Below are 55,760 nucleotides of genomic sequence, written 5' to 3' on the forward strand. Positions count from 1 at the left end.
GAATAGAGAATATACACCTCGCATTCGCTTCGAGAGATTGAAGCGAGAGTTCCCCATCGGCATTTACGGCTCGTTTTACCTGGAGAGAAAGAACGACCTGATCAGGCTGAGGGATGCCGTCAGGCAGTATGGTTACCACAATGCATGCATATCGGAAGACTTAGACGACAGACCTCAAGAAGCGCGAGATCCACCTGACCCCATCTATGATCGTCACTTGAGCGTACAACTGATCGATCGGAGTGTGGCTCATGTCTTCGTCCTTGCAATGCCCGGGGACAGCGAACCGGCTAACCTGATACAATCCGTCTCAATGGAACTGGAACGACTCACCGCTCTCATGGACCATAGAATAAAAGACCATCAGGATGTCATGCTTCTTGTCCATAATGGCTTATGGACTGCATCGCAGGGAGCGCCGGAAACGTGTGCAAAGGACTGATTGCCGAAAAGGAGTACCAATGGGATATCGAGTACTATACACAAATAGATACCACCTTCAAACCGACGATCAACTTCTGTTATCGGTGTATTGAAAACCGGTGGGACCTATTATAACGAACCCATCCGGGATGATCTGAGGGGCGTTGACGAGGCCAAGGCCCGCCGCGTAGCAGGCCTTCAAACCCTCCGATTACCGATGCTATCGACTGGTGGAACAGGACGGCCCCCCGACCGGAGAAGACAATCTTTAAGCAAAACCCCCCTCTTCCATCAGCCGGGCGGCATTCCTCAACCCGTACGCGTCCAGAACCAGAAACGCGCCTGCCATGAGCACGATTCCGGCGAGCAGAATGACGAGGAGATCGACCAGTTCCTCAGGCAGGGTCACGGCAAGAATCCCGAGAACCAGCGAACTCACGCCCAGCCCGAGCGTGTACCAGAAGCCGTTCGGTAAATTCCCCCGCTCCCGGATCACCCGCAGCAGCGTGACGGCGGCGCTGGAAAAGAACCAGATCACGAGAACCAGCAGGATGAGAACGAGATACAGTTCCCAGAAGACGAATAGAGCGACGCCTGCAACTGCCACGAGGCTCCCCCGGACGATATCCCTGTCCGCATGCTCCTTCCGGTCCCTCTGCCGGATGCCCCTGACGATCGTGAGAAGACCAATAAAGAGAACAAGAGAGGGCAGGATCAAGGCAAAGAAGGCCGTAACATCAGAGAACGCCAGGATGAGAAGGATCGTGGCTATCGCCCACAGAAGCACTCCAAAGCCCATCCGGAGCTTCCAGCTCATATGCTGATCCGCAAGACGTTGCAGGGGGTCTTTCCGCGTTGCATCCCTGCCGGTTACGAGAATGGTATCCATAGTCTCGTAAACCATGAGCACCAGGGGGGCGTCGTCGATCAGGTGCATAAGAGGGTTCTTCTCGGGATCGTACCGGTCCATGTGAACACGGTAATCCGACACCGTCTCGTGGGCATGGTACTGCCCCCTCCGGTAACTCGCGATGGTCCCGGCGCTCGGGACGTTGATGGGCGACCGTTTCCAGTCCGGCTCGAGCGGCTCGGTCACCAGGGCCTTCGGGACGACGACCTGGTAAACCCCCTGATGCAGTGCATCGAGATACGACTCAAGCGTGCTCAACCCCTCTCCCCCTCACGATTGTTTCATCCTCAGGACTCTCTCCGATACTGCTCTGGTTGTCTCCCTACAGGATTGACAGCCGGGCAATTGCACACACTCCGGGTTTAATCGTATGAAATCACCTGCATACAACAAATCACCGCATTCGCCGCCGGGGGAACCCGGTCGGAGATATGGATAATAACGTGTTTAGCGGGTATGAATATAGCGCATTTTCGATGAGGTGCCTGCCCCGCCACCTCCATCCTAAACGACTGCCAAAGCCGATACGGACGGCAGCGGCCGCCGGGAGCACGGCCAGTTCTGCCGCTGAAGAGTCGTGGTTTCCAGAGGTGCCCCCGTTGATGTCGACAAAACGCCATCCGACCCCAATAACTCCGTAATTTTACTGTTATCTCAAAAAAAGACGAAATCGCAAAAATAGCAAATGGAAAAGATTATTATAAGGTGAGTCAAAGTGTTGTTGGCCTGTTGGTACGGTGTTCTCTGTTAGACTGGGTAACGCCCATCAACATTCTCATCGCGGCCCTTCAGGCGATCGTTACAAACTTACCAGATAACAATATCAGATTGCGTCTCATTCCAACACATAACTGGTGTCTAATTATCAATTCGGTTCAATCCACAACATTACCCCCATTTTAACTTGCAGGGGCAAAGGGGGTGGAACAGGATGTCACCGGTCTCCAGAGCGGGGGATGACACGGCACAACCCAAAAGGTTGTGCCTGACAGGAAGATGCTTTGCATCTTCCGTGCCCTGGAGACCGGTCCTCTACACATCTCTGTGACGCAGGTTTGCCCGGGCAGGAAGCCACGCCCTCCAGGACGCGGTAGTTCACATCTCAAGTATGCAGCAGCCATGCCCGGATAGATCGTTCTCCCGCGATTGAGGAGAACCGTCCGCCGGGGTTATGCCGGAACCGGCGCAGCCTCTATCGCCACCGATTCCGCCACCCGTACGAGTTCATCTTTGCCGAGCATGCCGCCCGTGAGGTGGTAGGAGTATTCGCCGTCACGCCAGCGGAGCTGATCTCTCCCATCGGCAGAGACATACCCCGCCTCCCGGCCCCCGGAGAGGAGCACCACATCAGGCGTCCCGGGAAGAACCGCTTCCTCCCGGTAGGGGTCGTGCAGCCGTTTCACGACCTCCAGGTCATTGCTGCCATCAGTGAACCGGAGCATCGTATAGCCGCCGGGGAGGTGCACCCCGTCAGCGAAGGCATACCCTTCCGGGAGATAGGACGGCATCTCCACACCATAGCGCCGGGCGTCTTGGATGCTCCAGAGGAAGAGCGGTGTGATCGCGGCCGTCGGCATCGGCCGGACCTCGACGCCTGCCGGCGGGTCGAAGACGAAGATGTCGTCCGGGAGCCCGGTGTTCGCCGAGGGATCGGTGTATTCGGCTGAGAGGATCAGGTTCCCCTCGTTGCCGTACATCTCCACGCCGAGGAGGAGCCAGGTTTCGGCGTCGATCCATACCCTGAAGCAGTGAACCGCCTCCCGGTAGCGGGTGGGCGCCTCGAAGGTCTTCGAGTCACCCGTGACTTCAAGGATATAGGCGGTGCGACCGCAGACGGACTCGGTGCCCCGGTACGAAGCGTTCTGCTCGGAAAGCGCTCCGGCGACCGTCTCCGCATACCCCCGGACTTCCTCCGCCCAGCCGGGGTAGGGAGGTTCGGAGAAGGCGGCCTGTATATACGGCCCCGCGACCGTCAGCGCCGTCCGGGTCGCCGGGTCGTAGCGCCACTTCCGGGTGCCGTTCGAGACGACGACCGTCCCCGCGAGGTCCGCGGGCTCGAGGAACTCCAGCCGGTAGTTCTCGGGGGCTTTCCGGAACAGCCTGAGGGTGACGTTCTCGGAACCGGCCGTTACCGCCACGGTGGCGGTGAAGTCCGTCGCCTGCTCCTCCGTCGCGATGAACCGGGCGGCAATCTCGTCCGCCGGCGGCGGATCCGCAGCGGTGTCGAGGCACCCGGCGGTGCAGGCGAGGAGGAGGAGAGCGAGTGCTAAATGCTTCATTTACAGGCCGCCCCCGTCACGATAAAGAGCAGTCCGACGAGCGGCATGAGGAGAAGAGTATACAGGACCATGGCAATCGCCATGAAACCCGGCACAGGTGTCCCGGGAACAAGGGCGCAGAACGCGTTAGCGGCCAGGATGAGGGACAGGACGCTGACAAAGGCGGAGACGGCGATCGGCATCATTACCCCGTTCCGGCAGTCATCCGGGAAAGAGTAGAAGAACAATGCTGCCGCCGGAGGAAGCAGGAATAGGAATACATGGTTCCCGATATCAGGAACCGTCACGACCCACCTGGTGATTCCCGTCCAGAGCGCAAGAGCGGTGCAGACGGCCGCGAACGGGATGCCCCAGAACCACCGGGGCGACTCGTGCCGCATCGCCCGCAGGAACTGAACCGACCCGGCGAGCGAGACGAGCGAGAGCAGGATGATCACACTCCCGGTACCGATGGATCCATGGGATGCGAGCGTCACCGGCATGACTGCCCAGAGGAAGAAGAAGACCGCGCTCGCGGCGATGAGCGGGGCGAGTTTCATCCCCGCCTCCCCGCTCGAACGGCGAGCAGCCCTCCCGCGAGCGCAAGGATGCCCATCCCGGCGGAGAAACCGGGCGCGGTCCGGGCCTGCGGCGGCTCCGGCTCCAGTTCCAGGTCGAGCCGGTTGGTGGTGTTCTCAAAGACGACATCCCGGTGCAGGGAGAGGTAGCCCTCCTTCTCGACCGATATGTTCTGGGCGTAACCGAACGCGTTCTCGATCAGGTAGCCGCCGTCGCCGCCGGTTTCGGTCGTCACGGGATACGGTGCGCCGAAGAGCGGGAGGACTGACTCGAACCTCACCGTTGCGTCCGGGACCGGACGGCCGTCGATGTCCCTCACCGTCCCGATCACGTAGATCCGGGGCGGCGGCGGGATATCGACGTTGACGTAGACGTGCAGCACCGCACTCGATCTCGCCCCCAGGTTGTCGATCAGGGTCACGGTGATCGTCTCGTTGCCCTCCGCGACCGGGACGGTGCAGGCGAAATTGGTCGCGTTCCCGCACGAGACCCTCCCGGCGCTGCTCTCGACCACCACGTCCCGTATCCCGTTCGAGGCCTCGGCCCTGCCGGTGACCGTGACCTTGGGCGGGACGAGATCGCTCCATACCGTCTCGTACTGCTTCGGTGAGATGACCGAGAGGAACGTCGAGGTCTCGACCGGTTCCTCCCCGGCGCTCGCCGGGGCTATAGCCGCAGAAAACAGCACGAGAATACTAAATATCGTCAGAAGGGTTCGTCTCATTGCCCGGCTCCTTGAAAGAGCGATTGGGGAGGGGGGTTTATATCCTTTCTGTGCCGTTCGTCTCCGCGTACACAACCCTCTCCGCCAGGGCGATCTCCCGTGGGGCAAAGATGACCAGCGCTTCCGGGATCTCGTCGATCCGGCGTGAAGTCCGGTTATCGTTCGGATCGATCTCCGCAGGCTCGGGGAACGGGTAGATCTCGACGGTGTGCCAGACCTCGGGGGTTGCAAAGGAGATCTCCTTCAAGGGGCGGAGCGTGCCGTCGAGGGCGGCGTAGATGTTCCCGTAAGTGTCGTCGTAGGTCCGGTTCTCCTCGTGACAGAAGATATTCAGGTTCACCCCCCTCTTGCCGTAGGGGACCTCGTCGAACGGGATGCTGTCGACGGCAGTGAGAGCCCCCAGCGGGTGCGGGCCGGAAGCGGAGAAATCGATCCGCTGCGAGGAGAGGTAGGTGCTCCCGTTTCTGAGGACAAACGCGGAGTGAGCCCAGGGTTCCCCCTCCATATCGGCGGTGAAACTGAACTGGATCACGTTGAGCGACCCATTTGCGTCGAAGCGCATATCAAACAGCATCAACCTCGCCGTCCGGTTGTCGAACGGGATCTGCTCTTCCATCGCCTCCCAGATCTCGAGGAGCGGGGGGTTGTGCTGTTCCGCCGGAAGGACCGGGACGGTCTCGTACTTGATCGTCTCGTAGCCGGGCGGGACGTAGAAGGCTCGCCAGAGGACGAAGACCACCACGATAACGATGCCGAGGATAAGCCACCGGTCTCTCATGCGATCGTGCTCCCGGCGATGAGGTAGCCGCCGTCCGCCGTCCCGATGCCCCGGAACGAGTAGAAGTCGATCGGCTGCTCCTGCCGCCAGACCTCGCTGCCCGCAATGTCCCTGCCGACGAGCGTGACACCCTCATCTGCTGGGGCTACCAAGAGGTAACCGTTCTCCGACGCGACCACGACGCCGCCGTCGTCATCGACGGTATGGTAGTCCGTCACCTCCCCGTTCTCGTCGAGCGTAAAGAGGTAGCCGTGGTTGACCCGTTCGACACCGCCCCAGAAGTTTTCGGGGAAGGTCGTCGACCGGTAGAGGACGGCGAACCGTCCCGGAGCCGTCTCCCGGACACCCAGGAGTTCGTCGAGCCCGTCGCTGCCGAAGTCCCGCTTCCAGAGGACGGTGCCGTTCCCGTCCAGGCGGACGGCCTCCAGGTAAGTCTCGAAATGATCCCCGGAGAAGACGTGCTGCCCCTCTGCAACGACGAGAACGCCGCCCTCAGGGGCCGGGTAGATCGGGTGGTACTCGATACCGCCCGCGGAATCGAGCGAGGTCTGCCAGAGCCGGGTGCCGTTATCGCTGTAGCAGGCGACCCTGTCCTCCCACGCCGCGACGTAGCGACCGTCCTGAGCGAGGAGGGAGACGGGCACCATCCCCTGATCGTCTTCGACGAACGATCGCTCCCAGACCGCCTCGCCCCCGGCACCGACGCGGACAATCCCGGAGGTCTCCGTGGCCGCGAGGAACTCCCCGCCGGACGCCGGGACGAGCGCGGTCACGCGCCCATATCCGGCTTCGGCGATCACCCCGCCGCGGGCGTCCCCGTCTTCATCGTAGGTGAGGATATGCGCCGTGCTCCCTTCCCGGCCGTAATCCGTGACGGCGAGAGCGTAGCCGCCCGGGAGTTCGGCGAGGACGTCGGGACGGTCGTAGGCACCGATATCCGCCCGCGCCTCCCACTCGATATCGCCTGTGGCGGAGACCTTGACGACCAGGATATCGGTCTCCGGCGCGGGCTCGCCGCCGGAGTAGGGCGCGGGCGGGATGACGCCCGCGGCGATGCCGGCCGTCGCGAGGAGCGGCGGGGCGACGATGAACGCGACGGCGACCGCCGCAACCGGGAGAAGGTCGCGGTGCCCGCCCGAACGCTCAGGGTCGAGGAGCGACGCGACCAGCCCACCGAGCCCGGCGACCAGCATCGCGCCGCCGACGAGGAGGAGAACCTGCCCCCGGGTCGCGACGAGCGACTGGACGAGGTAGGCGGGGTTGCCCGCGAACAGCAGCGTCCGGGCGGCAATTCCGGCGACCGCACCGGCGAGGACGGCGGAGAGGAGCCGGGTGCGTCGCGAGGCGGTGCCGCTCGCGCATGCCGTAAGATACCCGGCGAAGAAGAGCACCAGCAGGATCGAGACGAACGTCTGCGTGATCTCCACCCCCAGGAGACCCTGGTTGTAGGCGGACGGGGCGCTCCAGCAGCGCGAGAGCCCCCCCACCACCCCGAGGGAGGCCGCCCCGGCAAGGAGCCCGATACCAATCGAGACGGCGGTGATGCGGCGGCGCGACACCGGCGCAGGCGTTTCTTCTCCCGGATCCATCATAATGGAATCTGGGACACGAAGTTATATACGGTTTCTGTGCCGGCCGTCTATTCACAAACCCCGGTTTCCCTGAAAAACGGCGGTGAGGGGCGCCGACAAAGCGCAAAGGTCAAGAGCCCGCACCCCTATTCCTGTAGCATGCGACGCCGGACGGCTGCCGTACTCCTGATCATCCTTCTCACCGCTCTCCCCGCCTCTGCGGCCGCAACGGGGTATACGGTCAGCCCTGCCGGGAACTACGTACCCGACCGTCCGCCACAGGATATGACGCCCATCGAGTGGTGGCAGGTCCCGCCCCAGGTTCTGATTACCAGCCTGCTCATCGGAACCGCCCCCGAACTCCTGGTCGTCGTCAACGTCCTCTTTCTCTTAAACGTCTGGCTCTTCTTCGGCTACCGCCGGATTGCAAAACGCGCCGCACTCGAACACGAGACCCGGACGGCGATCTACGACCACATCCGCGCCCACCCGGGCATCCGGCTCGGCACCCTCGCCGAGGACCTCGGGATAAACCGGGGAACGTTGCGATACCACCTCGGGAAACTGCAGGAGTTCGCGATGATCGCCAGCACCGCCGTCGGAGGACAGACGGGATACTTCGAGAACCGGCAGAAGTACTCGACTCTCGAAGAGAAGGTGCTCATCCACCTCAAAAACCCGAACACCCGGGAGATCCTCTTCACGCTGCTGGAGAGCCCGGGGGCGTCGCGGCCGGAACTTGCCGAACGGCTCGGGATAACCGCATCGTCGGTCTCGTGGCACCTCCAAAGGCTGAAGGGCGACGGCGTCGTGCTCCGGGAGAAGGAGAGAGGAGACGTCCGGTATACCCTCTCGGGAGAGGCTGCGGCGTTTTTCGGGGAGCGGACGGGCGCCGGGGCGGCGGGGGCGGACGGGTGATCAGGGAGAAGAGACAGTACTGAGGGGAGTTTGATCAGATCTCTCTGCCAAACACGGCACCTCCCGCGACCAACCCACAACAGATAAGGGCCACCCATGAATACCCTTAACCAGGCTGTGATTGTAATGGAACCTATCCACATCCGCACCGAACGCCTCGACCTGATCCCGGCAACGCTCGAGATACTTGAGGCAGACCGTGACGACCATCAAAAACTTGCCCGCCTTCTCGATGCCGCCGTCCCGGGTTCGTGGCCGCCGCCGCTGCTTGACAACGATACACGCGAGGCGTTCATCCAGATGATCTCCGGGGAAGACGACCCGCTCTTCGGCGCCTGGTACTGGGTGCTGGACGACCCCGCAGCTGGAGAGCGGACCCTCATCGGCACCGGGGGGACCGCCACGTCGCCCACGGCGGAGGACGCGGTGCTCATCGGCTACTCGGTGCTCGACGAGTTCCAGGGCAGGGGCTACGCAACCGAGGCGATCCGGCACCTCATCCCCGCGCTCTTCTCCCTCCCGGGCATCCGGCAGATCGAGGCGGCGATCTATCCGGATCTTGGCGCACCCATCCGGGTGCTGGAAAAGAACGGATTCACCCGGGCAGGTGAGGGATTCGAGGAAGGAACAGTCAGGTACGTGCTGAAGAAACCCGACGGTTCGGCCTGAGCCGGGGTGCCGGGGACGGCACCGGTAATGCGCACCGCACCGGGTTCGGGCGCACCCTAAAAAACCGCTTTTTACGGTCCTGGAACCCGTAACGTCACCTGCATGAACCCACCTTTCATGTATCAAGGCTGACCCGGGGACTGCCGGAACGAACCCGGTCCCCCCCCCACCGCGCCTTACTCGCCTGTGCAGCGCATCGGCCGGCATAATCCCGGTGCACTCCACAGAGCCAAACACAGGGAAAAACCCGTCACTCCGGCAGGGCGGAGCCCCGCACAGGAACCTATATGATGTGCTCGCACCCTGTGAGCCTGCCGATACCGACAGAAGCGTGAGGCAGGAAGTGGGAACCATGGCATGGAGAAGACCGTCGCGCGAGATCTGGGGCGAATTCGACCAGATGATAGGGGATATGCAGAAACAGTTTTCCGAGGTGATGGAGCGGCTCTCGGGAGCCGCACAGCAGGTGCCCATGCTCGGGGGAACCGGAACGGTGGTCGACGTCCTGGAGCACGATACGGACGTCGTGGTCGTTGCCGACCTCCCCGGCGTCGCGAGGGAGGGGATATCCGTCCGGCTCCTTGATGCGAGAACGCTCAGGATCACCGCCCGGCGGGAGGAGGCGAAGGAGGAAAGGCAGGCCGGCTACCACGTGCGGGAGCGGAGGTTCGGCGCGATCTCCCGGACGGTCTCCCTCCCCACCGACGTCCGCGACGAGGGGGCGACCGCCACGTTCAAGAACGGCGTCCTCGAGGTGCGGCTGAAGAAGGTGGCCGAGACCCGCGGAAAAGAGATCTCGGTGAGCGAAGAGGCCGCGAAGCAGCACAGAGAACAGGTGGAGGAAGGATACCGGGAGGCGCGGGAGAAGATGGAGCCATCCGGCTACCCGCGATCCCGGGACGTGATGGAAGCGGCGGAGGGGATCGAACTCGAGGAGCGGGGGACCCCCAAAGAGCAGGAGACGGCCGCGAAGCTCCGCAAGCAGAAGGAGAAACTCTACGAGGAGGGGAAGAGGAAACTCGAGGAGTAAACCGGTCATCCCGCAAGATCCCGGAGGAGCTCGAACCCCGACTCGATGACATCCAGGTACCGCCGGTTGCGTCCGCCCGGGTAGGGCAGACAGAGAAGCCGGCTCTCTTCGAAGATCGCCTCCCGGGAGAGCCCGGTGATCGTTCCGGCACCGGAAAGAACGCTCGCGTAGGGCTCGATATGGCGGAGGCCGGCAAGCGCCGTATTCCCGAGGGCGACGACGTATTCCGGGGCGAGGACGGCGAGCTCGGGCGCGAGGATCTTTCTGGCGCTCATCCGGATGAGATCGGCCGGGATGACCGGCTTGCGGTTCTTCCGAAAGACGCACCTGACCGTATCGACGAGGAAGAGACCCTTCGCCGCGAAGAGGTCGAGGTTCTCCCGGCGCGAGTTGCCGTCGAACCCGAGCAGCGAGAAGAGGTTCTCCGCGAGCCCGCGGGAGAGGGGCGCGGCGCCGGGACGGCACGGTGCGTCGTAGCGGTCGTTCCAGAAATAGGGGTAGCCGGGGCTCCGGCAGTCGGCCGGTTCCGCGACCTCCCGCCGCCCGGCGGCCCAGGGCGGGGACTCGGCGACGAAGAGCACCTTCACGCGGCCGGGTCGCCGGGATGCGGCGTCGCAGGCGTCGTGGGGCAGGAGCCCCGGCAGGAGGATGCCGCACAGATCCGGGCGATCGAGCGCGTAGCGCCGGTAGGTCTCCCGCATCGCCGCTGGAGAATGTCGGGGATCCATCACTGCAGGTTCGCCGCGATGACGGATATGTTTCGCGGGCGGATCCCGGCATGAGATGCGACATATAAAGAGGTCTCAGAACCAAGAAGTGGAAGAATGGAGAAGAATATTACCTTCCAGGAACTCAATATCTCGCCAAAGACACTCCGCGCAATAGAAGATATGGGATTTGAAGAGCCCACGCCCATCCAGATCAGCACCATACCGGCGATACTCGACGGACGCGACGTGACCGGCCAGGCACAGACAGGAACAGGGAAGACAGCGGCGTTCGGCGTCCCGGCGATCGAGCGCGTCGACACCGGCAGTCGGGAGACGCAGGTGCTCGTCCTCTCCCCCACCCGGGAACTCGCCATCCAGACTGCTGAAGAGTTTTCCCGCCTGGCGAAACACCACCAGGGCGTCAATATCCTCCCGATCTACGGCGGCCAGCCGATCGACCGGCAGTTCCGGGCGCTGCAACGCGGCATCCAGATCGTCGTCGGGACGCCCGGCCGGGTGCTCGACCACCTCGACCGGGGGACGCTCTCGTTTGGCGCGGTAAAGGTCGTTGTCCTCGATGAGGCCGACCAGATGCTGGATATGGGATTCCGGGAAGACATCGAAAAGATCCTCGACGATACCCCGCGGGACCGCCAGACGATTCTCTTCTCGGCAACCCTCCCAAAACCCATCCTCGAGATCTCGAAAAAGTTCCAGAAAAACCCCGAGTTCATCTCGGTCGCGCGCAAGGAAGTGACCGTCCCGCAGATCGAGCAGCTCTACCTCGAGGTGCGTAGCAGGGACAGGCTCGAGATCCTCACCCGGCTGCTCGACATGTACGATCCCGACCTGACCCTGATCTTCTCGAACACCAAGAGGGGTGTCGACGACCTGACCACTCACCTTCAGGCCCGCGGCTACTTCGCCGAGGGGCTTCACGGGGACATGAAGCAGACCCTGCGCGACCGGGTGATGGCGAAATTCCGGGCGGGGTCGATCGATATCCTGGTTGCGACGGACGTCGCCGCACGGGGCATCGATGTCGAGGACGTCGACCTGGTCATCAATTACGACGTCCCGCAGGATATCGAGTACTACATCCACCGTATCGGCAGGACGGCACGGGCCGGGCGCACCGGGCGGGCCGTCACGTTCGTGGGCCCCAAGGAGTATTTCAAGCTCCGGACGATCCAGAACTATACAAAAATTAAGATCGCCCGGATCCCGCTCCCGACCCAGGGAGACGTCGAGGAGAGCCGGACGCGCAAACTCATCGACCGGGTACACCAGACCATCGACGAGGGCAATCTTGACCAGTACGCGAACCTCGTCGAGCGGATCATCGCCGAGGACTATACCTCGCTCGAGGTCGCCGCCGCCCTCCTGAAACTGGAACTCGGCGGGGTCGGCCAGGGCCAGCCGCAGGATATCAGGCCTGCCCAGGGGCAGGCTCTTCTCAGGATCCCGGTCGGAAGAGAGCACCAGATCAGGCCGAAGGATATCGTCGGAGCGCTCGCGGGCGAGACCGGGATTCCCGGCAGCGCCATCGGCGCGATCAACATCTACGACACCTACTCCACCGTCGACGTGCCCCTTGACGCCGCCGAGCGGGTCATCGAGGGGATGAAAGGAAAAACCATCGCACGGGTCCGGCTGACCCGGCCGATCGAGATCGTCGAGGCGGCCAGCGGGCGGTAAGAGTGCATGGGCCGGCGGCGTGCGGAGCCGGAATATAGAAAAAAATATTTTATCGGGCAGGCACAGCACGCCAGGATGCTTGAGGCGCACCGGAAGACCTGCAGAGCAGAATGGTCCTCGACCCGGAACGTTTTTCCCGAAGCCGAAGCATCGTCCGGTATGAACCGGCGGGATCACCGCATGGCAACCCGGAGGTGCGGGGGGATTCTCCGGGGTAGCGGCACCGGTCCCGTCCGGGGAAACGATTATATATCCTGATGCGTATTCTACACCGTCTGGGGGGTGGTGGCGTCAATAGGTACGGTACAATCTCTTATCTTCCGGAGTCTCATCGCCATCGAAATAATCGAGAATTATCTGCCCTAAGACCCGCATATTAGTAAATAGCATATTTGCAAGATGGTGTGCTGCAAACTCCTGCCCGGGTTCGGCCGGCCATCTCTGCCACCTGCCCTGCATCGGGGAGCGCAACGGGCCGGGTTGCCCGTCGCACCCCCCTCCGGAAAAATCGGATCCCCGGACAATTCCACACGAATCTGACGGACGGGAGCGGTCGTGGAACCGCTTTCACGGCCCACCCGCCCATAGGTGTATTGGGGGATTGAATTCTTTTTTGCGTTCCTCTGCCTTCAGGTATTCAGAACGCCAAGTTCCGTGTTCAGCATGTCCAGATAGTCGGAGAGGAGGCGGGTGATCAGGAAGTTCTGCCGGACGTGCTCCTTGCCGGCCCGGCCGAGCCGCTCCCCGAGGTCCGGGTTCTCGAGAACCTGCCGGATCCGCCAGGCAAACCCGTCGGTATCGGTCGGGTCGAGGAGGAAACCGGTCTCGCCGTCCTCGATCTGGAGCGGTATGCCCCCGATCCGGGACGCGATGACCGGCCGCCCCTTCCAGAGCCCTTCGGTGACGGTCAGGCCAAACCCTTCGCGGAGCGACTTCTGGAGGATGACGCATGAAACCCGTTGCAGGGCGTTGACCAGCAGGTGGTCTTCGGCGGTGATCAGGATGACGTCACCGGCATCGATGAACTCCCGCGCCTTCTCCTCGACACGGCGGTAGATCGCCCAGCCTTCTGGGTCGTCGGGGGCCATGCTCCCGCAGAGCACCAGTCTGCAGTCGACGTGCTCGCGCACCCGGGCAAAGACGTCGATGACGCCTTCGGGGTCCTTCCACTTGTCGAACCGCGAAATCTGGGTGATCAGCGGCTTGTCGATCGGCACACCGTACTTCTCAAGAAGGCCTGCGATCTCCGCGTCGGTGAGATCGCGGTTCTTCTCCGAGAGGGGATCGATCGCCGGACGGCAGATCCACTGCTCCATCGACATCCCTTTGCGGTGGTACTCCTCGTGCGAGATAACCATCCGGTCGTAATCAAGAATGAAGTCCTTGAGGAACTCCCAGAGTTCCGTATCAGGGTTCGAGAGATCGACGTGGCACCGCCAGACCCAGGGCTGGGTCTTTTCGTAGAACCGGATAAGGGGCAGGGGCTGCGGGTCGTGGATGACCACCAGGTCGTGGTCGATCTTCATCTGCCCGGAGAAGCATTCGTTCGTCCGGAGATAGAGCCCTTTCTCGTCGTCCGAGAACGATATCGTCTGCCCCTGCAGTGCGTTGTGGAAGTTCTTGGTGATGGTGAAGAAATCACCCTCGCCATTCAGGATATTCCACTGCGTCCTGACCCCGACGTCGTTCATGAGCGGAACGAGCGAGAGGATCATCTCCGCTACGCCGCCGCTCTGGTAGGTTGAGTTCACGTGAAGGACCCGCTTCCCCTGGAGGGCCTCCGCCTTGCGGTAGATCCCGGAGATGACATCGTCGCCGACGATGGGCCGGTGGTCCTCGAGCGTCCGGCCGTTGTCGCATATGCAGGTTATTCCGTCCATATAGGCCATCGCAGATCTCCCCCTCAAAGACAGTCTAGAGACTTACTGCACACAGCATCTGTGCCCTCGAATTAATAAATATATGCATGTAAAAATAATTTGTTTCCAGCCAGATTTTACTCATAAAGTGGATAATAGTGACATAATATGGATTTGCGTGGAGCAAAACAACGAAGATTATGACGAAAAAAGTTAATAAGGTGAAAAAATTCGGAGCCCGGGGGCGATGCGGATCTGAAGAGCGCGGGGACCGGATGGAGCGGCGCGCCACCAAAAAGAAGAAGAAATACCCATATAGAGAGGATTCCAAATCCTTCACGGTGCGATGTATCGAAAGCACGCCGGAAAAAACGGCATTGAACCCGGGCACACGCCCCTCTTTACCACCTCCGACGGCGTAACCTTCAGGAGGATGCCGCACGGGGCCGACGCCGTCTACGTCGTCGGCGAGTACCGCTTCGCCGACATCCGGCCGGACGACATCGTCCTGGACCTCGGGGCCAACGTGGGCGCCTTCTGCATCCGGGCCGCCCGCCGCTCAAGGCACGTGCTGGCCGTCGAACCCATCCTCACGGAGGCACTCCGGGAGAACGTCGAGAGAAACGGCGGAGGTGTCACCGTGGTGGACGGAGCGCTCGGCACAGGGGAGAGAGTCCGGATCGCCTGGGGGGAGAGAACACTCGCCGTGGCAACCCGCACCCTCGGTGAGTTCGCCGCCATGGCCGGAGGATGCGACTTCCTGAAGTGCGACTGCGAGGGAGCGGAATGGCTCATCAGGCCACGAGACCTCGATACGGTGCGCCGGATCGAGATGGAACTCCACATGCCCCCGATCGGGGGGCCGGTGAACAGGACGCTTCTCGACTACATCGGGGAGCACTACGATTTTGAGATAGAGCGGACGCCCGGCTACGACGTGAAGGGCGTGATAGGGGTTCTGCACGCCGTCCGGAAGAACGGCAGATGAACATCCGGCGACCGTCGCGGGACGGAAAGGTTTCGGTAATCCCAGCCGGGATAAAACGGCAGGTAAATTCCCTGAGATCCGGCTAACCGCGACCCACCGGCATGCATAAATAGGGACCGGCAACAACGCTCCCGGTGGTGATGCAGTATGGCACAGGCTAAAGAAGGCGACACCGTAAAGGTGCACTACACCGGAAAACTGGAAGACGGGACGGTCTTTGATACCTCCGAAGAGCGGGCCCCACTGGAGTTCATCATCGGCAGCGGTCAGATCATCCCGGGGTTCGAGCGCGCCGTGGTCGGCATGGAGCCGGGAGAGGCAAAGACAGCCACGATCCCGCCCGAAGAGGCATACGGCCCCCACCGTGAGGAGATGACCATTACGGTGGACCGGGAACAGTTCCCCGAGGATATCAACCCCGAACCGGGCCAGCAACTCCAGGTTCAGCAGCCGGACGGCAGGGCGGCCATCGTCGTCGTCAGCGACGTCTCGGAATCGACCGTGACGCTGGACGCGAACCACCCGCTGGCCGGACGACCCCTGACATTCGATATCGAACTCGTGGATATCGTCAGCGCTGCTCAGGAGCAGGCAGCCGGATAATCCCTACAATTGTAAAACCCCTTTTAACTCCGAAAGCGGGCGAGTGTTGACGATATCGCCGGCCGTCAGCCATCCCCGGCGGGCGGTCGCAACACCCAGCTCCATATACCGAAGGTTCTCACGGCGATGGGCATCTGAGCCGAGCGAGAACCGGACGCCCGCCCCGCGGGCCGAACGGGCGTTGACGTCGGAGAGGTCGAGCCTCCCGGGGAACGCGTTGATCTCCATAAGAACCCCGAGCGCTGCCGCGGCATCGAAGACCGCAGCGAGGTCGATCCGGTAGGGTTCGCGGGAGAGAAGTATCCGTCCCGTCGGGTGGCCGATGATATCGACGTGATCGTTGTGCATCGCCGTGAGCACCCGTTCGGTCATCTCTTTCTCGGACTGCTTGAACCCCGAGTGGACGCTCGCCACCACCACGTCGAGGTCGGCGAGAACGCTGTCCGGGAGATCGATCGTGCCGTCCATGCCGATGTTGCACTCGGTGCCGGAGAGGAGGGTGAATCCGCCGTCGTTCTCCCGGTTGATCCGCTCGATCTCCCGCATCTGGTCGGCAAGACGCGCAGGGGAGAGGCCACGGGCGATGCGGAGTCCCTCCGCATGGTCGCAGATGGCGATGTACTCGTAGCCGAGCGCCCGGGCAGTTTCTGCCATCTCCTCGATGGAATGAGCGCCCTCGCTCCAGGTGGTGTGGACGTGCAGATCGCCCTTGATCGCGTCGTAGCCGACGAGGTCGGGCAGGGTTCCGGCCCGGGCGGCCTCGATCTCCCCCCGATCCTCCCGGAGTTCCGGCTCGATCCAGGCGAGACCGAGGGCCCGGTAGATCCCGGCCTCATCCTCTCCCGCGACCGCCCGGCCGGTCGCAAGATCGACGAGCCCGTACTCGTTCAGCCGCCAGTCCCTGGCGATCGCGAGCTTCCGCAGGGCGATGTTATGCTCCTTCGAGCCCGTAAAGTACTGGAGAGCGGCCCCGAAATGCCCGTCCTCCACCACCCGCAGATCGACCTGGATGCCGGTCGAGAGCACCACCGAGGTCTTCGTCGTCCCCCGGACGAGGACACGCTCGACTCCGGGGAGGGCGACGAAGACCTCCATCACCTCCTCTGGAAGCGTCGAGGTCGCGAGGATGTCGACGTCCCCGATCGTCTCTTTTCTCCGGCGGATCGACCCGGCGAGGCTCACCTGCCGGGTCGAAGGAAGCGAGGCAAGCCGCCGCTCGATATCCCGGGCGACGGGAAGGATCTGCCCGAGGAGGCGTCGCTCCTTTGCCGTCCGGCTCAATTGGATGCTCGCGAGGATGTTCGCTTCGGTCTTCTCTGCAAAGCCGGGCAGATCGCGGATCCGGCCGGCCAACGCCGCCGCCTCCAGGTCGTCGACGGTCCGGACGCCGAGTTCACGGGAGAGGGCGATCGCTTTCTTCGGCCCGATCCCCTCGAGCCGGGTCAGGTACTGCACGCCCTCCGGGAGTTCTTCGCGGAGAGAGGAGAGGTACCCGAGGCTGCCGGTCTCGATGACCTCGCGGATCTTTTTGGCGATGCCCTTGCCCACCCCGGGGATCTCGTCGAGATCGCCTTCCCGTGCGACGTCGGCGATATTCTCCGGCAGGGTCTCGATCGCCAGCGCCGCCCGCCGGTACGCCTGCGGCTTGAACCGGACACCCTTGATCTCCAGGAGATCGGCGACCTCGTAGAGGATCGCCGCGACCTCGATATTCGTCACCCGCAAATGGTTCTCCATGACGCTCACCGGGAACCGGAAGGCAGAGGATACGCGGTCTGCGATTCCGAGTTTATTCATCGCCGGCGCCTACTTGAAGGTTGTGATCTGCCGGCGGCCGAAGACGTCCCGGCCGGTAAATCCATATGGTCGGAAGGTCTTTCAATCTCCAGGAGGGATCGCATGGGCGAACGCAAAAAGGAGTCGGTCGCCGAAGTCCTCGTCTCGAGAGTTATCGGGATCGTCGTCTTCCTGATCGCGCTCGGGGTACTCAATATCCTCGCGGGCGCCTACGTCCGGATACCGATCTTCCTTCAGGTAGTCGAGTTTCTCAACGCCAACCTCGGGCTGCTCATCCTGATATCGGTCCTCTTCCTCGTCGGCGACCTGTTCGGGGCCATTCCACTCCCCCTGAACCTCCCCGGCCCGATCTTCGGCGCATTCGGCGCCGTGCTCCTGGTCATCTTCATCGCCAGGTTCTTTCTGTTCTTCGCCGAGATCACCGGCCTCGGATTCTTCTTCGTCTTTGAGAGGGTGCTTTCGCTTCCGGTCTATCTCCTCGTCTTCATCATCGCGCTCATCGCGGGGTATATCGGGCTCTTTACGGATCGGGCATGACCCGGGACTACTCGAACCCTTCCGCCTCCTCGAAGGTGCTCACCACGTGGTCCCGGAGCCTTCCGGTCTTCGGGTCCATGTGAACCAGCACAAAGAGTTCGTGCTCACCGTTCTCCCAGAGAGCAAGGGCGGGTCTGTCCTCCTTTGCCTGGAACCCGAGAGCCCCGAGGGCTTCCCGAACCTCGTCGTAGGTGGGCTTCGCGGCGAGTTTCTCCCTGATCCGGGCCTTCATGGCCTCCTGCGCATCGCGGTCGATGGGTACCTGTTCCGGCATACGCCAACCATACCGCGTACGCCCGGATAAATCTGACCCGGCGGAGGCGATCGAAGAGTGAGCCTGCCGGCGGATCCCGAAGAGAGAAGCCCTTTACCGGGCGTTGAAGCCGGCAGACTCCCCTCGCACCTAACGGTGCTCAAGCTCCTGTCATTCTGGCAGTCGCACTTCGCGGCCTCCCAGGTCGTCGTATGCGGCCACCCGGTAGCCCGCGTACCCGCCCCCGAGATTCATCTGCAGGAGGACGAAGATCCTGAGATCGGGCTGCACCCATATCGCGACGTCGGCATCGTCCTGCTCCGGTATGAAGTTGCGCGAACGGAGCGCCTCCCTGACATCGGCATAATCGGGCGTCGACTGGATGATCTCCTCGATCTCCACCATCACGGCCTGCCGTTGCAGAGTCTCGATATCTCCAAGCATGCCGCCCTCGATCGCCCCCCTCGTATAAAACATGATCCGGGGTACGGTCGCCCATCGGGCGGTGTCGTTGCGGATGTGCCGGCACGGTGCGCCGCCCGTTGAGGGGCACAACCTTCATCAGAGACCTCGTTAAAACATACAGCAACGGAATCCCGCACGAAAGCCTATGACCGACGAAGACTCAAGGACGCTTATCCTCGATATCGACAACGACGACCTGCAGGAACTCTCCGAATACCTGGACGTGCTGAGCAGCAGCACGCGTTTGAAGATCCTGAAAGTCATCGAACGAAACCCGAAAGACGTTCGGCAGATATCGGCCGCGATCGAGACAAGTTACGAGAACACGAAAAAGCACCTCGACAAACTGATGAGCATCGGGGTCGTCCGCAAAGAGGCCGGTCTCTCGCGTCCGACCGCAAAGGGAGTCCACCCGGTCTGGAAATACTCGCTCGTACCCGGCGGACTCGAAGCGATCACGAGGAGCCTCGGGCTCTTCTCGAACCTGAAACTGACCCTCACGGACTCCGTGCTCGCGAAAAAACTCGCCGGCGTCCGGGAGACGTTCTCGGGAGAGTTCTCCGGGCAGCCCCCGGTCGTCATCATCCTCGGGGGTGCGGATGACGGCAGGGTCTTTGCGCTCGGCGAGGACAGCATCGCCGTAGGCCGGGCGGACCCGGGAGCTCCCGAGCGGGGCGCGCAGGCAATCGTCCTCGGCGAGGCGTACGCGGCGGTCACCCGCGTCTCGAAGCCGCACGCCCGGCTCACCCGCCGCCGCGGGGACGGCGCCTGGCTCATCGAGGACTGCGGCAGCACGGGCGGCACCTTCGTGAACGGCACGCCGCTTGAGGCGGGCACGCGGCGGGAACTTCACGACGGGGACCTCATCGAACTCGCGAAAGGCGCACCGGGGGCAACCCTCGTCTTCGTCGTTCCCGGGGGGGTGCCGGTGCCGGATGCCGCCTGACCGGGCCGGGCGGGCTGCCGTCCTGCTCCTCGTCGCCGCGCTCCTTCTCGCAGCCGCCGCTCCTGCCGTCTCGGGCGCCGGAGGGCCGCCCGAGCACGCAAACGCCTCCCCTCAGGGCATCGAATCCGCCGGAAAGAACCCGGACGAGGATAAGGATGCCGGCCCAGGTCAGAACAAGGGCAAGGCTACGCCGGAAGAGACCGCCACGCCCGAAAATACCCCGACGGTGGCGACGCCGGGTGCAACGGCAACCCCGACCGCCGGGGCTGTGCCCGAAGAGAACAACGCGGCCGACGCCGACCCGTTCCCCTGGGCCGGGGCCATCCTGGTTCTCGTCCTCCTCGCAGGGGCCGTCGTTTTCGGCGCCCGGTACCTGACGGGACCGCCCAGAAAGGAGGCGGAGCCCGCCGCGACCATCCTTGCCGATGCATACCAGACAGTGCTCTCCCGGCCGGCAGGGTTCCCGCCCGAGCTTGCGGAGCGCTACGACCGGATTGCCTTTGTCGGGAGAGGAGGGCTCGGGCAGGTCTTTTCGGCGGTCAGGCGCGATGACCGTCGAACCGTAGCGGTGAAGATCCCGACCGCCTACGACGAGGCGACGGGGAAGACCTTCATGAAGGAGATGCGGTTCTGGGAAGACCTGGCTCACCCGAACATCGTGACGGTTCACTCGGTCAATATCCTCCCGGTACCGTTCGTCGAGATGGAGTACCTCCCCCGGACGCTGGATGACCTTGAAAAACCCCTCCCGGTGGAGACCGCCGCCCGCATCGCCGCGGGCATCGCCGCCGGGCTCGCCTACGCCCACGGAATGGGCGTGATTCACCGGGACATCAAGCCGAGGAACATCCTTCTCGACGACGACCTGACACCGAAGATCACCGACTGGGGGATGAGCACGACGGTGGCGGCGAGCGGGGATACCGGTGTCGCCGGATTCACCCTCGCCTACGCGGCCCCGGAGCAGGTCGCGCCGGAACGGTTCGGCAGGCCCGATGCACGGACGGACATCTACCAGCTCGGCGCCGTCTTCTACGAACTGGTGACGGGGAAGGCTCCCTTTGCCCGCGAGAGTCTCGCCGGGCTGGCCGAAGCGGTCATCCGCGAGCAGCCCCCCCCTCCCTCAGAGATAGACCCCACGCTTGCAGCACTCGACCCGATCATCCTCCGGTGCCTTGCAAAAGACCCTGCCGACCGCTACCGGTCCGCCGGAGAAGTGCTCGAGGCGATCGAGGCCGTGTTAGGCGACGCGGAAGAGGGGAGAGCGTGAAGAGCCTTCTCGCCCGGTATCTTGCCCGCGCCAGGGCGATGCAGTTCCACTACCTGCTCGCGTCGCTCGTCCTCCTGCTCGCCGTCTACCCCTACGTGAGTGCAGGGCCGAGCGGGGCGGCCGCCCTGAAGGTGCTCACGTCCTTCATCCTGATCACCGGCGTCTACGCCGTGAGCAACCGGCGGCGGCAGGTCGCGATCGCTGCCCTCTTCGCGGTCCCCGCCTTCGGCCTCGGCTGGCTCCACGTCATCACCGGGAACCCGGCACTCGGAAGCGCCGAGAGCATATTCACGCTCCTCTTCTACGCCTTCACCGCGCTTGTCGGCCTGTCAAGGGTGCTCGGGACACGCCGGATCACCACCGACACTATCTACGGCGCAGTCTCCGTCTACCTCCTCATGGGCCTCACCTGGGCGACGGCCTACAACCTTGTCGAGGGTATCGCCCCCGGATCGTTCTCGGCAGAGTCGGGAGCGGGTTTCACCTTTCCTGCGTTCATCTACTTCAGTTTCGTCACCCTTGCGACGCTCGGTTACGGCGACATCACGCCGGTCACCGATCAGGCCAGATCGCTCGCCCTGCTCGAGACCGTGAGCGGGACACTCTACATCGCCGTCCTGATCGCCCGCCTGGTGGCGGCGGCCGGATGGCGAACCGATGCCGCAGATGAGTGAGCGGCGCAGAAATTTCAGAGCAAAACGACGGATTTCCCGATTCGTCCGTTTTAAACTACGAAAAATCTCGTAGTTAAAGCAAGATATTTATTTTGACCGAATCAAGAGATGATTGATACTATGCGAGGAAAAGCAGCACTTCTGGGGATCGCTCTCATGGTCCTCTGCGCCGCGGTGATCGGCAACGTCACCGCACAGTTGCCGGAGGAATCCAGGGACAAGCTGATCCACGTGTCCGGCACGGGCAAGGTGACGACCACGCCTGATGAGGCCGTCGTCGTCTTCGCGGTCGAGACCGAGAACACCGACGTCAAGACAGCACAGCAGCAGAATGCGGAAAGAATGGACGCCGTGGTCAACGCGCTGAAGAGGGGCGGCGTTCCGGAGAAGGACATCAGGACCGCCGGCTACAACATCATCCCGATAACCGAGACCGACAGCAGGGGCCTGACAACCGCCAGGGTCAAGTACTACCGGGTCATCAACAGCCTCGAGGTCACGTTAAACGACGTCGACCGCGCCGGCGAGATTGTCGACCTCGCGGTAGAGAACGGCGCAAACAAGGTCAACCGGTTCTCGTTCACCTTGAGCGACGCAAAGCAGCAGGAGTTCCGCTCGCAGGCCCTGACCGCCGCGGTAGCACAGGCGCGGGGCGACGCCGATGCCGTCGCCGCGGCCATCGGCAAGACCATCGTCGACGTCAAAGAGGTCAACGTCGGGAACAACTACATCCCCCTGGTTTACGATACCCGCTACGACAGCATGGAGAAGGCGGCGAGCGGAGCGGCCTCGACACCGCTCGAAGTCGGCGAGATCGACGTGACCGCCACCGTCTCCATCTCCTACATCATCTCCTGACCGCACCTCAACCACCTCTTTTCGTCTGTAGGCCCGGGCTCCGATCTCCGGGCCATTCCCCCATCTCACGGCCTGCCCCATCGGGAAGCATAATCGTTTGCGAGGAGAGACCGGGTCTATCTATGTTCACGATAACCGAAGTCTACAACAACATCCCCTGCCGGGAAGGGCTCACGACGGACTGGGGGTTCTCCTGCCAGATAGAGGAGGCGGGACTGCTCTTTGACACCGGCGCGAAAGGAGACGTGCTGCTCTCGAACATGCAGGCGCTCGGCATCGATCCCGCAGGCATCCGGCGCCTCGTGCTCTCCCACGACCACTGGGACCATATCGGCGGCCTCGAAGCGGTTCTTGCCGCGAACCCGTCGATCGAGGTCTATGTCCACGACGCGTTCTCCGAAAAGACGCTTTCGCTGATCCGGGAGCACACCGAACCGCGGATAGTGGCCGAGTGGACGGAGATCGCGGACGGCATCGCCGTGACCGGGCCGCTCGGGACCGATATCCGGGAGCAGTCGCTCGCGATCGCCGTGCCGAACGGCTACCTGGTCGTCACCGGGTGCGCGCACCCCCACATCGCCCGGATCGTCGCGAGGGTCTCGGAGGTCGGGCCAGTCCTGGGCGTCATCGGCGGGTTCCATAGTGTCTCCGGCGAGGACATCGAAGCACTCGCGGGGGTGGCGTACCTCTCGGCGTCGCACTGCACCGATAAGATAGCGGAACTCAAAGAGTGCTACCCGGGCTCGTTCCAGCCGGGGGGTGTGGGGAAGGTGCACCGGTTCTGAAAAAAAGGGGGCGTTGGAACCCCACTGGTTGTTCCAGATGGCCGCACTCCGGGGTACGGCTTTCCACCGGGTTCGCACCTTCGCACCTCCGGTGCTTAAACTCCGTTCCCGAAACCCTTCCGGGTTTCTCCAGCTCCGATTCTGACGAACCGTCGCATCCTGAAGGAACGTCGTTCTTCGGTGCTCTAGCTCAGGTTCTCCGAACCATCGCTTATCGCCATGACTGCCCCCGCCCGCAGGAAGGGGGAGGAGCGCGAAGCGCGGGCGGGGTGGGGCCTGAGATATGCGGTTCTTCGCGCGAGACAGGGGAGGGGGAGACCCCCTCGCACCTATTGGTGCTCATGCTCCGTTCCTATCGGAACATCGCACTCCCCGTCAGCCCCTCCCCTGGGGCGATATCCCCTCGGAATCCACGTCTGGGACGCAATTTAAAGTCACGCGTGCGCACCGCAGGCGAGAATCGCAACGGTTCGTGAGTGCGACTGGCGTCCCGGCAGGAGCTTGTGCACCGAAGAACGACGTTCCGACAGGAACGACGCTCTGCAGGAACGGGGTTCGAGCACTGGAGGTGCGAAGGTGCGAGAACCGGAGCGCGGCCGGGAGAGGCCTCCAACAAGGTTAAAAAAGTTATTCGTTCTTTTCTCCGGATCCGCCCTTCACCTCGAGCCCGTCCGCAAACCAGACGGTGCGCTGCGGGAAGGGCACCTCGATGCCGTTCTCTTCGAGCGCAACCTTGATCTTCCAGAGGAGATCCGTCCGGACCTCCCACCAGTTCCGGGCCGGCGCCCAGATGTAGGCGGTCAGGTTCACGCTGTAGTCTCCCAGGTTATCGACGAAGACCGACGGCGCCGGGTTCTTCAGCGCGAAGGGGTGGGTCTCGATGACCTCCTTTGCGATCCGGATCGCCTCGTTCGCGTCGTCCTGATGCCGGATACGGATCTCGTATGTGAACCGCCGGGCCGCGTTGTGGACGTAGTTCGTGATGTTCGAGGTGAAGACCTTCTCGTTCGGGATCCGGATGTAGATCCCGTCGTAGGTCTTGATGACGGTCGAGAGGACACGGATATCCTCGACACTGCCGGCGACATCGGCGACATTGATGTTGTCGCCGATCCTGATCGGGTGCTCGAACATCAGGAAGAGACCGGAGATCAGGTTGGAAACGACACTCTGGCTCGCAAAACCAATGACGATACCGGCGACACCCCCGGCCACCAGGAGGCCGGAGAGGTCGAATTCGAGCTGCGGGAGAGCGACGACGAACGCCCAGACGATGATACCGTAGTAGACCAGTTTCGCGAGCAGTTCGCGCTCGTTCACGGGCAGCCGCTCGGCGAGGATCCTGCGGACGTTTATCGCGACGATTCTCGCGATTATGACGCCGACCGTGAGGATAACGGCGAAATACAGGAGGCTCTCGACGGTGATATCGCCGACGCCGATGGGTATCTCCAGAACCTCCGTCACGTTGAACGCCATCAGAAACCCCACTCCATCAGGTATCCGCGGTCGATAGCCGGGATCTTGCGGGCCGTGTAGAGCTCGACGGACTTCACCATCCCGGGCCGGAGCGGTGCGTCGACGAAGTCCGTCTCCGCCATAGTCTTGGTGAGAACTTTCATCGTGGCGGTGGCCGCCACGAAGTCACCATAGTAGATCTTCATATCGGTACTCTCAAAGACAACCCGGGACACCTCCACCCACTCGCGGCAGGAATTGTGGAGGGAGAGTTCCATCACCCCCTCGCGGAAGGGATCGACCTGAGGGATCTCCGGGTAGACCGCGCTCTCGTAGTACCGGGCGATGATCCCGCTTGTCGGCGAGCCGTAGAGCGTGTACTTCTGGGTGCCGGAAGCAAAGACGTCCAGCACCTCGATATCCCGCGCAGACTCCACGAAAACACCGATCTCAACAGGAAACTTCAGGTAGACCGTCCGGGAGGCGCCGGGCTCGATCATCATCGGTGAGAACTCCACCAGCAGGAAGTCCGTGATCTCCCTGGGGAGGTTGACCGGCTCGACCGGATTGATGACCACCTCGCCCGTCTTCGAGACCAGAATCCGCTCGAACGTCTGGCCTTCGCACCTGCGCCGGTAGGTCAGGAGACCGTCGACACTCTCGGCTTCCACCAGAATATCACCGCATTCGCGGCGAAAAGTGCCCCTGTAACGTCCGAACATCAACTATGATCTGCAAATACTCAAATATTAACCTACGCGATAGACGCGATCCGCCGGGGTCGCGTCACGCCACCCAATCCCGGAAGACGAATCAATACGGGTATTTATGCAGATACTCAAACGAAATAGAGTGGTTGCGGGGAACCAGTCTGATTTAAAAGGGAACAAACTGAGAAAGTATATATAATAAATCTTTTCGACAGTATATATCACAGAGGATAAATGGACACTCTTTTAACCGGCTGCTCCAGACACTTTTCCTGCGCGTTTGCTCCAAACAATAATAATCAGAGGGCGCCATATCGGCCGGCACGGAGGACTCACCCGGAAATCCGGGTAAGAAGACCTCCTCGCGGCATTGCGGGATGAGAACCGTTCCCGGGTGATGCGTTTGAAGACAGAACAGAAAAGAGTCAGAGAATCAATGAATCGCAGCCAGATACCCGTGAGTATTTTCGACCATCTCCAGCAGCCGGCGCTTGTCCTCGACTGCGAAGGGCGGGTGATCGTCTGGAACGACAGCATGGAGCGGTACACCGGCGTTCCGGCAGAAGAGATCGTTGGAAAAGGGGATTACGCTCATGGAAAAGCGTTATTCGGCGAGGTGTGCCCTACACTGGCCAAACTGCATCCTGACTCACGGCGAAGCCGGGAGCGGCCACTACTGCCTGCTGCATCACGAAGGCGAAGAGTTGCTTGCCGAGTCGCAGATCCCCGCACGACCCGGGAGAGTGGTCGTCTGTATGGCCGCTCCCCTCTACGACACCGGCGGTCGGCAGATCGGTGCGGTCGAGACCATCCGCGAGGGGCCACAGGATAAGGCGGTCGACGAGTCCCGCGGCGCACCGGAAGAACAGGTGCGGATCCTGGCAAGCACTCTGCCCGACATGATCTTCACGCTCAACAGGGACGGCATCTTCACCCAGTTCTTCTGGACCGGCGGCTGGAACCAGGGCGTGAACCCCGAAGACGTCGTGGGCAGGACACCTCACGCCCTGTTCCCACCGGAGGAGGCCGATTACCTGGCCAGGGCAGCGCACCGGGCTATCGAGACAGGGGAGGCCGTATCGGAGACCCGATCGTTTCCGTGGCGCGGGGAAGTGCGGTCGTTCCAGGTCGCCATCCACCCCCTGCACAACGCTTCCGGGGAGACCGTGGCCGCGACCGGGGTAAGCCGGGAGATCACCCGGGAGATCGCCGGCGAACAGGCCAGCCGGCTCTCCAGCCTCTACCTCGACCTGCTCGGCACCGACATCTACAACACCAGCATGGTTGCGGCAACGATCATCGAGATGCTCCGCGACCGCCTCTCCGGCGAGGAGGCGGAACTCGCCCAGAGGGTCAAGATCACGATCGAGCAGGGGATCAACGTCATCAAGAACGTCGAACTCCTGACCACGCTCAACAAACACCGCATCCGCCTGGAACCGGCCGACCTCTCCGCCGCCATCCGCGACCAGATGCAGCGGTACGCGGGTATCGATATCGGGTATGAAGGAGGAACCTGCATGGTCTGGGCGAACCCCCTTCTCGAGCATATCATATCCAACCTGATCAGCAACTGCATCAAGTTCGGCGGCATGAAGGTCAGGATCGACATATCCGTCATGGAGACCGCAGATACCGTGATGCTCTCCGTAGCCGATACCGGCATCGGCATACCGGATCACTTAAAGCCGAACATTTTCGACCGTTTCAGCAGTGAGGGGAGCAAAACCGCTTCCGGGAGCAGGGGGCTAGGTCTTCACATCGTCAAGACCCTCGTGAACCGGTACGGCGGACGCGTCTGGGCGGCCGACCGGGTTCCCGGCAAGCCGGGGGAAGGTGCCGCAATAAAGATCATCCTGCAGAAGTGCTAGTGGGATTTTTCGCGCCTACGGGTGCGGGCCGCCGTCCGGAGGATACGGGGTTCGGAGGATGGATCCGGCTCGCTTTCCCTGTCGGCAGAACCTATCGCTTTCTCCCTGTAGCCCCCACCCAGCCCGGCCTTCGGCCTCCTCACCCGCACCTAACGGTGCTCAAACTCCTGCCGTTCCAGCAGCCGTTCCCCGCACCTTCGGTGCTCATGCTCCGGCCCCATGGCCCGTCGCACCCCGCCCCGAGGGGGCGGGGGCAGTGCATGACGATAGCCGATGGGAAGCCGTGCACGGTTTTTCTCCCGGGACTCCATCCGTCTCCAGCATCTTCCCATGCAGTGGACCGTGGGGGCATCGCCACCGGGGGTGGGGCCGACGGGGAGGGGGCTTGCCCCCTCCCCTGTCTCTACTAACCCCAATCCAGCCGGATATCTATCTCCCGGCCCCGGACCCTCACAGCACCACAAGAGGCACCGTCCGGGTGAAAAACCGGGCGGCACTCCTCTCCACCAGGCCCCTCTCCCCAACGCCCGGGGTACTCAGGTATATATCCCGCGAGCGACTATATCATACCGCATCATTCCCATTGGGGACCGCTTCAATGATACGAACCATATGCTTTAAAGAACGAAGATATATCGAAGAGTTGAGAATTCTTACCCGGGCGACCGCGCTGGACTGTATCATCGACGAGCGCTTCGACCGCATAGTATACCTCATAAAAGAAGGAGACATGGGTCTCGCCATCGGTCGGAAGGGAAGTAATATCCGGAAGATGCAGAGGGTTCTCGGAAAACGTATCGAGATGGTCGAATATTCCCCCCAGATCGAGCAGTTCACGAAGAACGTCTTCAAGCCTGCCAGCGTCGTCGGCGTCGCGAAAGGAGATGACAGGAAACTCTCGGTGTATATCAGCCAAAACGACCTCGGCATCGCCATAGGAAAAGGCGGGTGCACCATCGAGAAGGCACGGCTCCTGCTTGCCCGGTACTTCGAGACCGAACTCGGCGAAGTGCTCGCAGGAGGTGACGCCCATGAATGATTGGAACATCCTCGAAGAAGTCTGGCAGGTTATCCAGGACCGCGCGGAGCACCCGTCTGCTGAAAGCTACGTCAGTTCCGTCCTGACCCACCGGAAAGGAATCGACAAATCCCTCGAAAAGGTCGGCGAAGAAGCGGTCGAGTTCATCCTCGCCGCAAAGAACCAGGTGCCGGAGAGGACGGTCTCCGAAGCCGCCGATCTCCTCTTCCACCTTCTGGTGGCGCTCCGGGCATCGGGCACCGATGTCGGGGACGTGCTCGACGAACTCGCAGCACGCCGGAAGTAATCAGAGATACTCCTTCAGGTCGACCATCCTCGGGAGATCATCCTTCTTTACCGCCGCCGTCTCCACGACCGTATCCTCGATCATGATCGGCGCACGGTAGCGCAGAGCGATGGCTATCCCGTCGCTCGGCCGGCAGTCCATTATCTCGGTGCGCGATCCCTGCCGGAGAAGGAGTTTGGCGTAGAAAACTCCCTCCTCCAGGGAATCGATGTGCAGGGAATCGAGTGCGATCTCAAAGTTCCGAAACACCTCGACGATGAGATCGTGGGTGATGGGACGGGGAAGCATCTCGCTGTTGAGCGCGTTGCTGATCGAGATCGCTTCCCAGAGTCCGACATAGATGGGTATTGTGCTGTCGCCCCCGGCATCCAGGACAACAGTCGGTGCCGCTCCCATCTCGCTCACCGACATGAACACACCCTGCACCCTGCAACTTTGCGCCGTCATGTGATCACCTGACATCAGTCTTCTGATTTTTAAACCTTGGGGTCAATCACCGCTGTTTTTTGGCGCGGGCGAGAAACTCGCGCCGGACAATGACGAGACTCGAAAGGAGACCGAGGAGGATGTTCAGGTAGTAGAAGATCAACCGCCAGAGGAGGACGAAGACGCCCACGATCGCCGACGGGACGAAGAGGCTGTAGAGCGACGTGGCGCCGATCTCCGCAACGCCCGAGCCGCCGGGGGTGAGCGGGATCATCATGATGATGGCGATGACGAGCTGGACGACGAACGACTCGATGAGATACGCGGGCTGCCCGAGACCTATGAGAAGCAGCGACGCGATGACGAACTCCGAGATCCAGAAGAGCAGGGTGAAGAGCATCCCCCACACGAGGCCGCTCTTGCCGTGGTTCACGAACTTGACGAGCCCCCGGTTGAAGTTGTCCACCTCGCGGTCGATCGTCTCCAGCAGGTTCTCGAGCCGCTTTAAGTGCCAGCGGCGGTCGACCCACCGCGAGATCCCTTTGAGCGCCCGCTTGAGGTAGTCCGGGTTCTTGACGGAGTAGACGAAGACCAGCACGAAGAAGGTGACGAAGATCCAGGCGGCGTACATCATGGCGCTCAACCCGCTGAACCCCGAGGCGAGGCTGCTCCAGTAACTGCCGAGGAAGAGCATGGCGAAGGCCCCGAGTGCCCCGAGAACGATCCCATCCAGGATCCGCTCCATGATGACGACGGCGGTGGCGTCTCCGACCGGAACGCCCGCCCGGTAGAGTTCGTGGACTCTGACCGGCTCCCCGCCCGCCTGGGACGGGGTTACCGCCGCAACGAGCATGTTCGCCAGTACCAGGTTCAGGCAGTGCTGCAGGTGTACCCGGTAGCCGAGCGACGCCGACATCTTCTGGATGCGGAGCGCCCAGAACCCGAGCGAGAGGATGTGAAAGAGGACGGCAAGAACCAGATAGAGCGGGTTTATCCGGCTGAGGTACTCGATCGTCGACTCGTCGACGGTGAAGTAAAGAACGCCCGCCATGACAAGAGCGCTAAAACTGAACGAGACGAGCAGCCACTTCCACTGAGACCTCTTCATCCTCTACACTCCCGGGCAACACCAGGGGGAAACACCCGAATTTGGATTAATAAAATATCGTGCGGCTACTATTTAACGATGGTTTTATCGAAAAATCGATAGAAGCGGGAATCCGAGGGATACAGGCCAGGAAAGCGGGATAACCGGATCCTAGACGGTGAAGAGACCCCGTTCCCCGGTTATCCGAAACAGCCCCGCGCGGATGCCGGCATCGAGCCAGGCATAGCCGTAACTGAATCGGGCGAGGGCGGCGGCAAGGTCGCCCGCATCGAGGTATTCCACGCCTTCCGCATACCGGGTGCGTGCCGTCGAATAGAACTCCCCGGCTCCTGCGTGAAGCGGGCTCGCCTCGTCCGCCGCCGCTTCGACCGCTCCGAGGGCCGCATCGAGCATCCGCCGGTAGCGGTGCGTTTTCTCCTCGAGGCGGGCAGCCTGCGATTCCGGTATGCACGCGGCCACCGTGTCCGGAGGGTGAGCGCTGGAAGGCGCGAGCAGCCCGAGGCGCGAGCCTGCGTCAAGCCAGCCGAACCCGTAGGCAAACGCAGCGAGGGCATTCACCCGGTCGCCCCCCCGGAGAAACGCGAGCCCGTCGCTGTGGTAGGCGATAGCCATCTCGAGCACCTCCCCGGCCGCCCGGCAGAGGAGGGTGCCTTCCGGGACGGCGGTCCTGACCGGGGAAAGGGCCTCTCCATAGAGAGCGGCGTAGTCGTCGAGGTTCATAGGCCGGCGAAGGTCTCCAGGTACTCGCGCTCCATCGGGTGGAGGTCCGCCGGCACGGCGAGGATATGGAGCGGAGGGCCGAAATCCGTCTCTTTGAGGTTCGCGCCGGATCCGGCGGCAACCACCGGGTGCTCCGAACCCGCCCGGGCGATCCCCACGTAAAGCGCAGGGGGTTCGATGCCGCGCTTCGCCGCCATCTCCTCGAGAACGGCGATCGCCTCCGGGACACGCATGTAGCGATCGTTCTGGATATCCAGGTAGACGAGCGTATGGAGGTTGAGCGCAAGATTCGCCGCGATCGTCTCGATGGGAGCCGTCGGGAACCAGCCTTTCGCGGGGAACGGCACCGAACAGGACTTCCCGAACCGGTAGTTCTGCAGGCCCGAGAGGCCCGAGACCGCGCTCGATATCGACGAGGCGTGGATGATTGAGGTCTCGATCCCGGCGGCGGCCGCCCGCATCCGCAGGTCGGCATGCGTCGTCGAGACCATGGGGTCTCCCCCGGTCAGGAACGCCACCCGGCCGGCAGCGGCGCAATCGAGGATCTCGCGGGGGTTCTGCTCGACGTCCTCCCGGCCGAGCACCCGGATCTCCTTTCCAAAGAACGCTTCCATCGCGGCGACGTCCGTTCCCATCAGCCGGGATGTGTACGCCTCTAAAAAGACGGCGTCGGCGTTTCCGACGTATTCGAGGCCTTTAACCGATATGTCCCCGAGATCGTAGAGACCGAGGCCAACGAACGTCAGCATGGGGTACCCACTCCGGAGACGGGGGGCACGGTGCAGCCGCGATACACCTGCAGAAGTCGCATCGTCATCTCTCAACTATCGGTGCTCCACCCTCGTAGAGGTAACGGATGGAAGGGAGAGGCGCCGCCCCCTCCCGGGCGGGGGCCTATCCCAGAAGATAGAAGAGAAGAGCCCCGACCAGGAGCCCGAGGGTGACCGTGTAGACCGTGATCGCGAGCGTGATCCGTGACCCGACCTCGCGCAGGAGAACCGTTATCGTCGCAAGGCAGGGGACGAAGAGGACAGTCACGACCGCGAATATGTAGAGTTGCAGCGACGAGAGCACCGATCCGAGGTCGGCGGTGCCCGCGAGGATGGCAAGGGTCTCGAACGCCATCTCTTTTCGGAGGATCCCGAAGATGAGCGCCGTCGCCGAGTAGCCGGGAAGGCCGAGGAGAGCCATGGTGTACGGCTCCACAAGCCCCTGGACGAACGCCATGACGCCGAAGAATTCGAGCAGCCCGAGGACGACGCTTCCTACGAGGAGCAGGGGCATCGCGATGAAGAGGAACTCGGAGAGGCGCGACCAGGCCTTCTTCATCACCAGCTTCGGGTCCGGCCAGCGCAGCGGCACCATCTCCATGATCATCCCGAACCGCTCGCCGGGCGCCACCCGGGAGAGGACGAGCCCCGTCGCGAGGATCAGGACAAATACGATGGCGTACACGCTGAACGCTGCCGCGATGCCGACGAAACTGGCAACGATCCCGGCGATGATGACCGTCCGGGCCGAGCAGGGAACCATCGTGACCAGGAACGAGGCGATGATCCGCTCACGCCGGGAGCGCAGGAGCCGGATGCTCATAATGGCCGGCACGTTGCACCCGAACGCCAGGGTGAGGGGGATGACCGCACCGCCGTGCATCCCGACCCGGTGCATCGCGTTGTCGGCGAGGAATGCCGCCCGGGTCATGTACCCGGAGTCCTCGAGGACGGAGATGATGATGTAGAAGAGGAAGACGTACGGGAACGCTATCCCGAGACCCGCCTGGAGTGCGAGCAGGACGGATACCCCCAGTTCTTCGGCGAGCGGGGGCAGCCCGAGCGCGACGAACGGCTGCATCGCGTAGACTTCGAAGAACTCCACGATCATCTCCTCGAGGAACGATCCCGCGACGAAGACGAAGAGGAGCATCCCGACGAGGATACCGATGAGGATCGGCATCCCGGGAATGAGCCGCGTCAGGATGCTGTCCGGATCGGTCTGGGGGAGTTCCGTCTCCTCTTTTATGGTGAGGTCGGCGATCTTGTGCGCGAAGTTGTGCCGGTTGGCCGCGATGATCTGGGCGACCGTCATCCGGTGCCGGGACTCGATCTCGTCGGAGATCGTCCGCGCCGCTTCGAGCTGTTCCGGGTTGTCGCCGAACCCGAGAAGCGCGCGGACGCTCTCCTTCCGGTCGGCATCGAACATCTTCCCGAGGCTCCGGACGGCCGCCTCGATGTGGTGGTCGTACGGGATCTCGACCATCGACGGGCTCGAGGCGGCAAGGGCCGCCGGGATGATCCGGTCGATGTTCTTCCCCTGCGACGCCGCCGTCAGGATCACCTCGACGCCGAGAAGATCCTGGATCGGGCCGGGATCGATCTCAAGCCCCCGTTTTGCGGCTTCGTCGGCCATGTTCAGCACGACGACCATCGGGAGACCGTATTCCGCCACCTGGAGGAGAAGGTAGAGGTTGCGTTCAAGGCGGGTGACGTTCACCACCACGATGACCGCATCGACGTCCTGCTGCTCCAGGAACCGGCGGACCAGGCCTTCCTCGTCAGAGTTCCCCTCCAGAGAGTAGACGCCGGGCAGGTCCACGAGTTCGAAGATCTCGCGCTGGAAACAGGTGTTGCCCCGTTGCAGCTCGACGGTGGTTCCGGGGTAGTTGCTCACCTCCACCCCGAGGCCGGTGAGCTGGTTGAAGATCAGGGATTTGCCCACGCTGGGGTTGCCGATCAGCGCGAACCTCATGGACACGACTCCACGACGATGGATCTCGCGATCTCGGGGCTGATGGCGATATCGCAGCCTTTCACCCTGACGACGACGGACTTATTCGGGAGTTTGCGCCGGATCTGCACGATCTCGCCGGGGAAGATGCCGAGATCGAGCAGCCGCCTGTGCCGCCGCTGGCCGCGCATCATCGCCACCCGGACGGTATCGCCTTCCTTGCAGTCGAGCAGCGTGCAGTCCCGCCCCCGGCAGCGCCCCATGCGCCCCGGCGGAGACTGGGCGCCGTCCATGTAGGAGGAGAGCCGCTCGATGGTCTCGTCGGAGATGCCGTGCTCGAGGGTACAGGCCTCTTTGTTCGCGGCGTCCTCGTCGACGCCGAGCATCTCCGTCAAAAAACACTGGAGAACACGGTGTTTCCGCGCCACCTTTGATGCCACCGCCGATCCCTTCCCGGTCAACCGGACGGCGTCGCCGCCCGCCCGCTCCAGGTATCCTTCCTCGACCAGAGAGGCGACGGTCGTCCCGGCGGTCTCCTTCCCGGTATCGAGGACTGCCGCTATTTCGTCCAGCGTCGCCGACTGCCCGCTGTTTTCCGTGATCGTGAGGATCGCTTCGAGATAATCCTCAAACGTGGAAGGAAGCATGCTACAATCTCTTTTACTTCTACAAGTTTATGGATTTGGGTCGCGCTATCGGGATCGGGTGCGATACGGGGAGAGCCATGCCACGTCGTGGCAGTGATCGAGCTCTCTGCCGGCCGAAAGACCAACGGGTTAAAAGCCGCCCAATCCGGAATCCTGAGCAAACCGACAGGGATACTGTTCTGAAAACAAACGGTCGCACGACGAGAGCAACCGTTAAGTGCCGGGAACGGGTTCAGGGAGGAGTGATGCTCCATGTCGCTGGAAGGGAATAAAGCAATTGTTCGCAGTTTTATCGAAGCCTATAACGGCCGAAACCTGGATCTGTTCGACGAACTGGTAGTGCCGGACTACGTTGACCACACTCATCAACAGCAGGGCAGAGACAGCTTCAAACAGCTCTTTACGCTGGCTTTCACTGCCTTTCCCGATTGGCACGAACGTATCGAGGATATCATCGCCGAAGGGGATAGGGTGTGGGTTCGTGTTACCGCTACGGGGACGCATACCGGTGAATGGAATCTTTCCGGAGTTTCAATGCCTCCTACCGGCAGGAAGGTGACGATGACGATGGTCTTCATCTGGCGCATAGCCGGCGGCAAACTTGCAGAGGGATGGGAGGTCGATGAGGAACTGGATTTCCTCAAACAACTGGGCGTCATCGAATACACAAAAAAGGGGAAGGAGCTCTTTCCGGAAGATGCCGGGTAGAGAATATACTGTCCGTGCGTGTTTGCCGGAGCCTGCACCCGCCGGGTGTCAACGCCTATATGGTTTCGGGGGAGATCGGTGATCATGGGATCCCCGGAGAGGCAGGTCACGAACAGGGATGTTGCCGAACGGCTCGCGTTCATGGCCCGCCTGCTCGGGATCGCAGGGGAGGATCGATACCGGATCGCCGCTTACGAACGGGCGGCACGGCAGATCGACCACCTCTCCTTCCCGGTCGCCGGGCTCGACGAGGAGGAACTCACCCGCATCCCGGGGGTAGGAGACCGGATTGCCGGACAGATCAGAGAAATCGCCGCCACCGGAACGTTCGGGGAATTAGAAGACCTCGAGGCAGCCATACCCGGATCGGTCGTCGAGCTGCTCGGCGTTGCCGGGGTGGGGCCCAGGACGCTGCACGTCCTCTACAAGAGGCTCGGCATCCGGACCCTGGACGACCTGGAGCAGGCGGTGAAGGGGCACCGGCTCAGGGCGCTCTCCGGGTTCGGAGCAAAGACGGAGGAGGCGATCAAGAGAGGCATCGAGCAGTTCCGGCAGAGGTCGAACCGGATGACCCGCCCGCAGGCGGAAGCCGTGCTCGCGCACGTGGCGGCCGTCCTGCCGGACGGCCGGTATACGGTTGCGGGGAGTTACCGGCGGGGGTCGAGCACCGTGGGGAGGCTTGAGATCGTCGTTGCCGGGGATGGAAGCGAAGCCGCAGACCGCATACCCACCGACGCCGGAGTGAACGTCCGGTTCGCCGGGGAAGACCGGTACGGCACGGCGCTCCTCTGCGCCACCGGCTCGGCCGGGTTCCTGGAAAGGCTTGGGCAGGTGGCGGCCGCGCGCGGCTACCGGCTCACGCCCGACGGCCTCACGGACTCTGCGGGCGGGCGGCTGCATGAGTTCGCAAGCGAGGAGGAAGTCTTTTCGTTCCTCGATATGGAGACGATTCCGCCGGAACTGCGCGAGAACAGGGGCGAGATCGAACTCGCCCTCCGGCACGCCCTCCCCGGTCTCGTCGATCTATCCGACATCAGGGGCGATCTCCATGCCCACACCACATGGAGCGATGGCCGCCAGTCGCTCGATGATGTGGCGGAGGCGGGGGATGCAAGGGGCTACGAGTACATCGTGATCACCGACCACTCTTCAAGGGTGCGGCCTGAGGCCCTTGCAAAGCAGCGGGCCGAGATCGAGCGTGTCAACCAGCGGCACGACTGCCGGCTCCTTGCCGGGAGCGAGGTGGACATCAAAAGCGACGGCACTCTCGGGTACGGGAACAGGATCCTCGCCGACCTCGACCTGGTGATCGCCTCGGTCCACTCGGGGTTTTCCCAGGACCTGGACGTCATGACCCGGCGCATCCTCACCGCGATGGAGAACGAGCACGTCGATATCATCGGCCATCCCACCGGCCGCCTGCTCGGCCGCAGACCGGCGTATGCCGTCGACCTGGAGCGCGTTATAGCGCACGCGGCGGATACGGGGACGGCCCTCGAGATCAACGCATCGCCCCACAGGCTCGACCTTGAGGATATTTATATCTGGCATGCCAAGAAGGAAGGAGTGAAACTGGCTGCAGGAACGGATGCCCATAGAATCGGCGAATTTGCAAACATGCGCTACGGAATTCTACTGGCGCGCCGGGGCTGGTGCGCTCCGGACGACGTCCTGAACACCCTCCCTCTATCCGCACTGCTGGAGTGGACGTCATGATCTACCGGTTCTACGAGAAGATCCTCCTCCGCGATCTCAGGATGCTTCCGGAGCACATCTGCTTCATGATCACCGAGCAGGATATGCTCGATGCTCCCGGCAACCTCTACCTTGCCGCCCAGTGGTGCCGCGACCTCGGGATCGAAAGCGCCATGTTCCACATCAGCACCGGCGACCCCGCCCGGCTGGAGCGGTGCCTCCCGCGGATTCGCGAGGTATCCTCGATCGCGCGCCTGACCCTGCACTACCGCGACGAAAAGGAGGTCAGCGGCGAAGGCATGGACGTGACGGTGGCGATAGGCAAAAGCGGCCGGGAGGAGATCGCCGGCTGCGTGCGAAGGATGGCCGAAGACGGTGTGGATCCGGCATCGGTCGACGAAGACCTGCTGGAATCGTACCTCACCTTCAACTACGAGCCCGATCTCGTCATCAAGACCGGCGGCGACCACCTGACCGACTTCCTCATCTGGCAATCGGTCTACTCCGAGCTCTTCTTCCTCGACGTCAACTGGGCGCTGCTCAGGAAAGTGGATTTCCTCCGGGCGCTCAGGGACTTCCAGTCGAGAGCCCGGCGGTTCGGACGGTAACCCTCACGAACCCCGGGCCACGCGCTCTTTCAGGCGCATGCGCTGGTCGTAGACCCGCATCGCCCGCAACAGATCGATCTTCCTGAACGCCGGCCAGAAGGGGGCGCAGAAGTAGACGGCCGACTCGTGACCGTTCGCAAGCCAGGGAAGGAAGTTCGAGGTCCGGTAATCGTTGCCGGTACGGATGATCAGGTCGACGGGGGGTATGGGCGCCCCCCGGTTGAGGTGGGCCTCAACGGCCTCCGGGTCGATGGCCGCCGGGTCGATGACACCCTGCCTGACCTCGCCGAGGATCGACCGGGCGGCGTGCACGATCTCGTTTCGGCCGCCGTAGGCGAGCGCGATGTTGATGAAGTAATCGCTGTAGTCCCGGGTCGCCTCCTCCGCCGCATCGATGGTCGCGAGGAGGTCGGCAGGGAGGAGGGATCGATCGCCGATCATCTGCACCCGGATGTGGTTTCTATGCACCCGCTCGTCTTTGAGGATCGCGGCGAACTTCTCCCGGAAGAGGCGAAAGAGCGACTCAAGCTCGGCGCTGTCCCTGCGGAAATTCTCGGTGGAGAAGGTGTAGAGCGTGACGTGCTGCACGCCGAGCTCGCACGCCCAATCGAGAACCTGCTCCGTCGCGTCCGCCCCGAGCCGGTGGCCGACCGCCGTATCGAGCCCCTGCTCCCGGGCATACCGGCGGTTTCCATCCTGGATCACCGCAACGTGCCGGGGAACGTGTTTCACCTGCCACTTCAGGTAACGCTCGTAGAGAGGCTCAATCCCCGATCGCAGCATCAGAGCGGTGTCACCTCGACCACCATGCCGCCGTTCGGGTAACGCTCGACAACGTACTTCCTGCCCGGCAGCCCGGCACCGTGCTCGGCAAGCACCCACCACGCCATCTCGATCCGCCCCTCACAGACTGCATACTCATCTTCATCAAAACCCTCCAGGAATCCGTCGACGGCACCCTCCGGCTCGAGGACCCCGTATACGACGGTTCCGTCATCCGTCACCTCCTCGAACGGACGCGCAGTATTGGCAGCGATCCGCTTTAACCGTTCCCGTAACTGGACCGAGTCCTTGAAGACCGATGAGCAGAAGTGGACTTTCGGGTCGCCGACGAGTTTCTCCGCCCACTGGCGGGCACCCTTCACCGCATTGTGCAGCCCGTCATCGAGCTCGAACCCACGTTCGCGCATGGCAGCGGCGCAGGTCTCGCCCCACTCCAGCTCGTTGATGTTGAGGAAGTCGAGGAGCGGGAGGGCGGCGGCAAGGTCCTCGATTCCCGGGAGCGACGGCACCTCGATGCCGATCAGAAACCCCATCCGCCGGGCGAGGACGGCTGATCCGGCGAAGTCGGTCTCGAGGATCTGCGGCCAGACCTCATGAGGCGGGTGCAGCCGGAGCTCGTCAACCAGCCCCTGCAGGCGCCGGAGCATGGTTTCGTCCGGCGCAAGGCCGGTGTAGAGGTGGATCTGGTGATCCGGGCCGAAGTGCTCCTTGAGAGCCCGGCAGTAGTCCACCACCCGCTCGATCTCGAGCAGCGGTTCGCCGCCGGTGACGCCGGTCCCGAGAGCGCTCATGCTCTCCGCAACCTCGATGGCTTCGGAAGGCGACGAAACCTGCCGTTCGTTTGCAAACACCACGTCCCGACCTTTTCGCTCACGCGAGAGCGGGCAGTACCAGCAGGTGCGGCGACACCGACCGGTCACGAAAAGGACCATCTTTGCTCCCTGGTGGCAGAGGACGCATCCCGGAGAGAGGAACGGCCCGCCGGGGGATACTCCCGACTCTTGCGACATAGTTGTAGTATTTATGGGATGGCGGAAGTGAAAAGGTTTGATGGTGACGCCGGGGACGGGAAGAGGTGCAGATAGCAGCAGGAGAGATTGCAGGATCCGCCGTAAAGAGAAGGGATGCCGGGCAGGCGGTAGCGGGGAAGGACAGGGTCGCCCCAGAACTCTACCTACGCCAGATCCTGTGGCTCCCTCACCCTTCCTTCATCCACCAGTTCCGTGTAGTCGTCGAACCAGTAGGCCTCCGGGTTGCTCTTATAGACCATGAACCGCCCGAGATCCTCCGGGTTTGCCGCCTGGTTGTACTTGAAGTAGGTGTACCTGTCCGTCTTCCCGAGAACCTCGATCTTCCCCGTCGCATGGGATATCACGAACCGGGCCCGCTTCGCAAGCCCCGAGCAGATCGTGCGGGCCTGCTCGAATATCCGGTAGGACTCCTCCACCGGCACCGCGAACGTCTTGTTGCCGATTGCCGGGCGGCACTGGAAGACGTAGTAAGGGTTCGCGCCGATGAACGAGAGTTTATCGAAGAGCGCGGCAAGCACCTCCGGGTCGTCGTTGATGCCGCGGATCAGGGGCGTCTGATTCATGACGACCGCTCCGGCCTCCTGCAGGAGAGCGACCGCCCGGCATGCGGCATCGGTCAGTTCCCTCGGGTGGTTGAACTGTGCCATGATATAGATACGCTTCTCGTCCATACTGTAGTCCCGGATCATGTCGAGCAGCGCCGGATCGTTGATGATCCGGAACGGATTGTATGCAGGCATCTTCGTCCCGATCCGGATGATCCCGACATGATCGATCTCGCGGACCTGCCGGACGATATCGAGCAGCCGGTCGGTCTCGAGGATCAGGGGATCGCCCCCGGTGAGCAGGACGTTCGTAATCTCCGGATGATCCCGGATGTAGGCAAGCCCCGCGGAGATGTCCTTATTCACCTCGCGCGCCTCCTCGATGAAGAGGCGCTTGCGGAAACAGTAGCGACAGAGACCGCCGCAGAGGTCGCTGACCAGCATGAGAGCGGTTTCACGGTATTTATGCTGCAGCCCCGGAGCCCGGGTATACCGGTGCTCCGACGACGGGTCGAGATGCCCCCAGGGCTCAAGCTCCTCGACGGTCGGCACGATCAGCCGACGAATAGGGTCGGCCGGATCGTCCCAGTCGATCAGCGAGAGGTAGTAGTCGTTCGCACGGAACGCAAAGAGGTCGGTCACCTCCGCGAGGCGGGTGCGCTCTTCCGGATCGATACCGGGTACCGAATCGAGCGATGAGACATAGATCGGTTTTTTGGTGCTCCCGATCGTGTTTCGGATATCGTATGTCGTGTTCATGGAGTACCTCCCAGGCGACACTCTCCAGTGCAGGATACAATCCGTTACCAGTCGGGGACAGGTGCATGAGAGATCGATAATGAAATCCGATCTGCGCAAAGGGTTCATGAGAGTTTCATGTTCTCATGCAGGAAACCGTCGCTCCGACATGCGTCATTGAGTGTCGGATTACGTGTTGTACCTCAAAAGGGTCCTAAGGATATTTATATCTTCGGTTGGGGGCGCAATGCTGCAAAAGCAGCGCCCGCCCCTCAATTTAAAGCAGTGGATATCGAATCACTTTTTTTTCTTGGCCATGGAGAGGATATCCACAACGTATTTTCCTTCGTTTTCCAGTCCGACAACGACCTCGTCCGATCGGGCCAGCTTCTCGATATTCAGTTCGTACGACCCGGGACCAAGGATGCGGATGCTCTCAATCCTTTCAAAGACCTCGATCTCCTCTTTTTTTCGACGATCCGGCTTGACCTCAAGCACGTCCTCGCCTGTATCCCGGACAATTTCGTCGATGGTCTTCTCCTTCAGCACGTCGTCGTGCCGTTCGGCCTCACGGATGTAGAGAAACTTCTTCCCGCCGCAGCTCGGACATCCCTTCAGTATCTTCGTCGAACCGTCCTCGAACTCTCTGCCGCATTGCGTGCACTTGTGAGGCATGTATCACCTCTGATATCCGTTCATCTCGAAGAGGAGACCCATGCGCTGATGAGATCCTTCTCCTTCTTGAGCGTCCTGAGCTGGTTGGCGGGCCCGATCACGGTCAGCCGGGTCTCGGAACGCTTCCCCCCGAGAAGTTTCGCCAGGAACCCGTTCTGGGCATCCCTGATGGGATAGGTCTCCATCTCGATCCCGGAGAATCCGTCCGGGGCGATCTCCCGCATCGTGATCTCGATGAGCTTGCTCTGCTCTTCCGGCGCGAGACCTTTCTCCAGGATAACGATGTTCCCTTCCATGACGTCATCGAGAATCAGGCGGATCTTCTCCATCGCTGTGAGACGATCGAGACGTTCCGCAGAAATCAGGTCTATCTGTACACCCTGTATCATCTCAATCACCCGAAATATGCCGTCATCTGCTCGTACAGCTCATCCACGTTGTTCCCTTCGAGACCCGATATGGAGATCACGGGGTGCTGGGGAAACGCGCTCTTGATCCGCGCGGGAGACGCGTCGGGGAGATCGTTTTTGTTTGCGACGATCAGAACCGGAAGCTTCCGGCTTTCGATGATCCCGACAAGCATGATGTTCACCTGCTGGAACGGGTCCAGCGTGGAGTCGAGCATGTAGATGACGCCGTCGATATCCTCGCGGAGCCAGTGCATCGCCTCGGCAACACCCTCGGTCGCCTCCCGCGCCCGCTTGACCGCTTCTTCCTTCTCGATGCCGTACTCGACGAACTCGTTGTAGTCGATCTTGGTCGTTACGCCCGGCGTATCGACGATGTCGATGGTGATCGAGCTGCCGTTCTGGCCTGTGATGGTGATGTCTTCTTTGCGCCGGACGCGCCGGGTTTCGTGAGGCACCTCGCTGACCGGGCCGACCGCATCACCGACCCAATCCCGCACGATCCGGTTCGCAAGCGTCGTCTTGCCGGCATTGGGAGGGCCGTAGATCCCGATGCGGCAGGTCCGCTTCTTAAAGAGCGTCTTCAATAGCCCCGAGATCTTTTTTTTCGTACGAACTAAGAACGTCATTAAGCTCCCTCAGGTAGGCCGATTTGCCTATACGTAAGTGAGTTGTGGCACTCACAAATAAATATAATTATATGTTCCGTCCGGCGCATTCTCTCCATTTTGCAGACAAACAACATTCCCGGAGTGAGAGAATTCTTTTATACTGTTGAAACCTAGATAGACTTGCACCAGGAGAATTGGCTCAAATTGCGGCCAGATTAGGAGAATCCCATGATGAAAAATAGCGATGCCATCCGCTTCGAGACACGCATACCAGTCAGGGAGGTCATGCAGAGTCATCCAACAACTATCGATGTTGGTGAGACCGTCGCCCGGGCGGCGCAGATCATGTGCCGCGATGAGGTCGGGAGTTGCATCGTGCTGCAGAACAACCTGCCCACCGGGATCGTCACGGAGGAGGATATCAACTGCAAAGTCGTGGCTAAAAATTTAAAGCCGGGTGATATTCACGTCAGCGAGATCATGAGCACGCCCCTCATCACGATCGATGCCGACAAGCTGGTCGGGGACGCCGCAGCAATGATGGTGAAGCACCGTGTCCGCAGGCTCCCCGTCGTTGAGGACCAGATGGTCATCGGGATCGTGACTGTTCGGGACATCCTCACCGTCGCGGCCGAAGTGAACGAGCTGCTGGCGGATCTCATAGAAATCAACCGCGAAGAGGAGTACGCCATGGGGGTCTGCGACCGGTGCGGGAACATCTCCGACGACTTATCAAGGGTCGACAACCTTATGCTCTGCCCCGCCTGTCGGGAGGAGGAGCAGTTGCTATGAAGGTTGCCTCTAACCTGATGGTAGAGATTCCCACCCTGCATTACGACGATTACGTCACAAAAGCAAGGAGCATCCTCCGGGACGACGTCTTTCGCGAACTCTACATTGTGGACGAAAAGAACCGTCTGAGAGGGTATCTCGATATCTCCGATGTCCTGCGAATCATGGACACCAAGTCGAACGTCACGATCAATGGGTTTGTTCGGGAGGCAGCCCGGGTTTCCCGGAATACCCCTCTTACAGAGGCAGGCATCGCTATAATGAATGCCCGTACAAACAGCGCTGCGGTAGTCGACGAAGACGGCGTGTACCAGGGAGGGGTGCTCTTCTCCGAACTCTTCCCCGTCCTGATCTCCCGTCGCACCATCCCCGGCAGGGTCGGGGACGCCATGTCGCGAGAGCCCGTCACCTGCACACCGGACGAACCCGTACACCGCGTCTACAGCCTGATTGTCGCGAGCGGATTCACCGCGTTTCCGGTGGTGCAGAAGAAAGAGACTATCGGCATAGTCTCCCGCCGGGATCTCCTGCGCGCCGGGAATCTCCGCACATCGGTGAAGAACCAGGCAGACACCACCGTCGAGCGGGTGATGACGACACCCGTCATCTCGGTGACGCCGGACGACACCATAGCAGCGGCGAGCCGGCTGATGGTCGAACACGACGTCAGCATGCTCCCGGTCATCGACGAGAAAAAGCACCTCGTCGGCGTTATCGACCGTCATGACGTCCTCAGTGGCCGCTTGCCCTGAGGAAGACTCCAAATACCACAATTTCAAAGGAGTGATAGGATGCAACCCAACTCGAATAACTCGGATAAGAAACCGGCCGACAGGCTCCTGAAGATGCCGGGCAGACGCGAACGCGGGCCGGTCGACTTCAAGTCAAAGATCGCCGAACATGAAGGCGAGATCATGGCGATCGCCACGAGAAACGTTGTTGTGGCGCAGCAGACGACCACGATCATCCAGCAGTCGGGATCATGACCCGGGAAGGGTTCCGCAGACTGCCGGTCGTCGACGCGGGGACGCACCATCTTCGGGGGATCGTGACCGTCGGCGACATCATCAACTTCATGGGCGGCGGCGATAAGTTCAACCTCGTTCAGGTGAAGCATGGAGGGAACTTCCTCGCGGCCATCAACGAGGGGCTCCGCGAGGTCATGACTCCGCACCTGGTCACCATGCCCTTAACCGGCACCATCGCCGACGCGGTCGATATCATCGTCAACAAAAATATCGGCGGAATTCCCATCACCGACACGGAAGGGGGACTGAAGGGCATCGTGACCGAGCGCGACGTGATGAAGGTGCTCACCACCGAGCACTCGGGCCGCAAGGCGGAAGATATCATGAAATCTTCAGTACGCGTCACCGGCCCCGACACCTCGATCGGCAACGTCTGCCGGGAGATGGTGAAATGCCGGTTCAGGCGCCTTCCGGTCGTTGCCGACGACGTCCTCTGCGGGATCGTCACCGCCACCGACATCATGAGTTATCTCGGGAAGGGCAAGGCGTTCGAGCAGCTGACGACCGGGGACTCCGCAGAGGTCATGGGAGCGCCGGTGAGGTCGCTCCTCTCCGGGGAACTGCACACCATCACGCCCGACCGGAACATCCATGACATCGCTCTCGAGATGATCCGGCGGCGTGTCGGGGCGTTCCCGGTCATAGAAGACTCGCACCTTGTCGGTCTCGTGACGGAATACGACCTTGTGAAAGCATTTTCTGAGGAGTGATGCGAAGATGCGGGCCATTGATGTGATGGCATCTCCGGTGTACGTCGTTGCACCGGAGGATAACGTCGCCTATGCGCGAAATCTCATGCTCAAACACCGGGTATCGAGGCTGCCTGTCATGGAAGGAGACAAACTCCGGGGCATCCTTACCAAGAAGGATATCGCTTACCGGCTCAGACAGACTGAACCGATGTGGCGGCGGCGCCCGATCGACCGGATTCCGGTCAGCGTCCTGATGGCACCGGAGCCGATCACGGTAGCGCCGGAGACCACCATCCGCGATATCGCAACCATCATGCTCGATAAAGACATCTCCGGGATTCCCGTGATTGAAGACGGCAGGGTGAGCGGCATCGTCACCAAACTGGATGTGATGCGTTCGGCCCATATCCGGGGACTCACCGCAAAGGTCAGCGAGATCATGGAGGATGCGGCCACGGTCAACCGGTATCACTCGCTCGATCACGTCATCGACACGATAAAGGGAAAAAACGATAAACTTATTGTCGTAAACGACAATGGGAGCCTTGCCGGCATAATTACGGAGAGTAACCTCGCATTTTACGAGTATCTGGACGAGCGAATGAACCTGCCCAAAAAGGATGTTACTCACCTCAGGAAAGAGGGGCCGGCGGGGCAGAAACGCTTCAGATACGTCGTCGAGGTATCGGCAGTTGCAGAAGACATCATGAGCCGCCCGGTCATCACCGTATCCCCCGATGCATCCCTCCAGGATGCCGTCGGGTTGATGCTGGAGCACCAGATCAACAGCCTCGTCGTCGTGGAGAACGGTGATATCCGCGGTATGCTCAAGAGAGATGATATCATCAAGGAAGTGGCAAAATGAGCGACAGATTTCAGGTACTCGTCAAAGACGTGATGGCGAAACCGATCACCATCGCGAAGTCCGCCTTTGTCAGCGAAGCGCTCGATAAGATGCTTGGCGAAGGCGTCGATCCGCTTATCGTGACCAACAACGGCACGGTCATCGGAACGACGTCCCGCGCGGCAATCGCTGAGACGCTCGGGAGCAGGAAGACCCAGGCGCTGAAGGCCACATCCATTCATGTCGCGAACACGGTCGAGGAAGACTTCACCTCCGCGTATCCCGACCAGAGCATCGACATTCTGGTGCCGCTGCTCCAGCACTACAAGCTGGTCGTGGTCTTCGATGCCGAGCACCGCCTGATCGGGCAGGTGACGGCGGGCGACCTCTTGAAGGTGCTCCGCCCGCCGGGCGGCATCCTCGACGTCATGGAGCCGGCGCACACCATTCAGGGCGAGGAACGCGCCGTCCATCTCCGCCGCAGAATGCTTGACGGCGAGATCGACCGGTTCATCGTCGAGGACGGCGATAGAGTCCTAGGCATCGTCACGGAGACCGATGTCGCAAAGGCGCTCCATGCGTTCAAGGATCTCGTGGAGGGGACGCACCAGGACTACCGGATCAGGAACCTCCTCGTGCGTGACATCATGACCGCGCCCCTGATCGCAGTGGACGCGGATACGGACGTCTCCGACGTCATCGACCTGATGCTCAAGAAGAACATCAGTTCCGTCCCGATCAAACAGAACGGCAGGATTACGGGCGTCGCGACCCGGAACTCACTCGTCCAGGCCCTGTGAAGGAACCTGAAACCAACTCTTTTTCGGCGGGGAGCTTGATGCTCCGGGTCTAAATCTCAAAGTGTAGACTTGCGGGAACTCATTGAAGGGCGACTCATTGGATGTCCTTCAGACCATCGCTCATCGCGTACACGGATTCCCATCGGATATCGCCACGCACTGCCCCCGCCCCTTTGGGGCGGGGTGCGACTGCTGGAACAGCAGGAGTTTGAGCACCGTCAGGTGTGAGTTGCGACGGGCCACGGGGCCGGAGCATGAGCACCGAAGGTGCGATTGAGGAGCGCGAAGCGCGGGTGGGGTGGGGGGTTACAGGTATTGTTGTATCTGGTGGAGACAGGGGAGGGGGGATGCTCCCCCCTCCCCGTCAGCCCCACCTCGCACCTTCGGTGCTCGAACTCCTGTCCGAAACCCTTCGGGTTTCTCAAGCTCCGGCCCTGCGGGCCCTCGCATCCTGCGGACAGTCGTTCTTCGGAGCGTCGTTCCCCCAATGGCGATAGCCCCACGGTCCAGCGTACGGGGCTTTGTCCTTGCATCTTGAATATCCCTGCTTCTGCAAGACCATAACCACCTCTCATGCTCTCGCCGCGACCCGCCCCCTCCCCATCCTCACATAATGCTAGTGCCGAAATCTCCATCCGCCCCGTTCGCTCGCACCTGACGGTGCTCGAACTCCTGCCGTTCGTAGGCGCATCTCCGGTGCTCCTGCTCCGCTCCTCGCACCTAACGGTGCTTACGTTCGCTATCGCTCACGCCTCGCACGTAACGGTGCTCACGCTCACTACGTTCGCGCCTCGAAGACCTTCGGTCTTCTCGAACTCCTGCTCTACGGGCAGTCATTCCGTCCCCCCGTGCCAATTATTAATACCCCACAACCAGAAACGGTATCTCGATATTTCCATGAAACCTACGCAGCCAGTCAAACCAAACAGCGATATAACGGCCCTCTTAGAGTCCATGAGCAAGACCGGCTTTCAGGGGAGAAAACTCGGAGAGTCGCTCGGCATCTGGACCAGGATGGTCGCCGATCCGGACTGCACGATATTCATGGGACTGTCGGGCGCGATGATCCCGGCAGGTATGCAGAACGTGCTCATCGAACTCGTCAAACATCGCTACGTCGACGTCATCGTCTCGACGGGCGCGAACATCTTCCACGATACCTGCGAGCACCTCGGGGTCCGGCACTACCTCGGCCACCACCACGCGGACGACGAGGCGCTCTTTAAAGAGGGGATCGACCGGATATACGACGTCTTTGCCTACGAGGAGGAGTTCCGGAGCATTGATGCAGAGATTTCGCGGTTCGCCGACACCATAGCGCCGTTCCGGGGTTCGTCGCGGGAGTTCATCCGGCTCCTCGGGGACTGGCTCCGCGAGCAGCGGCCGGAGGGACAGTCGCTCGTCGCCACCTGCACTGAGTACGGCGTCCCGATCTTCATCCCCGCCCTCTGCGACTCGTCGATCGGGATCGGTCTCGTGATGGCCCGCCGGCGCGGGGTCGACGTCGATATCGACCAGCTCGCCGATACCGACGAGATCACCCGTATGGTCGAGGACGCGCAGAAGACCGGCGTCATCTACGTCGGCGGCGGCGTCCCGAAGAACTTCATCCAGCAGACCCAGGTCATCGCGTCGATCCACGACCAAAACCTCGGCGGGCACGCCTATGCCATCCAGTACACCACCGACGCCCCCCACTGGGGCGGTCTCTCCGGGTGCACGTTTGAAGAGGCAATCAGCTGGGGCAAGGAGGCGCCTGCGTGCCCGCGCGTCCAGTGTTTCTGCGACGCCACGATCGCGCTTCCCATCGTTGTATCGGGGCTGATCGGGAGCGGTATCGAGCGCGCTCGCCGGTCTCCCTGAACACCACAATCATTATTAATTGACGGAGCCAAAATTAGTAGGCACAAGTCATAGAATGCTGTGTCTGGAGCAACACATCGCGTGTTGCGAGTGTCGAAAGATGCGAAGTTCTATGTTGAGGTAGCCAAGCCTGGTATGGCGCAGGTTTGCTAAACCTGTGTCCCCCTGGGACTCGAGGGTTCAAATCCCTCCCTCAGCGCTTTCACCGACAACGTCGATGATGAGGCGATCACATGGATGAAGAAGAGATAAAGTACTTTGTTCGAGTCAGAAACACTGATCTCGACGGCACCAAGGCAGTGCATATCGCACTGACCGGGATCAAGGGCATTGGTCCGCACACGTCGCGCACCATCACCGCCCTTGCCGGCGTGGACCCGCATGCCATACTCGGCAAGCTGGACGACGAATCCGTCGGACGGATCGCAAACGCCGTCGACACGTATACCGAACAGGTGCCCGACTGGATGGTCAACCGTCCTAAGGACGTCTACACCGGAGAAGTCCGCCACCTCCTCGGGGCGGACCTCTCCATGATGAACGACGACGACGTCAACCGCATGAGGAAGATGCGGAGTTACCGCGGCATCAGGCACGAGACCGGGCAGAAGGTCCGCGGCCAGCGCACCAAGTCCACCGGAAGAACCGGCACGACCGTCGGCGTCAAGAGGAAGAAAGACTGAACGGTGATTGAATGGGATATCCAGGAAAAAACCACAAGCAGTACGCGACGCCCAAGCGGCGGTTCGAGAAGACCAGACTTGAGGACGAAAAGCGGCTCATCATCGATTACGGCCTGCGGAACAAGCGCGAACTCTGGAAAGCCCAGAGCGTGCTGCGGAAATACCGCGCCGCTGCCCGTGAACTGGTGGCGCTGCGCTCGGGTGGACTCAGCACGGAGGACTACCAGAAGAAGAGAGACCAGCTCGTCAACCACCTGTACCGCTACGGTCTCGTCGGCGAGAACGCCGATGTCGGTGACGTCCTCGCGCTCAAAGTCGAGCAGCAGCTCGACCGCCGGCTTCAGACGCTGGTTCTCCGCAGGGGGTTCGCACGATCCCCCAAGCAGGCGCGCCAGTTCATCACCCACGGCCACATCGCGATTAACGGCCGCCGCGTGACCATCCCGGGTTACCGGGTCGAGAGAGCCGAAGAGGCCGAGATCAGCTACTACGGGCCCTCCCCGCTCACGAACGAGGTTCACCCCGAGAGAAGCCGCATTGCTCGCGCAGGAGTGAGGTAAAACCATGGCAGAAGAGAAATGGGGCATCGCGCACATCTATGCCTCCTTCAACAACACCATCATCACCGTCACCGACCTCTCCGGAGCGGAGACGGTCACCAAGAGCAGCGGCGGCATGGTCGTGAAACAGGACCGGAACGAGAGCTCGCCGTACGCAGCCATGCAGATGGCGATCCAGGTCGCGCAGAACGCACGGGACAAGGGCATCACCGGTGTCCACGTGAAGGTCCGCGCACCCGGTCGGGGCAAGCAGCGGAGCCCGGGGCCCGGCGCCCAGGCAGCGATCCGCGCCCTTGCCCGTGCAGGGATGAAGATCGGCCGCATCGAAGACGTCACCCCGGTGCCTCACGACAGCATCCGCGGCAAAGGCGGCCGGAGAGGAAGGAGAGTGTAATGGAGATAGCGTTTTCTCGACTGGATGAGAGAGTCGCCAAATTCACCCTGAGCGGCGTTTCGACGTCGTTTGCCAATATGTTCCGGCGGGCGATGATCAGCGAAGTGCCGACGCTCGCCATCGAGGATGTCCGCATCTACGACAACACAAGCGTTCTCTTCGACGAGATGCTGGCGCACCGCCTGGGACTCATTCCGCTCCGGACGGACCTCAAGGTCTACAAACCGCGCAGCGAGTGCTCCTGCGAGGGCGTCGGATGTTCGGCCTGCACCGCGACCTATACGCTCTCCGTCGAGGGGCCGAAGACCGTCACCTCAAGCGACCTGATACCGCAGGACCCCGACGCCGCACCGGCGGAGGCGGAGATCCCCATCATCGAGCTCGCAAAAGACCAGAAGGTCGTGCTCGAAGCGCAGGCAGTCGTCGGCACCGGAAAAGAGCATGCCAAGTGGCAGGCGACGACCGCCTGCGGCTACAAGAACTACCCGGTGATCGCCATCGACGCGAGGTGCGACGGGTGCGGCATGTGTATCGACGAGTGCCCGAGGAACGTTCTCGAGCCAGCACAGGGCAAGGTCCGGGTCGTTGAAGGGCGGCAGGAACTCTGTTCCCTCTGCAAGCTCTGCGAGCGGGCATGCCTTGCCGGCGGCATCGGCGACGAGCCGGCCATCCATATCAGCACCGATGCGGAGAGATTTATCTTCGTGGTGGAGAGCGACGGCTCGATGCCCGTCCGCGAGATCATCGAGAGAGCGCTACAGTATATCCAGAAATCATCAGACGACCTGGTAGACGTGATGAACGAGATTACGGGAGAGGGGACTGAATGAAGAAGACAACCGAGAATAAATCGAACCCCCGGCTGACCGCCCTCATCATGACGCTCAAAGATGCGTCACGCGTGCATGAGGCGGGTATCTGGCGCGAGATTGCAAAGAGGCTGGATGCACCCCGGAAGAACTACGCAGAGGTGAACCTCAGCAAGATCAACCGGTACGCGAACGAAGGCGAGACGATCCTGGTGCCGGGCAAGGTGCTCGGCAGCGGCGCGCTCAGCCTGCCGGTGAAGATCGCCGCACTGGACTTCTCTGAGGCGGCGGTGAGCAAGATCACCGGCGCAAACGGGACGTGCATGACTATCGAGGACCTCGTTCGGGACAACCCGAAGGGGAGCAGGGTACGGATCCTCAGGTGAGACGAATGGTTACAGTTATCGATGCAGACGGATTACTGCTCGGAAGGATGGCCAGCATCGTCGCGCAGCGTGCGCTTGCCGGCGAGGAGATCGCCATCGTGAATGTGGAAAAGGCAATCGTCTCCGGAAACAAGGCGCAGGTGCTCGCGAATTACACCACGAAGCGCGAGCGCGGATCCCGCGAGGGCGGCCCGTTCTTCCCGCGCAGGCCCGACCACATCGTCAAGCGCACCATCCGCGGGATGCTCCCGTACAAACGCGAGCGCGGTATCGCGGCATTCAAGCGGATCAAGACCTACGTCGGCGTTCCAATGGAGTTCGACGGGATGGAGACGGAGACGCTCGAAGCGGCCCACGTCGACCGGCTGGGCAGCACGAGATACGTGACGATCGGGGCGATAAGCAACAACCTCGGAGCAAAATACTAAATGAGGTGATGAAATGGCAAAGATCATCAATTCAAGCGGTAAGAGAAAGACGGCAATCGCCCGCGCGACCTTAAAGCCCGGCAGCGGCCGGGTCCGCATCAACTCCGTGCCCCTGGAGATCTACGGGACGGAGTTGCTCCGTCTGAAGATCGCCGAGCCGCTGCTGCTCGTTCCGAACGCGCTCGACGGCGTCGACGCAGCGATCGACGTCTCCGGCGGCGGGACGATGGGACAGGCAGAAGCAGTCCGGACGGCGCTCGCGCGCGGCATCGTGGAGTGGCACAACGACCCTCAGATAAAGGACGCATTCCTTGCATACGACCGGACACTGCTCGTAAACGACTCGCGGCAGAAAGAGAGCAAGAAACCGCACGGCCCCGGCGCACGGGCGAAGTTCCAGAAGTCCTACCGGTGAGCAAAAGAGATATAAGGGATACTGGACCATTATTATGATACCCGTACGATGTTTTACATGCGGTAAGGTCGTCTCTACAGCCTGGAAGGAGTTCAAGGAGCGGCGGGATGCAGGCGAGGATCCAAAACGGATCCTCGACGATCTCGGTCTGGAGCGTTACTGTTGCAGGCGAATGCTGCTGACGCACAAGGAAACAGTGGAGGACCTGAATCCGTACCAATGAGGGGTCGTGGGGTAGCCTGGCCATCCTATGGCGTTCGGGATGCTGTGACCTGAGTTCAAATCTCAGCGACCCCATTTTATCATTAATGATTTTGAGGCTGCACGATGGAATCATATACCCGGTATGAACGGGCGCGAATTATAGGGGCTCGTGCTCTCCAGATCTCGATGGGTGCTCCTGTTCTGGTCAAAACACCAAAAACAGAGCCGCTCGAGATCGCACTTGAAGAGTACGATCAAGACATGATCCCTATAACGGTGAAGAGAAAGTAGTGATCAGATGACGACCATCGAACAGATTGCCCTGAGAACGATCCTGGATAGCCGCGGAAACGAGACCGTCGAGGCTGAAATCTACACGGATTGCGGCTTCGGGCGGGCTGCGGCACCCAGTGGTGCCAGCACCGGAACCTATGAAGCAAAGGTGCGGCCGCCGCGCGAGGCTGTCGAGGACGCGCGGAAAAACCTGATTCCATCGCTCATCGGTGAAGACACCCGTGATCAGATCACGTTCGACGCACTGCTCAGAGAGAACGACGGAACAGCCGACTTCAGTTCGATCGGCGCAAACGTCGCCGTAGCACTCTCACTTGCGTGTGCAAAGGCGGCTGCGTCGTCTCTCGACCTGGAACTCTTCCGCTACCTCGGGGGCGCATTTGCCGCCGAGACGCCCCTGCCGCTCGGCAACGTCATCGGCGGAGGCGCACACGCCCCCAACGCCACATCCATCCAGGAATTCCTGGTGGTTCCCACCGGGGCTTGCGGCGCGACGGAAGGCGTCTTCGTGAACGCTGCCGTTCACAGGACCGTGAAAAAGATGCTGCAGGAGCAGGGCAAACTCTCCGGGAAAGGAGATGAAGGCGCCTGGGCACCTGCCGTCTCCGACATTGAGGCGTTCGAGATCATCAGCGAGGCAATCGACACCGTCTCCGACGAGACGAATGTCGAGGTCCGGATGGGGATCGACGTGGCGGCAAGCGAACTCTGGAACGGCGAGCAGTACCGCTACAAGGACGCGGCACGGAGCCGGGAGGACCAGGTCGCCTACATGGCGGATCTCGTCGACCGCTACAACCTCATCTACATCGAGGACCCCCTCTTCGAGGAGGACTTCGAGGCGTTCGCCGACCTGACCGAACAGGTGGGCGACCGTTGCCTGATCTGCGGCGACGACCTCTTCGTGACCAACGTCGAGCGGATTACGAAGGGCACCGAGACGGGCGCGGCAAACTGCGTCCTGATCAAACCAAACCAGATAGGGACGCTCACCGATACCTTCGAGGCGATACGCCTCGCCCAGGAGAACGGTATGGAGACCGTCATGAGCCACCGTTCCGGAGAGACGACCGACGCGACGATAGCACACCTTGCAACCGCGTTCGGGTGCATCTTCCTCAAGACCGGCGTGGTCGGCGGTGAACGGATAGCCAAACTGAATGAACTGATTCGCATAGAGGAGCTGATCTAACTTGACAGGAAACGAACTTGAGATTGAACTGAAAGAACCGCTGTTGCCCGTTGAGGAATACCTCGCGGCAGGTGTGCACATCGGCACCCAGCAGAAGAGCAAGGACATGATGAAGTTCATCTACCGCGTGCGCGGAGACGGACTCTATATCCTGGACATCCAGGCAACCGACGAACGGATCAAGACTGCTGCGAAGTTCCTTTCGCAATACGAGCCTTCGAAGATCCTGGTCGTCACTTCCCGGCAGTACGGCCAGTACCCGGCAAAGAAGTTCGCCGACGCCGTCGGCGGCATGGCCGTCATCGGCCGGTTCATCCCCGGGATGCTCACCAACCAGCGCTTACATGGCTTAAATAAGTACATCGAGCCAGACGTGGTCGTGGTGACCGACCCCATCGGCGACTCCCAGACGATCGCCGAGGCTGTCCAGGTGGGTATCCCGATCGTCGCTCTCTGTGACACCAACAACATGACGAAGTACGTCGATGTGGTCATCCCGACGAACAACAAGGGGCGGAAGGCGCTCTCGGTGGTCTACTACCTCCTGACAAAGGAACTGCTCCGCCTGCGCGGCGTGACCACATCGCTCACGCCCGAAGACTTTGAGACAGAGTTATAAGATCCGAAGCACAAGAGCTCAACCTTGATGGATATGCGCCCATGCAGTGTAGCGGGAATGTTCTATCCTGCCGAGCCCAGGCATCTGGAGCAACTGCTGGAGACATTCTTCCAGAAGAAGGGTCCGGGGATTCAATCCCTGGGGCATCGTCTCTCCCCATGCAGGATACGTATACTCGGGGGAGACCGGAGCCTGTGCATTCTCTACCATACCACCTGATTTTGACGGCACGTTTCTGGTCATCGGCCCGAGTCATCGTGGGTACATGACCTGTGCCTCTGCCGTACCGTGGGAGACGCCGCTCGGGATCGTCGATGTCGATACGGAGTTCATCGACGCGATGGATATCGAGATAGACGAAGCATCGCACCGGAGCGAGCACTCGATCGAGGTGCAGATGCCGTTCATAAAATACCGGTTCCCGAGAGCAAGGGCCGCACCCGTTCTCATGGGAGAACAAACCTACGAGGCGGCAATAGGTCTCGCGGAGCACCTGCTCCAGGCAATCGAGCACACGAAGCGAGACGTACGGATCGTCGCCTCAAGCGACTTCTCCCATTACGTCCCGGACGAGGTGGCCCGCAAACAGGACCTCTACGCGATCGAGGCGCTCAAAACCCTGGACCTACCCGAGTTTTACCGGCGGCTCCAGGAGACACGTGCCACGGTCTGCGGCTACGGCCCGATCGCGACCATGTGCATCGCATGCCGGTCACTCGGTGCGACGAGAGGGGAACTCTTGCGGTATACGACCAGCGGCGATGTGACGGAGGATTACAATCAGGTAGTGGGGTATGCGGCGATAGCGGTGGTGTGATTGGCAACGTGGAGCGCGCCGGGCAAGGTATTCCTGTTCGGCGAGCATGCAGTGGTCTACGGAAAACCGGGGGTCGCGATGGCGATCAAACCCCGTGTCTTCGTCACGGTGAGGAAATCCCGCAACCCGACACGTGCGAAGTCGCCCTACATCGACGAGTGTTTCAGGATGATGGGGGTCCGGGGCAGCGTCTACGTCCACTCCCAGCTCCAGAGTTCGTCGGGGCTCGGGTCGTCGGCCGCGGTGACGGTGGCAACGCTCTCTGCGATCAACGATGAGTTCAACCTCGGGCACACCCGCGAGTACGTCGCCGAGACGGCGTTCGCCATCGAAAAGAAGGTCCAGAAAGGGCGGGCAAGCCCCACCGACACCTACGTCTGTGCAAACGGCGGGATGGTGCTCATCACGGGGAACTCCAAACGGAGACTGCCGCCCGAGAACCTGCAGGTCGTCGTGGGGAACACCCTGGTGCCGCACAGCACCGCGAAGATGGTGGAGCAGGTCGGGAACCTGCGGCGGAAGCACCCCGAAGTCGCGAATCCGATCCTGGATGCCATCGGGGCCGTGACGCTTGCAGCCCTCCATAACATCGGCAACCCGAAAGAACTCGGGCAGTATATGGACATGAACCATGCCCTCCTGGAGGCGCTCGGCGTGGGGCACCCGGTGAGCAGCAAACTCGTGCTTGCGGCACGGGCAAGCGGGGCCTACGGCGCGAAGATCACGGGGGCCGGAGGCGGCGGGTGCATCATCGCCCTCTGCCCGCGGCGTGCGAAAAGCCGGGTTGCCGGGGCCATCGAGGCCTGCGAAGGAAGAGCAATCATCACGACGATAGATACGGACGGCG

64 protein-coding genes, 2 tRNA genes and 1 pseudogene (1 of these 67 running past the window's edge) are annotated in these 55,760 nt (G+C 61.7%); 42 read left to right on the forward strand and 25 right to left on the reverse strand.

What is annotated here, in order from left to right:
- Positions 1–442 (forward strand): hypothetical protein (locus EI28_RS06325; protein WP_048113604.1); only part of this gene is annotated, 442 nt, incomplete at its 5' end.
- A 249-nt stretch (positions 443–691) separates the two neighbouring features.
- Here the strand turns inward: EI28_RS06325 and EI28_RS06330 are convergent.
- From EI28_RS06330 to EI28_RS13995, 6 genes are all read right to left on the reverse strand, one after another.
- Positions 692–1,591 carry an HdeD family acid-resistance protein gene (locus EI28_RS06330; protein ID WP_048113605.1) on the reverse strand — a complete coding sequence of 300 codons (900 nt, stop codon included), beginning with the start codon at positions 1,589–1,591 and terminating at the stop codon, positions 692–694.
- Positions 1,592–2,502: 911 nt separating this feature from the next.
- A complete protein-coding gene (locus EI28_RS06335; protein WP_048113607.1) occupies positions 2,503–3,612 on the reverse strand; it encodes a DUF4367 domain-containing protein in 1,110 nt (369 codons plus the stop codon).
- A complete protein-coding gene (locus EI28_RS06340) occupies positions 3,609–4,151 on the reverse strand; it encodes a hypothetical protein (RefSeq protein ID WP_048113608.1) in 543 nt (180 codons plus the stop codon). The genes EI28_RS06335 and EI28_RS06340 overlap by 4 nt, the downstream gene beginning before the upstream one ends.
- A complete protein-coding gene (locus EI28_RS06345; protein ID WP_155937276.1) occupies positions 4,148–4,894 on the reverse strand; it encodes a carboxypeptidase-like regulatory domain-containing protein in 747 nt (248 codons plus the stop codon). The genes EI28_RS06340 and EI28_RS06345 overlap by 4 nt, the downstream gene beginning before the upstream one ends.
- 37 nt (positions 4,895–4,931) lie before the next feature.
- Complete coding sequence (locus EI28_RS06350; RefSeq protein ID WP_048113612.1) at positions 4,932–5,672, reverse strand: hypothetical protein; 741 nt, start codon at positions 5,670–5,672, stop codon at positions 4,932–4,934.
- Positions 5,669–7,264, reverse strand: coding sequence for a hypothetical protein (locus EI28_RS13995; protein ID WP_048113614.1), 1,596 nt, complete (start codon positions 7,262–7,264; stop codon positions 5,669–5,671). Before EI28_RS13995 ends, EI28_RS06350 begins: the two co-directional genes overlap by 4 nt.
- Positions 7,265–7,402: 138 nt before the next feature.
- On the opposite strand from EI28_RS13995, the gene EI28_RS14000 reads away from it, so the two are divergent.
- From EI28_RS14000 to EI28_RS06370, 3 genes are all read left to right on the forward strand, one after another.
- On the forward strand, positions 7,403–8,161 hold the full coding sequence (locus EI28_RS14000) for a winged helix-turn-helix transcriptional regulator (RefSeq protein WP_052379686.1): 759 nt from the start codon (positions 7,403–7,405) through the stop codon (positions 8,159–8,161).
- A gap of 126 nt (positions 8,162–8,287) precedes the next feature.
- Entirely contained in the window at positions 8,288–8,830 is a 543-nt protein-coding gene (locus tag EI28_RS06365; RefSeq protein ID WP_048113616.1) for a GNAT family N-acetyltransferase, read from the forward strand.
- Between the two features lie 352 nt (positions 8,831–9,182).
- Positions 9,183–9,860: an Hsp20/alpha crystallin family protein gene (locus tag EI28_RS06370; RefSeq protein WP_048113618.1), complete on the forward strand. Its 678-nt coding sequence runs from the start codon at positions 9,183–9,185 to the stop codon at positions 9,858–9,860.
- A 5-nt stretch (positions 9,861–9,865) separates the two neighbouring features.
- Here the strand turns inward: EI28_RS06370 and EI28_RS06375 are convergent, their stop codons facing one another.
- Entirely contained in the window at positions 9,866–10,588 is a 723-nt protein-coding gene (locus tag EI28_RS06375) for a uracil-DNA glycosylase family protein (RefSeq protein ID WP_048113620.1), read from the reverse strand.
- Positions 10,589–10,684: 96 nt separating this feature from the next.
- On the opposite strand from EI28_RS06375, the gene EI28_RS06380 reads away from it, so the two are divergent.
- Positions 10,685–12,268: a DEAD/DEAH box helicase gene (locus EI28_RS06380; RefSeq protein ID WP_048113622.1), complete on the forward strand. Its 1,584-nt coding sequence runs from the start codon at positions 10,685–10,687 to the stop codon at positions 12,266–12,268.
- Positions 12,269–12,897: 629 nt separating this feature from the next.
- Here the strand turns inward: EI28_RS06380 and EI28_RS06390 are convergent.
- A complete protein-coding gene (locus EI28_RS06390) occupies positions 12,898–14,157 on the reverse strand; it encodes a glycosyltransferase (protein WP_052379687.1) in 1,260 nt (419 codons plus the stop codon).
- A 316-nt stretch (positions 14,158–14,473) separates the two neighbouring features.
- On the opposite strand from EI28_RS06390, the gene EI28_RS06395 reads away from it, so the two are divergent.
- Both EI28_RS06395 and EI28_RS06400 read left to right on the forward strand, forming a co-directional pair.
- A complete protein-coding gene (locus EI28_RS06395) occupies positions 14,474–15,115 on the forward strand; it encodes an FkbM family methyltransferase (RefSeq protein WP_048113625.1) in 642 nt (213 codons plus the stop codon).
- A gap of 147 nt (positions 15,116–15,262) precedes the next feature.
- A complete protein-coding gene (locus EI28_RS06400; RefSeq protein ID WP_048113626.1) occupies positions 15,263–15,718 on the forward strand; it encodes a peptidylprolyl isomerase in 456 nt (151 codons plus the stop codon).
- A 3-nt stretch (positions 15,719–15,721) separates the two neighbouring features.
- Here the strand turns inward: EI28_RS06400 and polX are convergent, their stop codons facing one another.
- Positions 15,722–17,455 carry a DNA polymerase/3'-5' exonuclease PolX gene (gene polX / locus EI28_RS06405; protein ID WP_048113704.1) on the reverse strand — a complete coding sequence of 578 codons (1,734 nt, stop codon included), beginning with the start codon at positions 17,453–17,455 and terminating at the stop codon, positions 15,722–15,724.
- A 162-nt stretch (positions 17,456–17,617) separates the two neighbouring features.
- Between polX and EI28_RS06410 the strand changes: the two genes are divergently transcribed.
- Positions 17,618–18,052, forward strand: a complete 435-nt coding sequence (locus EI28_RS06410; protein ID WP_048113627.1) for a hypothetical protein — start codon at positions 17,618–17,620, stop codon at positions 18,050–18,052.
- A 7-nt stretch (positions 18,053–18,059) separates the two neighbouring features.
- Here the strand turns inward: EI28_RS06410 and EI28_RS06415 are convergent, their stop codons facing one another.
- Complete coding sequence (locus EI28_RS06415) at positions 18,060–18,326, reverse strand: hypothetical protein (RefSeq protein WP_048113629.1); 267 nt, start codon at positions 18,324–18,326, stop codon at positions 18,060–18,062.
- Positions 18,327–18,476: 150 nt separating this feature from the next.
- Complete coding sequence (locus EI28_RS06420) at positions 18,477–18,749, reverse strand: hypothetical protein (protein ID WP_231476623.1); 273 nt, start codon at positions 18,747–18,749, stop codon at positions 18,477–18,479.
- 166 nt (positions 18,750–18,915) lie between these two features.
- Here EI28_RS06420 and EI28_RS06425 point away from each other — a divergent pair, with 166 nt between their 5' ends.
- From EI28_RS06425 to EI28_RS06445, 5 genes are all read left to right on the forward strand, one after another.
- A complete protein-coding gene (locus EI28_RS06425) occupies positions 18,916–19,716 on the forward strand; it encodes an FHA domain-containing protein (protein WP_048113634.1) in 801 nt (266 codons plus the stop codon).
- Positions 19,706–20,986, forward strand: a complete 1,281-nt coding sequence (locus EI28_RS06430) for a serine/threonine-protein kinase (RefSeq protein WP_048113636.1) — start codon at positions 19,706–19,708, stop codon at positions 20,984–20,986. Before EI28_RS06425 ends, EI28_RS06430 begins: the two co-directional genes overlap by 11 nt.
- A complete protein-coding gene (locus EI28_RS06435) occupies positions 20,983–21,660 on the forward strand; it encodes a potassium channel family protein (RefSeq protein WP_231476624.1) in 678 nt (225 codons plus the stop codon). The genes EI28_RS06430 and EI28_RS06435 overlap by 4 nt, the downstream gene beginning before the upstream one ends.
- A gap of 120 nt (positions 21,661–21,780) precedes the next feature.
- Positions 21,781–22,518, forward strand: coding sequence for an SIMPL domain-containing protein (locus EI28_RS06440; RefSeq protein ID WP_048113638.1), 738 nt, complete (start codon positions 21,781–21,783; stop codon positions 22,516–22,518).
- 122 nt (positions 22,519–22,640) lie between these two features.
- Positions 22,641–23,303, forward strand: a complete 663-nt coding sequence (locus tag EI28_RS06445) for an MBL fold metallo-hydrolase (RefSeq protein ID WP_048113640.1) — start codon at positions 22,641–22,643, stop codon at positions 23,301–23,303.
- 627 nt (positions 23,304–23,930) lie between these two features.
- Here the strand turns inward: EI28_RS06445 and EI28_RS06450 are convergent.
- Complete coding sequence (locus EI28_RS06450) at positions 23,931–24,782, reverse strand: mechanosensitive ion channel family protein (RefSeq protein ID WP_048113642.1); 852 nt, start codon at positions 24,780–24,782, stop codon at positions 23,931–23,933.
- Positions 24,782–25,432, reverse strand: coding sequence for a DUF432 domain-containing protein (locus EI28_RS06455; protein ID WP_231476625.1), 651 nt, complete (start codon positions 25,430–25,432; stop codon positions 24,782–24,784). Before EI28_RS06455 ends, EI28_RS06450 begins: the two co-directional genes overlap by 1 nt.
- 475 nt (positions 25,433–25,907) lie before the next feature.
- Between EI28_RS06455 and EI28_RS14780 the strand changes: the two are divergent.
- From EI28_RS14780 to hisE, 4 genes and pseudogenes are all read left to right on the forward strand, one after another.
- Positions 25,908–26,060: pseudogene (locus EI28_RS14780) on the forward strand (PAS domain-containing protein); the annotation flags it as partial.
- A gap of 4 nt (positions 26,061–26,064) precedes the next feature.
- Entirely contained in the window at positions 26,065–27,342 is a 1,278-nt protein-coding gene (locus tag EI28_RS06460; RefSeq protein ID WP_231476626.1) for an ATP-binding protein, read from the forward strand.
- A gap of 598 nt (positions 27,343–27,940) precedes the next feature.
- Positions 27,941–28,381, forward strand: coding sequence for a NusA-like transcription termination signal-binding factor (locus tag EI28_RS06465; RefSeq protein ID WP_048113644.1), 441 nt, complete (start codon positions 27,941–27,943; stop codon positions 28,379–28,381).
- Entirely contained in the window at positions 28,374–28,667 is a 294-nt protein-coding gene (gene hisE, locus EI28_RS06470; RefSeq protein WP_048113645.1) for a phosphoribosyl-ATP diphosphatase, read from the forward strand. Before EI28_RS06465 ends, hisE begins: the two co-directional genes overlap by 8 nt.
- Here the strand turns inward: hisE and EI28_RS06475 are convergent, their stop codons facing one another.
- The 6 genes from EI28_RS06475 to EI28_RS06500 form a co-directional block, all read right to left on the reverse strand.
- A complete protein-coding gene (locus EI28_RS06475; RefSeq protein ID WP_048113646.1) occupies positions 28,668–29,114 on the reverse strand; it encodes a bifunctional nuclease family protein in 447 nt (148 codons plus the stop codon).
- 46 nt (positions 29,115–29,160) lie between these two features.
- A complete protein-coding gene (locus EI28_RS06480; protein ID WP_048113648.1) occupies positions 29,161–30,201 on the reverse strand; it encodes a flippase-like domain-containing protein in 1,041 nt (346 codons plus the stop codon).
- 150 nt (positions 30,202–30,351) lie between these two features.
- Positions 30,352–30,921 (reverse strand): DUF357 domain-containing protein, encoded by a 570-nt coding sequence (locus EI28_RS13145; RefSeq protein WP_052379688.1) that lies wholly within the window; start codon positions 30,919–30,921, stop codon positions 30,352–30,354.
- Positions 30,918–31,670, reverse strand: coding sequence for a diphthine synthase (gene dph5 / locus EI28_RS06490; protein WP_048113650.1), 753 nt, complete (start codon positions 31,668–31,670; stop codon positions 30,918–30,920). Before dph5 ends, EI28_RS13145 begins: the two co-directional genes overlap by 4 nt.
- 145 nt (positions 31,671–31,815) lie before the next feature.
- On the reverse strand, positions 31,816–33,666 hold the full coding sequence (gene feoB / locus EI28_RS06495; protein WP_048113652.1) for a ferrous iron transport protein B: 1,851 nt from the start codon (positions 33,664–33,666) through the stop codon (positions 31,816–31,818).
- Positions 33,663–34,292, reverse strand: a complete 630-nt coding sequence (locus tag EI28_RS06500; RefSeq protein WP_048113653.1) for a metal-dependent transcriptional regulator — start codon at positions 34,290–34,292, stop codon at positions 33,663–33,665. The genes feoB and EI28_RS06500 overlap by 4 nt, the downstream gene beginning before the upstream one ends.
- A gap of 252 nt (positions 34,293–34,544) precedes the next feature.
- On the opposite strand from EI28_RS06500, the gene EI28_RS06505 reads away from it, so the two are divergent.
- The 3 genes from EI28_RS06505 to EI28_RS06515 all read left to right on the forward strand — a co-directional run bounded on the left by EI28_RS06505 (position 34,545) and on the right by EI28_RS06515 (position 37,303).
- Entirely contained in the window at positions 34,545–35,000 is a 456-nt protein-coding gene (locus EI28_RS06505; RefSeq protein WP_048113654.1) for an ester cyclase, read from the forward strand.
- Between the two features lie 84 nt (positions 35,001–35,084).
- On the forward strand, positions 35,085–36,716 hold the full coding sequence (locus EI28_RS06510; RefSeq protein WP_048113710.1) for a helix-hairpin-helix domain-containing protein: 1,632 nt from the start codon (positions 35,085–35,087) through the stop codon (positions 36,714–36,716).
- On the forward strand, positions 36,713–37,303 hold the full coding sequence (locus EI28_RS06515; protein WP_048113712.1) for an undecaprenyl diphosphate synthase family protein: 591 nt from the start codon (positions 36,713–36,715) through the stop codon (positions 37,301–37,303). Before EI28_RS06510 ends, EI28_RS06515 begins: the two co-directional genes overlap by 4 nt.
- Before the next feature lie 3 nt (positions 37,304–37,306).
- On the opposite strand, the gene uppS is transcribed toward EI28_RS06515, so the two are convergent.
- The 6 genes from uppS to EI28_RS06545 form a co-directional block, all read right to left on the reverse strand.
- Entirely contained in the window at positions 37,307–38,086 is a 780-nt protein-coding gene (uppS, locus tag EI28_RS06520) for a polyprenyl diphosphate synthase (RefSeq protein WP_048113655.1), read from the reverse strand.
- Entirely contained in the window at positions 38,086–39,096 is a 1,011-nt protein-coding gene (locus tag EI28_RS06525) for a radical SAM protein (protein WP_048113657.1), read from the reverse strand. The genes uppS and EI28_RS06525 overlap by 1 nt, the downstream gene beginning before the upstream one ends.
- A gap of 164 nt (positions 39,097–39,260) precedes the next feature.
- Positions 39,261–40,421, reverse strand: coding sequence for a KamA family radical SAM protein (locus tag EI28_RS06530; protein WP_048113659.1), 1,161 nt, complete (start codon positions 40,419–40,421; stop codon positions 39,261–39,263).
- A 276-nt stretch (positions 40,422–40,697) separates the two neighbouring features.
- Positions 40,698–41,075, reverse strand: coding sequence for a Zn-ribbon domain-containing protein (locus tag EI28_RS06535; protein WP_048113661.1), 378 nt, complete (start codon positions 41,073–41,075; stop codon positions 40,698–40,700).
- A 20-nt stretch (positions 41,076–41,095) separates the two neighbouring features.
- On the reverse strand, positions 41,096–41,464 hold the full coding sequence (locus EI28_RS06540) for a DUF2073 domain-containing protein (protein WP_048113714.1): 369 nt from the start codon (positions 41,462–41,464) through the stop codon (positions 41,096–41,098).
- Between the two features lie 5 nt (positions 41,465–41,469).
- A complete protein-coding gene (locus EI28_RS06545; protein ID WP_048113663.1) occupies positions 41,470–42,111 on the reverse strand; it encodes an Era-like GTP-binding protein in 642 nt (213 codons plus the stop codon).
- A 210-nt stretch (positions 42,112–42,321) separates the two neighbouring features.
- Between EI28_RS06545 and EI28_RS06550 the strand changes: the two genes are divergently transcribed.
- The 22 genes from EI28_RS06550 to mvk form a co-directional block, all read left to right on the forward strand.
- Positions 42,322–42,885 (forward strand): cyclic nucleotide-binding/CBS domain-containing protein, encoded by a 564-nt coding sequence (locus EI28_RS06550; protein WP_048113665.1) that lies wholly within the window; start codon positions 42,322–42,324, stop codon positions 42,883–42,885.
- Positions 42,882–43,637 (forward strand): CBS domain-containing protein, encoded by a 756-nt coding sequence (locus EI28_RS06555; protein ID WP_048113667.1) that lies wholly within the window; start codon positions 42,882–42,884, stop codon positions 43,635–43,637. Before EI28_RS06550 ends, EI28_RS06555 begins: the two co-directional genes overlap by 4 nt.
- 93 nt (positions 43,638–43,730) lie before the next feature.
- Complete coding sequence (locus EI28_RS15435; RefSeq protein ID WP_369792258.1) at positions 43,731–43,871, forward strand: hypothetical protein; 141 nt, start codon at positions 43,731–43,733, stop codon at positions 43,869–43,871.
- Complete coding sequence (locus EI28_RS06560) at positions 43,868–44,623, forward strand: CBS domain-containing protein (RefSeq protein ID WP_369792259.1); 756 nt, start codon at positions 43,868–43,870, stop codon at positions 44,621–44,623. The genes EI28_RS15435 and EI28_RS06560 overlap by 4 nt, the downstream gene beginning before the upstream one ends.
- Positions 44,624–44,630: 7 nt before the next feature.
- Positions 44,631–45,470, forward strand: coding sequence for a CBS domain-containing protein (locus EI28_RS06565; protein WP_048113669.1), 840 nt, complete (start codon positions 44,631–44,633; stop codon positions 45,468–45,470).
- Entirely contained in the window at positions 45,467–46,249 is a 783-nt protein-coding gene (locus EI28_RS06570) for an HPP family protein (protein WP_048113671.1), read from the forward strand. The genes EI28_RS06565 and EI28_RS06570 overlap by 4 nt, the downstream gene beginning before the upstream one ends.
- Positions 46,250–47,146: 897 nt before the next feature.
- A complete protein-coding gene (locus EI28_RS06575; RefSeq protein ID WP_048113673.1) occupies positions 47,147–48,112 on the forward strand; it encodes a deoxyhypusine synthase in 966 nt (321 codons plus the stop codon).
- A gap of 114 nt (positions 48,113–48,226) precedes the next feature.
- Positions 48,227–48,311: transfer RNA gene (locus EI28_RS06580), tRNA-Ser, on the forward strand.
- Between the two features lie 34 nt (positions 48,312–48,345).
- Entirely contained in the window at positions 48,346–48,795 is a 450-nt protein-coding gene (locus EI28_RS06585) for a 30S ribosomal protein S13 (protein WP_048113675.1), read from the forward strand.
- Positions 48,796–48,806: 11 nt separating this feature from the next.
- The gene (locus tag EI28_RS06590; protein ID WP_048113677.1) at positions 48,807–49,355 is read left to right on the forward strand and encodes a 30S ribosomal protein S4; all 549 of its coding nucleotides are present in this window, start codon (positions 48,807–48,809) and stop codon (positions 49,353–49,355) included.
- A gap of 4 nt (positions 49,356–49,359) precedes the next feature.
- Complete coding sequence (locus EI28_RS06595; RefSeq protein WP_048113679.1) at positions 49,360–49,749, forward strand: 30S ribosomal protein S11; 390 nt, start codon at positions 49,360–49,362, stop codon at positions 49,747–49,749.
- The gene (locus EI28_RS06600; protein ID WP_048113681.1) at positions 49,749–50,579 is read left to right on the forward strand and encodes a DNA-directed RNA polymerase subunit D; all 831 of its coding nucleotides are present in this window, start codon (positions 49,749–49,751) and stop codon (positions 50,577–50,579) included. Before EI28_RS06595 ends, EI28_RS06600 begins: the two co-directional genes overlap by 1 nt.
- Positions 50,576–50,944, forward strand: coding sequence for a 50S ribosomal protein L18e (locus EI28_RS06605; RefSeq protein ID WP_048113683.1), 369 nt, complete (start codon positions 50,576–50,578; stop codon positions 50,942–50,944). Before EI28_RS06600 ends, EI28_RS06605 begins: the two co-directional genes overlap by 4 nt.
- Positions 50,945–50,949: 5 nt before the next feature.
- Positions 50,950–51,372, forward strand: a complete 423-nt coding sequence (locus tag EI28_RS06610) for a 50S ribosomal protein L13 (RefSeq protein WP_048113685.1) — start codon at positions 50,950–50,952, stop codon at positions 51,370–51,372.
- A 13-nt stretch (positions 51,373–51,385) separates the two neighbouring features.
- A complete protein-coding gene (locus tag EI28_RS06615) occupies positions 51,386–51,787 on the forward strand; it encodes a 30S ribosomal protein S9 (protein WP_011844641.1) in 402 nt (133 codons plus the stop codon).
- A 34-nt stretch (positions 51,788–51,821) separates the two neighbouring features.
- Entirely contained in the window at positions 51,822–52,010 is a 189-nt protein-coding gene (locus tag EI28_RS13460) for a DNA-directed RNA polymerase subunit N (protein ID WP_011844642.1), read from the forward strand.
- A tRNA-Pro gene (locus EI28_RS06620) sits at positions 52,011–52,084 on the forward strand.
- 30 nt (positions 52,085–52,114) lie between these two features.
- Entirely contained in the window at positions 52,115–52,282 is a 168-nt protein-coding gene (locus tag EI28_RS13465) for a DNA-directed RNA polymerase subunit K (RefSeq protein WP_011844643.1), read from the forward strand.
- 7 nt (positions 52,283–52,289) lie between these two features.
- Positions 52,290–53,477 carry a phosphopyruvate hydratase gene (gene eno, locus EI28_RS06625; protein ID WP_048113687.1) on the forward strand — a complete coding sequence of 396 codons (1,188 nt, stop codon included), beginning with the start codon at positions 52,290–52,292 and terminating at the stop codon, positions 53,475–53,477.
- A 1-nt stretch (position 53,478) separates the two neighbouring features.
- Positions 53,479–54,096 carry a 30S ribosomal protein S2 gene (gene rpsB, locus EI28_RS06630; RefSeq protein ID WP_082223104.1) on the forward strand — a complete coding sequence of 206 codons (618 nt, stop codon included), beginning with the start codon at positions 53,479–53,481 and terminating at the stop codon, positions 54,094–54,096.
- A 145-nt stretch (positions 54,097–54,241) separates the two neighbouring features.
- The gene (amrB, locus tag EI28_RS06635) at positions 54,242–54,913 is read left to right on the forward strand and encodes an AmmeMemoRadiSam system protein B (protein WP_231476627.1); all 672 of its coding nucleotides are present in this window, start codon (positions 54,242–54,244) and stop codon (positions 54,911–54,913) included.
- On the forward strand, positions 54,914–55,760 hold the 5' portion of the coding sequence (gene mvk / locus EI28_RS06640) for a mevalonate kinase (protein WP_048113689.1). 23 nt of this gene lie beyond the right edge of the window; 847 of the gene's 870 nt are visible here — the first part of the coding sequence; its start codon is at positions 54,914–54,916; its stop codon lies off the right edge, out of view.

The sequence above is a fragment of the Methanoculleus sp. MH98A genome (assembly GCF_000691865.1).
Classification (GTDB): domain Archaea; phylum Halobacteriota; class Methanomicrobia; order Methanomicrobiales; family Methanoculleaceae; genus Methanoculleus.

Coding starts and splice junctions, on each gene's coding strand:
- EI28_RS06335 (WP_048113607.1), bottom strand. CDS start 3,612: ATGAAGCATTTAGCACTCGCTCTCCTCCTCCTCGCCTGCACCGCCGGG.
- EI28_RS06340 (WP_048113608.1), bottom strand. CDS start 4,151: ATGAAACTCGCCCCGCTCATCGCCGCGAGCGCGGTCTTCTTCTTCCTC.
- EI28_RS06345 (WP_155937276.1), bottom strand. CDS start 4,894: ATGAGACGAACCCTTCTGACGATATTTAGTATTCTCGTGCTGTTTTCT.
- EI28_RS06350 (WP_048113612.1), bottom strand. CDS start 5,672: ATGAGAGACCGGTGGCTTATCCTCGGCATCGTTATCGTGGTGGTCTTC.
- EI28_RS13995 (WP_048113614.1), bottom strand. CDS start 7,264: ATGATGGATCCGGGAGAAGAAACGCCTGCGCCGGTGTCGCGCCGCCGC.
- EI28_RS14000 (WP_052379686.1), top strand. CDS start 7,403: ATGCGACGCCGGACGGCTGCCGTACTCCTGATCATCCTTCTCACCGCT.
- EI28_RS06365 (WP_048113616.1), top strand. CDS start 8,288: ATGGAACCTATCCACATCCGCACCGAACGCCTCGACCTGATCCCGGCA.
- EI28_RS06370 (WP_048113618.1), top strand. CDS start 9,183: ATGGCATGGAGAAGACCGTCGCGCGAGATCTGGGGCGAATTCGACCAG.
- EI28_RS06375 (WP_048113620.1), bottom strand. CDS start 10,588: ATGGATCCCCGACATTCTCCAGCGGCGATGCGGGAGACCTACCGGCGC.
- EI28_RS06380 (WP_048113622.1), top strand. CDS start 10,685: ATGGAGAAGAATATTACCTTCCAGGAACTCAATATCTCGCCAAAGACA.
- EI28_RS06390 (WP_052379687.1), bottom strand. CDS start 14,157: ATGGCCTATATGGACGGAATAACCTGCATATGCGACAACGGCCGGACG.
- EI28_RS06395 (WP_048113625.1), top strand. CDS start 14,474: ATGTATCGAAAGCACGCCGGAAAAAACGGCATTGAACCCGGGCACACG.
- EI28_RS06400 (WP_048113626.1), top strand. CDS start 15,263: ATGGCACAGGCTAAAGAAGGCGACACCGTAAAGGTGCACTACACCGGA.
- polX (WP_048113704.1), bottom strand. CDS start 17,455: ATGGAGAACCATTTGCGGGTGACGAATATCGAGGTCGCGGCGATCCTC.
- EI28_RS06410 (WP_048113627.1), top strand. CDS start 17,618: ATGGGCGAACGCAAAAAGGAGTCGGTCGCCGAAGTCCTCGTCTCGAGA.
- EI28_RS06415 (WP_048113629.1), bottom strand. CDS start 18,326: ATGCCGGAACAGGTACCCATCGACCGCGATGCGCAGGAGGCCATGAAG.
- EI28_RS06420 (WP_231476623.1), bottom strand. CDS start 18,749: ATGCTTGGAGATATCGAGACTCTGCAACGGCAGGCCGTGATGGTGGAG.
- EI28_RS06425 (WP_048113634.1), top strand. CDS start 18,916: ATGACCGACGAAGACTCAAGGACGCTTATCCTCGATATCGACAACGAC.
- EI28_RS06430 (WP_048113636.1), top strand. CDS start 19,706: ATGCCGCCTGACCGGGCCGGGCGGGCTGCCGTCCTGCTCCTCGTCGCC.
- EI28_RS06440 (WP_048113638.1), top strand. CDS start 21,781: ATGCGAGGAAAAGCAGCACTTCTGGGGATCGCTCTCATGGTCCTCTGC.
- EI28_RS06445 (WP_048113640.1), top strand. CDS start 22,641: ATGTTCACGATAACCGAAGTCTACAACAACATCCCCTGCCGGGAAGGG.
- EI28_RS06450 (WP_048113642.1), bottom strand. CDS start 24,782: ATGGCGTTCAACGTGACGGAGGTTCTGGAGATACCCATCGGCGTCGGC.
- EI28_RS06460 (WP_231476626.1), top strand. CDS start 26,065: ATGGAAAAGCGTTATTCGGCGAGGTGTGCCCTACACTGGCCAAACTGC.
- EI28_RS06465 (WP_048113644.1), top strand. CDS start 27,941: ATGATACGAACCATATGCTTTAAAGAACGAAGATATATCGAAGAGTTG.
- hisE (WP_048113645.1), top strand. CDS start 28,374: ATGAATGATTGGAACATCCTCGAAGAAGTCTGGCAGGTTATCCAGGAC.
- EI28_RS06475 (WP_048113646.1), bottom strand. CDS start 29,114: ATGACGGCGCAAAGTTGCAGGGTGCAGGGTGTGTTCATGTCGGTGAGC.
- EI28_RS06480 (WP_048113648.1), bottom strand. CDS start 30,201: ATGAAGAGGTCTCAGTGGAAGTGGCTGCTCGTCTCGTTCAGTTTTAGC.
- EI28_RS13145 (WP_052379688.1), bottom strand. CDS start 30,921: ATGAACCTCGACGACTACGCCGCTCTCTATGGAGAGGCCCTTTCCCCG.
- dph5 (WP_048113650.1), bottom strand. CDS start 31,670: ATGCTGACGTTCGTTGGCCTCGGTCTCTACGATCTCGGGGACATATCG.
- feoB (WP_048113652.1), bottom strand. CDS start 33,666: ATGAGGTTCGCGCTGATCGGCAACCCCAGCGTGGGCAAATCCCTGATC.
- EI28_RS06500 (WP_048113653.1), bottom strand. CDS start 34,292: ATGCTTCCTTCCACGTTTGAGGATTATCTCGAAGCGATCCTCACGATC.
- EI28_RS06505 (WP_048113654.1), top strand. CDS start 34,545: ATGTCGCTGGAAGGGAATAAAGCAATTGTTCGCAGTTTTATCGAAGCC.
- EI28_RS06510 (WP_048113710.1), top strand. CDS start 35,085: ATGGGATCCCCGGAGAGGCAGGTCACGAACAGGGATGTTGCCGAACGG.
- EI28_RS06515 (WP_048113712.1), top strand. CDS start 36,713: ATGATCTACCGGTTCTACGAGAAGATCCTCCTCCGCGATCTCAGGATG.
- uppS (WP_048113655.1), bottom strand. CDS start 38,086: ATGCTGCGATCGGGGATTGAGCCTCTCTACGAGCGTTACCTGAAGTGG.
- EI28_RS06525 (WP_048113657.1), bottom strand. CDS start 39,096: ATGTCGCAAGAGTCGGGAGTATCCCCCGGCGGGCCGTTCCTCTCTCCG.
- EI28_RS06530 (WP_048113659.1), bottom strand. CDS start 40,421: ATGAACACGACATACGATATCCGAAACACGATCGGGAGCACCAAAAAA.
- EI28_RS06535 (WP_048113661.1), bottom strand. CDS start 41,075: ATGCCTCACAAGTGCACGCAATGCGGCAGAGAGTTCGAGGACGGTTCG.
- EI28_RS06540 (WP_048113714.1), bottom strand. CDS start 41,464: ATGATACAGGGTGTACAGATAGACCTGATTTCTGCGGAACGTCTCGAT.
- EI28_RS06545 (WP_048113663.1), bottom strand. CDS start 42,111: ATGACGTTCTTAGTTCGTACGAAAAAAAAGATCTCGGGGCTATTGAAG.
- EI28_RS06550 (WP_048113665.1), top strand. CDS start 42,322: ATGATGAAAAATAGCGATGCCATCCGCTTCGAGACACGCATACCAGTC.
- EI28_RS06555 (WP_048113667.1), top strand. CDS start 42,882: ATGAAGGTTGCCTCTAACCTGATGGTAGAGATTCCCACCCTGCATTAC.
- EI28_RS15435 (WP_369792258.1), top strand. CDS start 43,731: ATGCCGGGCAGACGCGAACGCGGGCCGGTCGACTTCAAGTCAAAGATC.
- EI28_RS06560 (WP_369792259.1), top strand. CDS start 43,868: ATGACCCGGGAAGGGTTCCGCAGACTGCCGGTCGTCGACGCGGGGACG.
- EI28_RS06565 (WP_048113669.1), top strand. CDS start 44,631: ATGCGGGCCATTGATGTGATGGCATCTCCGGTGTACGTCGTTGCACCG.
- EI28_RS06570 (WP_048113671.1), top strand. CDS start 45,467: ATGAGCGACAGATTTCAGGTACTCGTCAAAGACGTGATGGCGAAACCG.
- EI28_RS06575 (WP_048113673.1), top strand. CDS start 47,147: ATGAAACCTACGCAGCCAGTCAAACCAAACAGCGATATAACGGCCCTC.
- EI28_RS06585 (WP_048113675.1), top strand. CDS start 48,346: ATGGATGAAGAAGAGATAAAGTACTTTGTTCGAGTCAGAAACACTGAT.
- EI28_RS06590 (WP_048113677.1), top strand. CDS start 48,807: ATGGGATATCCAGGAAAAAACCACAAGCAGTACGCGACGCCCAAGCGG.
- EI28_RS06595 (WP_048113679.1), top strand. CDS start 49,360: ATGGCAGAAGAGAAATGGGGCATCGCGCACATCTATGCCTCCTTCAAC.
- EI28_RS06600 (WP_048113681.1), top strand. CDS start 49,749: ATGGAGATAGCGTTTTCTCGACTGGATGAGAGAGTCGCCAAATTCACC.
- EI28_RS06605 (WP_048113683.1), top strand. CDS start 50,576: ATGAAGAAGACAACCGAGAATAAATCGAACCCCCGGCTGACCGCCCTC.
- EI28_RS06610 (WP_048113685.1), top strand. CDS start 50,950: ATGGTTACAGTTATCGATGCAGACGGATTACTGCTCGGAAGGATGGCC.
- EI28_RS06615 (WP_011844641.1), top strand. CDS start 51,386: ATGGCAAAGATCATCAATTCAAGCGGTAAGAGAAAGACGGCAATCGCC.
- EI28_RS13460 (WP_011844642.1), top strand. CDS start 51,822: ATGATACCCGTACGATGTTTTACATGCGGTAAGGTCGTCTCTACAGCC.
- EI28_RS13465 (WP_011844643.1), top strand. CDS start 52,115: ATGGAATCATATACCCGGTATGAACGGGCGCGAATTATAGGGGCTCGT.
- eno (WP_048113687.1), top strand. CDS start 52,290: ATGACGACCATCGAACAGATTGCCCTGAGAACGATCCTGGATAGCCGC.